This window comes from Acidocella sp. MX-AZ02 (assembly GCF_000306035.1).
Taxonomy (GTDB): Bacteria; Pseudomonadota; Alphaproteobacteria; order Acetobacterales; family Acetobacteraceae; genus Acidocella; species Acidocella facilis.
On sequence record NZ_JH976208.1, the window covers coordinates 662,630 to 716,717 of the forward strand.

Annotated in this window: 64 protein-coding genes (1 of these 64 only partly in view); 53 read left to right on the forward strand and 11 right to left on the reverse strand. The window is 61.1% G+C overall.

Annotated elements, in window-relative coordinates; genetic code table 11:
* On the reverse strand, positions 1-261 hold a 261-nt coding region (secG, locus tag MXAZACID_RS11430), incomplete at its 3' end, for a preprotein translocase subunit SecG (protein ID WP_008494515.1).
* Between the two features lie 99 nt (positions 262-360).
* A complete protein-coding gene (gene tpiA, locus MXAZACID_RS11435) occupies positions 361-1,092 on the reverse strand; it encodes a triose-phosphate isomerase (protein WP_039885202.1) in 732 nt (243 codons plus the stop codon).
* A gap of 30 nt (positions 1,093-1,122) precedes the next feature.
* On the opposite strand from tpiA, the gene MXAZACID_RS19375 reads away from it, so the two are divergent.
* The 9 genes from MXAZACID_RS19375 (at position 1,123) to lexA (ending at position 9,837) form a co-directional block, all read left to right on the forward strand.
* The gene (locus tag MXAZACID_RS19375) at positions 1,123-1,398 is read left to right on the forward strand and encodes a hypothetical protein (RefSeq protein WP_168118427.1); all 276 of its coding nucleotides are present in this window, start codon (positions 1,123-1,125) and stop codon (positions 1,396-1,398) included.
* Positions 1,399-1,565: 167 nt separating this feature from the next.
* Entirely contained in the window at positions 1,566-3,440 is a 1,875-nt protein-coding gene (locus tag MXAZACID_RS11440; protein ID WP_008494517.1) for a SurA N-terminal domain-containing protein, read from the forward strand.
* A gap of 20 nt (positions 3,441-3,460) precedes the next feature.
* Complete coding sequence (trpE, locus tag MXAZACID_RS11445; RefSeq protein ID WP_008494518.1) at positions 3,461-4,969, forward strand: anthranilate synthase component I; 1,509 nt, start codon at positions 3,461-3,463, stop codon at positions 4,967-4,969.
* A 3-nt stretch (positions 4,970-4,972) separates the two neighbouring features.
* Complete coding sequence (locus MXAZACID_RS11450; protein ID WP_008494519.1) at positions 4,973-5,566, forward strand: aminodeoxychorismate/anthranilate synthase component II; 594 nt, start codon at positions 4,973-4,975, stop codon at positions 5,564-5,566.
* Positions 5,563-6,582: an anthranilate phosphoribosyltransferase gene (trpD, locus tag MXAZACID_RS11455; protein ID WP_008494520.1), complete on the forward strand. Its 1,020-nt coding sequence runs from the start codon at positions 5,563-5,565 to the stop codon at positions 6,580-6,582. The genes MXAZACID_RS11450 and trpD overlap by 4 nt, the downstream gene beginning before the upstream one ends.
* Positions 6,583-6,590: 8 nt before the next feature.
* Complete coding sequence (gene trpC, locus MXAZACID_RS11460; protein WP_039885322.1) at positions 6,591-7,382, forward strand: indole-3-glycerol phosphate synthase TrpC; 792 nt, start codon at positions 6,591-6,593, stop codon at positions 7,380-7,382.
* Entirely contained in the window at positions 7,379-7,849 is a 471-nt protein-coding gene (gene moaC, locus MXAZACID_RS11465) for a cyclic pyranopterin monophosphate synthase MoaC (RefSeq protein WP_008494522.1), read from the forward strand. The genes trpC and moaC overlap by 4 nt, the downstream gene beginning before the upstream one ends.
* Positions 7,846-9,045 (forward strand): gephyrin-like molybdotransferase Glp, encoded by a 1,200-nt coding sequence (gene glp / locus MXAZACID_RS11470; RefSeq protein WP_008494523.1) that lies wholly within the window; start codon positions 7,846-7,848, stop codon positions 9,043-9,045. The genes moaC and glp overlap by 4 nt, the downstream gene beginning before the upstream one ends.
* Positions 9,046-9,129: 84 nt before the next feature.
* A complete protein-coding gene (lexA, locus tag MXAZACID_RS11475; RefSeq protein ID WP_008494524.1) occupies positions 9,130-9,837 on the forward strand; it encodes a transcriptional repressor LexA in 708 nt (235 codons plus the stop codon).
* A 162-nt stretch (positions 9,838-9,999) separates the two neighbouring features.
* On the opposite strand, the gene MXAZACID_RS11480 is transcribed toward lexA, so the two are convergent.
* Positions 10,000-11,739, reverse strand: coding sequence for a DEAD/DEAH box helicase (locus tag MXAZACID_RS11480; protein WP_051060324.1), 1,740 nt, complete (start codon positions 11,737-11,739; stop codon positions 10,000-10,002).
* Positions 11,740-11,977: 238 nt separating this feature from the next.
* Here MXAZACID_RS11480 and MXAZACID_RS20395 point away from each other — a divergent pair, with 238 nt between their 5' ends.
* On the forward strand, positions 11,978-12,622 hold the full coding sequence (locus tag MXAZACID_RS20395) for a cold-shock protein (protein ID WP_081822170.1): 645 nt from the start codon (positions 11,978-11,980) through the stop codon (positions 12,620-12,622).
* 59 nt (positions 12,623-12,681) lie between these two features.
* Here MXAZACID_RS20395 and pncA read toward each other — a convergent pair whose 3' ends face one another.
* On the reverse strand, positions 12,682-13,311 hold the full coding sequence (gene pncA, locus MXAZACID_RS11490) for a bifunctional nicotinamidase/pyrazinamidase (RefSeq protein ID WP_039885205.1): 630 nt from the start codon (positions 13,309-13,311) through the stop codon (positions 12,682-12,684).
* Between the two features lie 156 nt (positions 13,312-13,467).
* Here pncA and rplK point away from each other — a divergent pair, with 156 nt between their 5' ends.
* From rplK to rplQ, 36 genes are all read left to right on the forward strand, one after another.
* Positions 13,468-13,902: a 50S ribosomal protein L11 gene (gene rplK, locus MXAZACID_RS11495; RefSeq protein WP_008494531.1), complete on the forward strand. Its 435-nt coding sequence runs from the start codon at positions 13,468-13,470 to the stop codon at positions 13,900-13,902.
* Between the two features lie 3 nt (positions 13,903-13,905).
* Positions 13,906-14,595, forward strand: coding sequence for a 50S ribosomal protein L1 (gene rplA / locus MXAZACID_RS11500; RefSeq protein WP_008494532.1), 690 nt, complete (start codon positions 13,906-13,908; stop codon positions 14,593-14,595).
* A gap of 262 nt (positions 14,596-14,857) precedes the next feature.
* Entirely contained in the window at positions 14,858-15,382 is a 525-nt protein-coding gene (gene rplJ / locus MXAZACID_RS11505) for a 50S ribosomal protein L10 (RefSeq protein WP_008494533.1), read from the forward strand.
* Between the two features lie 92 nt (positions 15,383-15,474).
* On the forward strand, positions 15,475-15,855 hold the full coding sequence (gene rplL / locus MXAZACID_RS11510; protein WP_008494534.1) for a 50S ribosomal protein L7/L12: 381 nt from the start codon (positions 15,475-15,477) through the stop codon (positions 15,853-15,855).
* A gap of 139 nt (positions 15,856-15,994) precedes the next feature.
* Positions 15,995-20,179 (forward strand): DNA-directed RNA polymerase subunit beta, encoded by a 4,185-nt coding sequence (gene rpoB / locus MXAZACID_RS11515; RefSeq protein ID WP_008494535.1) that lies wholly within the window; start codon positions 15,995-15,997, stop codon positions 20,177-20,179.
* Positions 20,180-20,235: 56 nt separating this feature from the next.
* A complete protein-coding gene (gene rpoC, locus MXAZACID_RS11520; RefSeq protein ID WP_008494536.1) occupies positions 20,236-24,393 on the forward strand; it encodes a DNA-directed RNA polymerase subunit beta' in 4,158 nt (1,385 codons plus the stop codon).
* A gap of 377 nt (positions 24,394-24,770) precedes the next feature.
* On the forward strand, positions 24,771-25,142 hold the full coding sequence (rpsL, locus tag MXAZACID_RS11525; RefSeq protein ID WP_008494538.1) for a 30S ribosomal protein S12: 372 nt from the start codon (positions 24,771-24,773) through the stop codon (positions 25,140-25,142).
* A 12-nt stretch (positions 25,143-25,154) separates the two neighbouring features.
* Entirely contained in the window at positions 25,155-25,631 is a 477-nt protein-coding gene (gene rpsG, locus MXAZACID_RS11530) for a 30S ribosomal protein S7 (RefSeq protein WP_008494539.1), read from the forward strand.
* A gap of 47 nt (positions 25,632-25,678) precedes the next feature.
* Positions 25,679-26,866 (forward strand): elongation factor Tu, encoded by a 1,188-nt coding sequence (gene tuf, locus MXAZACID_RS11535; protein WP_008494540.1) that lies wholly within the window; start codon positions 25,679-25,681, stop codon positions 26,864-26,866.
* A gap of 36 nt (positions 26,867-26,902) precedes the next feature.
* Positions 26,903-27,211 carry a 30S ribosomal protein S10 gene (gene rpsJ / locus MXAZACID_RS11540; RefSeq protein WP_008494541.1) on the forward strand — a complete coding sequence of 103 codons (309 nt, stop codon included), beginning with the start codon at positions 26,903-26,905 and terminating at the stop codon, positions 27,209-27,211.
* Positions 27,212-27,225: 14 nt separating this feature from the next.
* Positions 27,226-27,900, forward strand: a complete 675-nt coding sequence (gene rplC / locus MXAZACID_RS11545; protein WP_008494542.1) for a 50S ribosomal protein L3 — start codon at positions 27,226-27,228, stop codon at positions 27,898-27,900.
* Positions 27,901-27,904: 4 nt separating this feature from the next.
* Entirely contained in the window at positions 27,905-28,519 is a 615-nt protein-coding gene (gene rplD, locus MXAZACID_RS11550) for a 50S ribosomal protein L4 (protein WP_008494543.1), read from the forward strand.
* On the forward strand, positions 28,516-28,830 hold the full coding sequence (locus MXAZACID_RS11555) for a 50S ribosomal protein L23 (protein WP_008494544.1): 315 nt from the start codon (positions 28,516-28,518) through the stop codon (positions 28,828-28,830). The genes rplD and MXAZACID_RS11555 overlap by 4 nt, the downstream gene beginning before the upstream one ends.
* 12 nt (positions 28,831-28,842) lie before the next feature.
* Positions 28,843-29,676 carry a 50S ribosomal protein L2 gene (gene rplB, locus MXAZACID_RS11560; protein WP_008494545.1) on the forward strand — a complete coding sequence of 278 codons (834 nt, stop codon included), beginning with the start codon at positions 28,843-28,845 and terminating at the stop codon, positions 29,674-29,676.
* A gap of 3 nt (positions 29,677-29,679) precedes the next feature.
* Entirely contained in the window at positions 29,680-29,958 is a 279-nt protein-coding gene (gene rpsS / locus MXAZACID_RS11565; RefSeq protein WP_008494546.1) for a 30S ribosomal protein S19, read from the forward strand.
* Between the two features lie 2 nt (positions 29,959-29,960).
* Entirely contained in the window at positions 29,961-30,419 is a 459-nt protein-coding gene (rplV, locus tag MXAZACID_RS11570) for a 50S ribosomal protein L22 (RefSeq protein WP_008494547.1), read from the forward strand.
* 1 nt (position 30,420) lies between these two features.
* A complete protein-coding gene (gene rpsC / locus MXAZACID_RS11575; protein WP_008494548.1) occupies positions 30,421-31,098 on the forward strand; it encodes a 30S ribosomal protein S3 in 678 nt (225 codons plus the stop codon).
* Between the two features lie 15 nt (positions 31,099-31,113).
* Positions 31,114-31,530, forward strand: coding sequence for a 50S ribosomal protein L16 (gene rplP, locus MXAZACID_RS11580; RefSeq protein WP_008494549.1), 417 nt, complete (start codon positions 31,114-31,116; stop codon positions 31,528-31,530).
* A 5-nt stretch (positions 31,531-31,535) separates the two neighbouring features.
* Positions 31,536-31,742, forward strand: a complete 207-nt coding sequence (gene rpmC, locus MXAZACID_RS11585; RefSeq protein WP_008494550.1) for a 50S ribosomal protein L29 — start codon at positions 31,536-31,538, stop codon at positions 31,740-31,742.
* 9 nt (positions 31,743-31,751) lie between these two features.
* Positions 31,752-32,015, forward strand: a complete 264-nt coding sequence (rpsQ, locus tag MXAZACID_RS11590; RefSeq protein WP_008494551.1) for a 30S ribosomal protein S17 — start codon at positions 31,752-31,754, stop codon at positions 32,013-32,015.
* A 13-nt stretch (positions 32,016-32,028) separates the two neighbouring features.
* A complete protein-coding gene (rplN, locus tag MXAZACID_RS11595) occupies positions 32,029-32,397 on the forward strand; it encodes a 50S ribosomal protein L14 (protein ID WP_008494552.1) in 369 nt (122 codons plus the stop codon).
* A gap of 2 nt (positions 32,398-32,399) precedes the next feature.
* Positions 32,400-32,720, forward strand: coding sequence for a 50S ribosomal protein L24 (gene rplX, locus MXAZACID_RS11600; protein WP_008494553.1), 321 nt, complete (start codon positions 32,400-32,402; stop codon positions 32,718-32,720).
* Between the two features lie 11 nt (positions 32,721-32,731).
* Positions 32,732-33,292, forward strand: a complete 561-nt coding sequence (gene rplE / locus MXAZACID_RS11605; protein WP_008494554.1) for a 50S ribosomal protein L5 — start codon at positions 32,732-32,734, stop codon at positions 33,290-33,292.
* Positions 33,293-33,362: 70 nt separating this feature from the next.
* Positions 33,363-33,668 carry a 30S ribosomal protein S14 gene (rpsN, locus tag MXAZACID_RS11610; RefSeq protein WP_008494555.1) on the forward strand — a complete coding sequence of 102 codons (306 nt, stop codon included), beginning with the start codon at positions 33,363-33,365 and terminating at the stop codon, positions 33,666-33,668.
* A 16-nt stretch (positions 33,669-33,684) separates the two neighbouring features.
* Positions 33,685-34,083: a 30S ribosomal protein S8 gene (rpsH, locus tag MXAZACID_RS11615; RefSeq protein ID WP_008494556.1), complete on the forward strand. Its 399-nt coding sequence runs from the start codon at positions 33,685-33,687 to the stop codon at positions 34,081-34,083.
* A gap of 12 nt (positions 34,084-34,095) precedes the next feature.
* A complete protein-coding gene (gene rplF / locus MXAZACID_RS11620) occupies positions 34,096-34,629 on the forward strand; it encodes a 50S ribosomal protein L6 (protein ID WP_008494557.1) in 534 nt (177 codons plus the stop codon).
* Positions 34,629-34,991 (forward strand): 50S ribosomal protein L18, encoded by a 363-nt coding sequence (gene rplR, locus MXAZACID_RS11625; RefSeq protein WP_008494558.1) that lies wholly within the window; start codon positions 34,629-34,631, stop codon positions 34,989-34,991. Before rplF ends, rplR begins: the two co-directional genes overlap by 1 nt.
* 12 nt (positions 34,992-35,003) lie before the next feature.
* Entirely contained in the window at positions 35,004-35,591 is a 588-nt protein-coding gene (gene rpsE / locus MXAZACID_RS11630) for a 30S ribosomal protein S5 (RefSeq protein ID WP_008494559.1), read from the forward strand.
* Positions 35,584-35,772, forward strand: coding sequence for a 50S ribosomal protein L30 (gene rpmD, locus MXAZACID_RS11635; protein WP_008494560.1), 189 nt, complete (start codon positions 35,584-35,586; stop codon positions 35,770-35,772). Before rpsE ends, rpmD begins: the two co-directional genes overlap by 8 nt.
* 19 nt (positions 35,773-35,791) lie before the next feature.
* On the forward strand, positions 35,792-36,277 hold the full coding sequence (rplO, locus tag MXAZACID_RS11640) for a 50S ribosomal protein L15 (protein ID WP_008494561.1): 486 nt from the start codon (positions 35,792-35,794) through the stop codon (positions 36,275-36,277).
* Positions 36,278-36,383: 106 nt separating this feature from the next.
* Entirely contained in the window at positions 36,384-37,721 is a 1,338-nt protein-coding gene (secY, locus tag MXAZACID_RS11645; protein WP_008494562.1) for a preprotein translocase subunit SecY, read from the forward strand.
* 12 nt (positions 37,722-37,733) lie between these two features.
* Positions 37,734-38,399 (forward strand): adenylate kinase, encoded by a 666-nt coding sequence (locus MXAZACID_RS11650; RefSeq protein WP_008494564.1) that lies wholly within the window; start codon positions 37,734-37,736, stop codon positions 38,397-38,399.
* Positions 38,400-38,566: 167 nt separating this feature from the next.
* Complete coding sequence (gene rpsM, locus MXAZACID_RS11655; RefSeq protein ID WP_008494565.1) at positions 38,567-38,944, forward strand: 30S ribosomal protein S13; 378 nt, start codon at positions 38,567-38,569, stop codon at positions 38,942-38,944.
* A 30-nt stretch (positions 38,945-38,974) separates the two neighbouring features.
* The gene (gene rpsK, locus MXAZACID_RS11660; RefSeq protein WP_008494566.1) at positions 38,975-39,367 is read left to right on the forward strand and encodes a 30S ribosomal protein S11; all 393 of its coding nucleotides are present in this window, start codon (positions 38,975-38,977) and stop codon (positions 39,365-39,367) included.
* 91 nt (positions 39,368-39,458) lie between these two features.
* Positions 39,459-40,478 carry a DNA-directed RNA polymerase subunit alpha gene (locus MXAZACID_RS11665; protein WP_008494567.1) on the forward strand — a complete coding sequence of 340 codons (1,020 nt, stop codon included), beginning with the start codon at positions 39,459-39,461 and terminating at the stop codon, positions 40,476-40,478.
* Positions 40,479-40,505: 27 nt separating this feature from the next.
* Positions 40,506-40,931, forward strand: coding sequence for a 50S ribosomal protein L17 (gene rplQ, locus MXAZACID_RS11670; RefSeq protein WP_008494568.1), 426 nt, complete (start codon positions 40,506-40,508; stop codon positions 40,929-40,931).
* A 77-nt stretch (positions 40,932-41,008) separates the two neighbouring features.
* On the opposite strand, the gene MXAZACID_RS11675 is transcribed toward rplQ, so the two are convergent.
* The 4 genes from MXAZACID_RS11675 to MXAZACID_RS11690 all read right to left on the reverse strand — a co-directional run bounded on the left by MXAZACID_RS11675 (position 41,009) and on the right by MXAZACID_RS11690 (position 43,807).
* Positions 41,009-41,212, reverse strand: coding sequence for a hypothetical protein (locus tag MXAZACID_RS11675; RefSeq protein WP_008494569.1), 204 nt, complete (start codon positions 41,210-41,212; stop codon positions 41,009-41,011).
* 98 nt (positions 41,213-41,310) lie between these two features.
* Complete coding sequence (locus MXAZACID_RS11680; protein ID WP_240376622.1) at positions 41,311-42,036, reverse strand: ABC transporter permease; 726 nt, start codon at positions 42,034-42,036, stop codon at positions 41,311-41,313.
* A 35-nt stretch (positions 42,037-42,071) separates the two neighbouring features.
* Complete coding sequence (locus MXAZACID_RS11685) at positions 42,072-42,812, reverse strand: ABC transporter ATP-binding protein (RefSeq protein WP_008494572.1); 741 nt, start codon at positions 42,810-42,812, stop codon at positions 42,072-42,074.
* Entirely contained in the window at positions 42,812-43,807 is a 996-nt protein-coding gene (locus tag MXAZACID_RS11690; protein ID WP_008494573.1) for an ABC transporter substrate-binding protein, read from the reverse strand. The genes MXAZACID_RS11685 and MXAZACID_RS11690 overlap by 1 nt, the downstream gene beginning before the upstream one ends.
* 89 nt (positions 43,808-43,896) lie before the next feature.
* Here MXAZACID_RS11690 and MXAZACID_RS11695 point away from each other — a divergent pair, with 89 nt between their 5' ends.
* The gene (locus MXAZACID_RS11695; RefSeq protein ID WP_008494574.1) at positions 43,897-44,232 is read left to right on the forward strand and encodes a DUF1491 family protein; all 336 of its coding nucleotides are present in this window, start codon (positions 43,897-43,899) and stop codon (positions 44,230-44,232) included.
* A gap of 38 nt (positions 44,233-44,270) precedes the next feature.
* On the opposite strand, the gene MXAZACID_RS11700 is transcribed toward MXAZACID_RS11695, so the two are convergent.
* Together MXAZACID_RS11700 and MXAZACID_RS11705 are read right to left on the reverse strand one after the other, a co-directional pair.
* Positions 44,271-45,245: a hypothetical protein gene (locus tag MXAZACID_RS11700; protein ID WP_008494575.1), complete on the reverse strand. Its 975-nt coding sequence runs from the start codon at positions 45,243-45,245 to the stop codon at positions 44,271-44,273.
* Positions 45,245-46,654: an MBOAT family protein gene (locus MXAZACID_RS11705; protein ID WP_008494577.1), complete on the reverse strand. Its 1,410-nt coding sequence runs from the start codon at positions 46,652-46,654 to the stop codon at positions 45,245-45,247. The genes MXAZACID_RS11700 and MXAZACID_RS11705 overlap by 1 nt, the downstream gene beginning before the upstream one ends.
* 112 nt (positions 46,655-46,766) lie before the next feature.
* On the opposite strand from MXAZACID_RS11705, the gene MXAZACID_RS11710 reads away from it, so the two are divergent.
* The 5 genes from MXAZACID_RS11710 to MXAZACID_RS11730 are packed head-to-tail and all read left to right on the forward strand — an operon-like array spanning position 46,767 to position 52,128.
* Positions 46,767-47,906 carry an ATP phosphoribosyltransferase regulatory subunit gene (locus tag MXAZACID_RS11710; RefSeq protein ID WP_039885210.1) on the forward strand — a complete coding sequence of 380 codons (1,140 nt, stop codon included), beginning with the start codon at positions 46,767-46,769 and terminating at the stop codon, positions 47,904-47,906.
* 13 nt (positions 47,907-47,919) lie between these two features.
* Positions 47,920-49,209, forward strand: a complete 1,290-nt coding sequence (locus tag MXAZACID_RS11715) for an adenylosuccinate synthase (protein ID WP_008494579.1) — start codon at positions 47,920-47,922, stop codon at positions 49,207-49,209.
* A 34-nt stretch (positions 49,210-49,243) separates the two neighbouring features.
* Positions 49,244-49,660, forward strand: coding sequence for a GtrA family protein (locus tag MXAZACID_RS11720; protein ID WP_051060327.1), 417 nt, complete (start codon positions 49,244-49,246; stop codon positions 49,658-49,660).
* 49 nt (positions 49,661-49,709) lie between these two features.
* Positions 49,710-51,146, forward strand: coding sequence for an exopolysaccharide biosynthesis polyprenyl glycosylphosphotransferase (locus tag MXAZACID_RS17870; protein WP_051060329.1), 1,437 nt, complete (start codon positions 49,710-49,712; stop codon positions 51,144-51,146).
* Positions 51,136-52,128, forward strand: a complete 993-nt coding sequence (locus MXAZACID_RS11730) for a glycosyltransferase family 2 protein (RefSeq protein WP_008494582.1) — start codon at positions 51,136-51,138, stop codon at positions 52,126-52,128. The genes MXAZACID_RS17870 and MXAZACID_RS11730 overlap by 11 nt, the downstream gene beginning before the upstream one ends.
* Here the strand turns inward: MXAZACID_RS11730 and MXAZACID_RS11735 are convergent.
* Positions 52,109-53,011, reverse strand: a complete 903-nt coding sequence (locus MXAZACID_RS11735) for a site-specific tyrosine recombinase XerD (RefSeq protein ID WP_008494583.1) — start codon at positions 53,009-53,011, stop codon at positions 52,109-52,111. The two genes, MXAZACID_RS11730 and MXAZACID_RS11735, sit on opposite strands and share 20 nt — an antisense overlap.
* Before the next feature lie 48 nt (positions 53,012-53,059).
* On the opposite strand from MXAZACID_RS11735, the gene aroB reads away from it, so the two are divergent.
* Positions 53,060-54,088, forward strand: the 5' portion of a protein-coding gene (gene aroB, locus MXAZACID_RS11740; RefSeq protein WP_083878693.1) for a 3-dehydroquinate synthase. Its footprint extends 630 nt past the window's final position; 1,029 of the gene's 1,659 nt are visible here — the first part of the coding sequence; the start codon lies at positions 53,060-53,062; its stop codon lies off the right edge, out of view.

Consider the following 54,088-nt stretch of genomic DNA (forward strand, 5'->3'; position numbering starts at 1 on the left):
GCTGTTCAAAATCGCCGCGTTATTGGCTGTGCCGCTACCATTATATAGCAGGGCCAGTGCCAACGAGAGCACGAAGAAGGCCGTGCCGAGGATGGCCGTGGTGCGGGTGAGAAGATTTGCCGTGCCTCGGCCGGTCATGAAGCTGCCCATGCCCTGGCCGCCGCCAAGACCAAGACCGCCACCTTCGCTGCGCTGGATCAGCACAACGCCGATCAACGCCACGGTGACGAACACATGCAGCACGAGAAGAACCTTGATCATCACAAACCCGCAAAAACAGATAGGCGCGCTTCTAGTGCGGGCGGGCGCAGGATTCAACCTTGCAGCCGCCCACGCGGGTCGAAAAGCGCAGAGCCGGACCTAAAGCGGCGCGGCTGTCGCGATGGCGAGGAAGTCGGCGGCTTTCAGGCTGGCGCCGCCAACCAGGGCGCCGCCTACCTCGGGCAATGCCAGCAGAGCGGCGGCATTGGCCGGCTTCACGGAGCCGCCATACAGGATCGCAATGGCAGCGCCTGCGGTGCCGAGTTGCTCGACCAGCGCCTTGCGAATGGCGGCATGCATGGAGGCGACATCGTCTTCCGTCGGGGTGCGGCCGGTGCCGATGGCCCAGACCGGCTCATAGGCGACGACGCCGCTGAATTGCGCCGGCAGGCTATGCGCCAGCTGGCTGCGAACGACCGCTTCAGCCTCGCCGGCTTCGCGCTCGCCCTCGGTCTCGCCCACGCAGATGACCGGGGTAAGCCCCGCCGCGATCGCCGCCTCGGCCTTCCCGCGCACCACGGCGTTGGTCTCGCCGTGATTGGTGCGCCGTTCCGAATGGCCGAGAATGACATGAGAAGCGCCAACATCGCGGATCATCGCGGCCGAGATATCCCCGGTATGCGCACCTTCCGCCGCGGGGTGGCAGTCCTGGCCGCCCAGGGCGATCTTGCTGCCAGCCAAGGTGCTGGCAAAACGGTCCAGCAGGGTGAAGGGCGGGCAGACCAGCATGTCCACATGCGCCGGGGCGTCGGCGCGAAGGGCCGCCGTGAATGCCTCGATATCGGCGCGTTTGCCGAACATCTTCCAATTGCCCGCAATAAGTTGCCTCATCCTGCTCTCCCTTCTGATAAATACTGCATAATGCTGAATGGTTCGGGCGCGCTGCCATGCAGCAAATGCGCTTTTGATTCGATGGTGCGACGCAGCATAATATGCCCGTTTCCAATCGAGGAGGGTTTCCCGATGCTGTTCTTTCTTGCCATTCTGGCGCTTGCCGCCATCTCGATGCTGCTGATCCGGGCGATGGCCTTGGAGGGCCGCAAGCCAGCATTTCTGCCGCGTGAGCGTCCTGCCAAGGCGCATCGCCTGCCGGCAAGCGCGCTGTTGGATGCCGCGTCTCTGCGGGGATTGTACTGAGGCCCTATTTGACGTTGCCAAACACCCTCATGCCAAGTTCTGGCATGAGGCGTGGTCAGGGCTTGGGGGCTATTCACGCCCCCTCCCACCGATTTGTCCGGCACCGTTGAATTGCCCAGTCCATGACGCCTAGCTATAGAGGCGGCGGTTTGGGGTAAAGAGAGACGATGCTGGTCTGGGTCCGGAATTTAATGGGTAGCTGGGTGGCGCGTGTGTTCTTCGCGCTGCTGGTTGTGGTGTTCATTTTTTGGGGCGTCTCCAACGTCTTCACGATGGCGGGCAGCCCGAATGCGGTCGCGACCGTCGCCGGCCAGCCTGTCGATGTCAGTGTCGTCCAGGCCGCTTACCAGCGCGCGCTGAACCAGTACCAGCAACAGGGCCAGACGCCGGATCAGGCGACGCGGCAGCAATTGGCAGAGCAGGCCTTGTCGGCCGCCATTCGCGAAAAGATCATGCGCCAGGCGGCGGCTGATGATAGGATCGGCGTGCCGGACGCGGCCGTGCGGGCGGTGCTGGACGGGATTCCGGCCTTCCAGACCAATGGCAGCTTCGACAAAGCCAAGTTCGCGCAGGTTCTGCGGCAGAATGGCCTGTCCGAAAACGAGTTCATCAATGAGATCAAGGACGAGGTGATCTCGCGCCAGTTGATCACGCCGATCATCAATGGCGCGCAGGTGCCGGATGAAATGCTTGGCCAGATTTTTGGATTGCTGGGCGAGCAGCGGACAGCGTCTCTGGTAAATGTTCCGGTCAACACGCAGCCGGTGCCGGCCACGCCGTCCGACGCTGTGCTGCAGCGTTTTTGGCAGAATCACCAGAGCCAGTTCACTTCGCCGGAATATCGTAAAATCCAGCTTGTCATTTTGTCCCCCGCCTTGATGGCGCCCCACGAAAAGGTATCCGAGGCTGAGGTGCAGGCAGCTGTCGCGCGGGCGCAGGCAAACAGCCCGAGCACGCCGGTGCGCAGTGCGGATGTGCTCTCCGTCGAGGATCTGGCGGATGCCTCGCAACTACTTGCGGCCTGGAAGAAAGGCGCAAGCTGGGCAAAAATGCAGGCCTTGGCGAAATCCTATCACGCCGTCTCGGTGCCGTTGGCCAAGATGCAGCAGAACCAGATCCCGTCCGGGGCGCTGGCGAACGCGATCTTTGCGGCCCCTGCCGGCCAGGTGATGGGGCCCATTGCGGGCGGCCAGGGCATGTATCTTTTCAAAGTGACGGATATCGGTCAGTCCGGGCCTGATCGGGCACAGCTGGTCGCGCAGGCGACGCAGCAATTGCAGTTGCAGCAGGCCCAGGCGGATGTGGCGAAGAATGTCGATGCGCTGCAGGATGCGCTCGCCGGGCAGACGCCGTTGGACCAGCTTCCGGGCAATCTGGGTCTGGTCGCGGTTGAGGGGACGCTGGATGCGGGCGGCCAGACGCCGGATGGCTCGGCCGCGCCGATCCCCGGTGGCGACGATCTGCGCAATGCCATCGTCAAGGCTGCTTTTGCAACGCAACCGGGGCAAGCCGCAAAGCTTCAGTCCGGCCCGGATGGCAGCTATTACGCTTTGACGGTGCAGAAGCTGCTGCCGCCTGCCGTGCAGGCCTTTGCGCAAGCCAAAGCCAAGGTTCTGGCGGCCTGGCAACAGGATCAGCAGATCCGCGAGGCGGAGGTGATCGCCGCTGATCTCATGCATAATGTGAATACCGGAACGCCGATCGCGAAAGCGGCCAGCGCGCAAGGGCTTACGGCGACGGCCAGCCCGGTTTACACGCGGCAGACCCAGCCCCAGGATCAACCCTCGACACTCGTCCCGAGCCTGTTCGCGATGAAGTCGGGTCAGGCTACGATGATCCAGACGACGGACGGCTTCCTGGTCGCGGCGCTGACCAAGGTGGTGCAGCCGACACCGCAGAGCGACCCGGCCATGTATGCGCAATTGCAGCAGAGCCTGAATAAAGGCTTGCAGGATGACCTGGGCGGGAGTTTTCTGGCCGGACTGCAGGCGCGCGATAAGGTCACTGTGAACCAGAAGCTGTTCGCGCAAATCTATCAGTGAGGAAAGAAAGAAGTCTTGTCATGAATGCCGTTTCGCCAGACCGTTTTGAGACCTTCCGTGCCGCCTATGATCAGGGTCGCGGCGCGCTGGTCTGGCGTCACGGCATCGCCGACCTGCTGACACCGGTTGCGGCCTATCTGAAGGTCGCGCATGGCCAGCCTTATTCTTTTTTGCTGGAGAGCGTGGAAGGTGGGGCGACGCGTGGGCGGTATTCCTTTATCGGCTTGTCGCCCGATCTCGTCTGGAAATGTGAACGCGGGGTGGCTTCGGTCAATCGCGAAGCCCAGAGTCAACCGGAGAGCTTCGCCCAGATTTTCGAGGCGCCGCTCAAAAATCTGCGCGGCCTGATCGCCGAGACGCGGATGGAAGTGCCCGAAGGTCTTCCGCCCGGAATTGGCGGCCTGCACGGATATCTTGGCTATGATCTGGTCAGGCTGATGGAAGATCTGCCGGCGCTGAAGCCGGACGTAATGGGCGTTCCCGAGGCGATTCTGACCCGTCCGGGGCTGTTGATCGTGTTCGACAATGTTACCGATGAAATGACCCTGGCGGCGCCGGTCTATCCGAAGCAAGGGGTGGAGGCGGTCCAAGCCTATGCTGCCGCCGAGGCCAAGTTGAATGACCTGGCGAAAGCCCTGGAGGCACCTGTTCCGGAGCTGCAGGGGCGTTTGCTGGCGCCGATCGAGCAGAGCTCGAACATGGAAAAGGAAGAGTTCCTGGGCGCGGTGGAAACCGCCAAGAACTATATCCGCGCGGGCGATGCCTTCCAGATTGTGCCCTCGCAGCGTTTTGAAGCACCGTTCTCCTTGCCCGCCTTCGCGCTTTACCGGAGTCTGCGGCGGATCAACCCCGCGCCCTTCCTGTTTTTCCTGGATTTCGGCAATTTTCAGGCTGTCGGCTCTTCACCGGAGATCCTGGTGCGGCTGCGCGATGGCACCGTGACCATCCGCCCGCTGGCGGGCACACGCCGCCGCGGCGCCACCACCGAGGAAGATGTCGCGCTGGAAGAAGAGTTGCTGGCCGACCCCAAGGAGCGGGCCGAGCATCTCATGCTGCTGGATCTCGGGCGCAATGATGTCGGGCGGGTGTCGGAAATCGGTTCTGTGCGCGTGGCGCAAAGCTTCGCCATCGAACGTTTTTCGCATGTGATGCATATTTCCTCGACGGTTGAGGGCAAGCTGCGGCCGGGGCTCGAGGCGCTGGATGCGCTGATCGCCGGATTTCCCGCCGGCACCTTGTCGGGCGCGCCAAAGGTCCGGGCGATGCAGATCATTGAGGAGCTCGAACCGTCGCGCCGGGGGCTATATGCCGGATGCATCGGCTATTTCGCCGCGAATGGCGAGATGGACACATGTATCGGCTTGCGCACCGCTTTGGTGAAGGAGGGCCGCATGTATGTGCAGGCGGGCGTCGGCGTGGTCGCCGATTCCGACGCCGAGGCCGAATATATGGAAAGCGTGCAGAAAGCGCGCGCGTTGTTCCGCGCCGCAGAGGACGCCGTGCGCTATGTCAGCGCGCCGGGGGCTTGAGCGATGATTCTTCTCATTGATAACTACGACAGCTTCACTTTCAATCTCGTGCAGTTTTTCGGGGATCTCGGCGCGGAATGCGTAGTCAAGCGCAATGATGCGTTGAGCCCCGAGGATGTTCTGGCCATGCGGCCCCAGGCGGTGGTGCTCTCGCCGGGGCCCTGCACGCCGAATGAGGCCGGGATCTGTCTGCCGATGGTGCAGGCGGCGGCTGCGGCGAATCTGCCTTTGTTCGGTGTGTGTTTGGGACACCAGGCGATCGGCCAGGCCTTTGGTGGGCAGGTGGTGCGCGCACCACAGCCCGTGCATGGGAAAACCAGCCCGGTCTTCCATGATAATACCGACATTTTCGCAGGCTTGCCGAATCCCTTCACCGCGACGCGCTATCACTCGCTGATCGTCCAGCAGGCGACCCTGCCCAGCACGCTGGTGCCCACGGCGCGTACCGAAGACGGCATTATCATGGGATTGCGCCATGCGGAGCTGCCGATTTACGGCGTGCAGTTTCATCCGGAGAGCATCGCGACCTCGAACGGGCATGATATTCTGCGCAACTTCCTGCGTCTCGCAGGGGTAAAGGTTCCGGTTGCTGCGTGAATAATTCGCTGAAACCGGTGCTTGCGCGCCTCGGTAAGGGGGAAAGCCTGACCGTGTCTGAGGCCGAGGAAGCATTCGGCGTGGTCATGGATGGGCAGGCCACCCCCGCGCAGATCGGCGGGATGCTGATGGCCATGCGCGCACGCGGCGAAACAGTGGCGGAGCTGACCGGCGCGGTCACGGCGATGCGCAAGCGTATGGCCAGGATCGAAGCGCCGGCGGATGCCATGGATGTTTGCGGTACAGGCGGGGATGGCGCCGCCAGCCTCAATATTTCCACCGCGACGACGTTCGTTCTGGCGGCGTGTGGCGTGCCTGTCGCCAAGCACGGCAACAAGGCGTTGTCCTCGCGCTCAGGCGCCGCGGATGTATTAACGGCGCTTGGGGTTGCGATCGAGCCGCCCATTGACAGGTTATCGGCGGTGCTGCGCGAGGTTGGGTGCGTCTTTCTATTCGCGCCGCGCCATCACCCCGCACTGCGGCACGCTGCCCCGGTTCGGGTGGAGCTTGGCACCCGAACCTTGTTCAACCTGACCGGCCCGATGGCCAATCCGGCCGGGGTGCGCCGCCAGTTGATGGGGGTCTATGACCCGTTCTGGCTGCGCCCGGTGGCGGAGACGTTGCGTGATCTTGGCACGCAAGCCGCCTGGATCGTGCATGGCGCCGGCATGGATGAACTTGTGCTCGACGACGTGAACCAAGTGGTCGCGTTGAAGAACAACGAGATCAGGGAATTCGGGGTAACCGCCGCGGATGCGGGCCTTGAAGCCGCGCCTGCCTCTGCCTTGAAAGGCGGAGACGCCGCCTATAACGCGGCGGCTTTACGGGCTTTGTTGCGAGGCCAGGCGGGTGCGTATCGTGATACGGTGTTGTTGAATAGCGCTGCCGCCCTGATTGTGGCGGGCCGGGTGGAAACACTGCCCCAAGGGGTCGAGCTGGCGGCGCAAGCGATAGATCGAGGTGACGCTTTGGCTGTTCTGGAACGGTTGAAGCGGGTCTCCGGAGAGCAGGCATGAATATTGTAATCGACGATGTGCTGGCAAAAATCTGCGTGGATAAACGCGCTGAAGTTGCCGAGCGCCAGGGCCGCAGGCCGCTGGATGAGCTGAAGGCCGAGGTCAAGGACGCCGACAAGACACGTGGCTTCGGCCGGGCTTTGATGGATAAGGCCGCGCAGGACCAGGCCGGACTGATCGCGGAGATCAAGAAGGCCTCGCCCTCGGGCGGTTTGATCCGCCCGGATTTCGAGCCTGCCTCGCTGGCGCGGGCCTACGCGGCCGCCGGCGCGACCTGCCTTTCCGTTCTGACCGACGAGAAATACTTCCAAGGCCAGACCGCGCATCTTGAGGCGGCCCGCGCAGCGGTTTCCCTGCCCGTCATTCGCAAGGATTTCATGCTGGATGAATGGCAGGTCTATGAGAGCCGGGTCATGGGGGCGGACTGCATTCTGCTGATCATGGCGGCGCTTGAGGACGATCAGGCCCGTGATCTCGAAGGGCTCGCTCGGGCTCTGGATATGGATGTTCTGGCCGAAGTCCATAATGAAGAAGAGATGGAGCGCGCGCTTCTGCTGCAGACGCCTCTGATCGGCATCAATAATCGCAACCTGAAGACCATGGTGACGGATATTGCGACGACCGAGCAGCTCTCCAGCCTGTGCCCGCCGAATAAATTCATGATCTCCGAGTCGGGCATCAAGACCAATCAGGATGTGGAAAGGCTGCGGAAGGTCTGTGTGCAGGGGTTCCTCGTCGGCGAATCGCTGATGCGCCAGGACGATCTGGAAGCCGCTGTGCACGCGCTTTTGGGCCATTGAGCCAGCTTACCCATATCGGCGCCGACGGCGCGGCGCGTATGGTCGATGTTTCGGCCAAGACGGTGACGCTTCGCGAGGCGCAGGCCAAGGGGCGGGTGGTGATGCGGCCCGAGACCGTCAGCCTGATCCGTGATAATCAGGCTGAAAAAGGCGACGTGCTCGCCGCAGCCCGAATTGCCGGGATCATGGCGGCCAAGAAAACCGGCGAGCTGATCCCGCTCTGCCATCCGCTGCCGCTGGATGCGATCAGCATCGACCTCATCCTGGAGCAGGATTCGGTCGAGATCGTCGCCACAGCCCGGACAACGGCACGCACCGGCATTGAAATGGAAGCCCTGACCGCTGTGAGCCTCGCGGCTTTGACCATTTATGACATGGTCAAGGCCGCCGATAAGACGATGCGGATCGAAGCGATACGCCTGACCCGAAAGACAGGCGGCAAGAGCGGAGATTTTTCGGCGCCATGATCAGCGTCGAGGAGGCGCGCGCCCGGATTGTCGCGGATTTGAAGCCTGTTGCCGTTGAAATGGTCGGGCTGGCCCAGGCCTATCACCGCGTGCTGGCGCGCCCGGTCATCTCCCGGCTGACTGTCCCACCTGGCGATGTTTCGGCCATGGACGGGTATGCGGTGCGTGCCGTTGACACTGACTCCGGCAAGCCGCTTCGGCTGATCGGCGAAGCGCCGGCCGGGCATCCGTTCGCGGGTGAGGTCGGCCCGGGGGAGGCGGTTCGGATCTTTACCGGGAGTGCGATCCCGAACGGTGCGGATACCGTTTTGATCCAGGAGAACGCCTCGGTCGCAGCGGATTTGGTGGAGCCGGCGGCAAGCGTGCGCGCTGGACTGCATATCCGGCGGAAGGGCCAGGATATACAAGCCGGTGACCAGGTCTTGCCAGCGGGGGCGCGGCTGTCTGTGCGGGATATCGGACTTGCCGCCGCGGCGGGGCATCCCTGGTTGGCTGTTTACCGGCGCCCGCGCATCGCGATCCTCTGCACCGGGGACGAGATTGCCTTGCCGGGTGAGCCGCTGCCCGCCGGGGGGATCGCCAACTCCAACGCCCTGATGTTAAGCGCTTTCGTTACAGCCCATGGTGGCGAGCCGTTGGTGTTGCCGATTGCGCGTGATGCTGCCGATGAAGTCGCGCAGGCGGCGTTAGCTGCCAAAGGGGCTGATCTGTTGCTAACCACAGGCGGGGCGAGTGTTGGCGCCTATGATCTGGTCAGGCAAGGGTTGTCCCAGCACGGCTTCGCGCTGGATTTCTGGAAAATCGCGATGCGTCCCGGCAAGCCGCTGATATTTGGCAGACTCAGTGATCTGCCTGTGTTGGGGCTGCCCGGCAATCCCGTGTCCGCTTATGTCTGCGCGGTTTTGTTTTTGCGGTCCGCCATTGAGGTGCTGTCTGGTTTGCCCCCTGAATCGCCAGGCTTTGAAACCGTACGATTGGCAGCGCCGATGCGGGCCAATGATGTGCGGGAAGACTATGTGCGGGCGATCATCGCGAAGACTGCTGACGGGGAAATGCAGGTTACCCCGCTGCAGGTACAGGATTCAGGAATGCTGCGTGCCCTGGCCGGGTCCAACGCGCTGATCCGCCGTGTGCCGTTTTCACCTGCCATCGAGGCGGGCAGTTACGTGGAGATCCTGCGGTTGGATCACTCGTAACGCTTGACGCGAAAACAAGAACTAAACTAGAACATTATCGTGTTGTTGCTTTGTTCCTGAAGCTTTAAAATTCGGAGATGTTCAATGCTGACGCCGAAACAGCATGAATTGCTGTTATTCATCGACCGGCATCTGCGCGAGACCGGATGTAGCCCCAGCTTCGAGGAAATGAAGGAGGCCCTGGACCTCCGTTCAAAATCCGGAATCCATCGGTTGATTTCCGCCCTGGAAGAACGAGGCTTCCTGCGTCGCCACAAGCACAGGGCGAGGGCTCTGGAAGTGGTGCGGCTGCCGCAGGATATCACGCCGAGCAAGGCGCAGGCGCATGGTTTTGCGCCCAACGTCATTCAAGGACATTTTGGGACGCGAGGGCTGTCGCAGCAAGATGAGCTGGAGAGTTTTGAACCCTCCGCGATTTCTCTGCCGCTTTACGGTAAAATCGCCGCTGGCCTGCCGATCGAGGCCTTGCGCGACAATGAAGAGACGATTGAAATCCCCCTCTCCATGCTTGGCGCCGGGGAACATTTCGCACTGACCGTCGAAGGCGATTCGATGATCGAAGCGGGAATTCTGGACGGCGATACAGTGATCATCAGGCGAGGCGATACGGCGGAAAACGGGCAAATTATCGTCGCGTTGGTCGATGAGCACGAGGTGACGCTAAAGCGGCTGCGCCGGAAAGGGCAGTCCATTGCGCTGGAGCCGGCCAATATCCGGTATGAAACCAGAATTTTCCCGGCTGAACGTGTCCGTGTTCAAGGCCGCCTGATCGCGCTGTTGCGGCAATATTAACCGCGTGCCGCAGAGCTTAGAGCATCAAGCTTTTAGCTTGATGCTCTAACTTTTGTTTTTGCGAGCAATTTCATGTGTTTATCTTGACGCTGGCGCGTCAACCTAAACACATATTGCTCTAGCTGGTTGATCCGCTCCCCTCCGAGGCCCGATCAATAGCGATCAGTGGCGAGAGGCTTTATTCTGCCGCCGGCGCTGTTGCTCGCTGAGCTTGCCGCCGGGCTTTGGCGCATACGGCTTCGGCGCCGCTTTCGTTTTGAAATCGCCGCGTTCGGAAATGTTCGCGCGAGAGCGTGAGGGGCTGCTCGGCGGCGCGGCGGGCTCGATCCGCGCCTCGGTCTGGGCGTTCGCCGCATTGGCAAAGGCGCTCGCGGCATGGGCCGCGATTTCGAACTTGGTTTCGCGCTCAAAAATGCGAATAGCGCCGATCTCTTGTTTGCTGACGCCGCCCGCCTTGCAGATCAGCGGCACAAGCCAGCGCGGATCGGCGTTTTGTTTGCGGCCAAGGGCCACGCGAAACCAGGTTCCCTCGCTGACGTGGGTATGGGATGCCTTGCCGGTATGCGGCGCGCGGGTGGGGCGCTGGGCTTCGGGCGGCAGGATCGTGACGTGAGCCGCGCTTGGCAGATGGGCCTGGGCCAGTTTCACAAAAGCCGCGGCGATGATTTCCGGTGAACTCCGGGCCAGAAGCTTCTGGCCGAGTTCCAGTTCGAATTCGCCGGGTGTTTCTTGCAGCTGCGGATTGTTCAGCAGGCGTATCTCATCCTTTGCACGGATATCCTCCGGCGTCGGCGGGTCAACCCAGACAGCCTGGGCATTCGCCTCCCGCAAGAGCAACTCCGCCCGGCGGCGACGCGCCGGCGGGACGAGCAGGACAGAAACCCCCTTACGCCCCGCGCGCCCGGTACGGCCGGACCGATGCAGGAAGGTTGCCTTGTTGGTGGGAAGGTCCGCGTGAATGACCAGGTCGAGATCCGGCAGGTCCAAACCCCGCGCGGCGACGTCTGTTGCGATGCAGACCTGGGCCCGGCCGTCGCGCAGCGCGGACAGGGCGGCGTTACGCTCAGCCTGGGATAGTTCTCCCGACAAGGCTGCCGCGGTGAAACCCCGGGCGACGAGGTTGGCGTGAAGCGTGCGCACCGTATCCCGGGTGGCGCAAAAAACGAGCGCCCTGCTATCCTGCGCTCTTAATATATTGACGAGGGCGGCTTCGAGTTCATGGCCGGCAGCGCGGACGGCGCGGTACTCGATATCGGCATGCGGCTGATTGGCGGCGACGGTGTCGATACGCAGGGCATTTTGCTGATAGGTTCGGGCCAGTGCCGCGATGTCGCGCGCGATGGTGGCTGAAAACAGCAAGGTGCGGCGGGAGGCCGGCGCCGCGCTGAGAATGAATTCGAGTTCTTCCCGGAAGCCGAGATCGAGCATTTCGTCGGCTTCGTCGAGCACCACGGCTTCCAGCTCGTCGAGGCGCAGATTGCCGCGCTCGATATGGTCTTTCAGACGGCCCGGCGTGCCAACCACGAAATGGCACCCGCCGGCCAGGAGGCGCGCCTCGCGTCGTGCGTCCATCCCGCCGACGCAGGACAGGATCCGGGCGCCGGTGAATTCGTAAAGCCAGGTCAATTCGGCATGCACTTGAAGCGCAAGCTCACGGGTAGGGGCGATCACCAGCACCAGAGGCGCGTGCGTGGCTGGCATCGACGCGGACTCGCCGAGGATGCTACCCGCTAAAGCAAGGCCGAATGCGACGGTCTTCCCGGAGCCGGTTTGGGCAGATACGAGCAGGTCACGCCCGTCAGCTTCCGGCGTGAGGACTGCGCTTTGTACGGAGGTGGGGTCGGCATAGCCGCGCTGAGCGAGAGCTTTGGCGAGGCTGGGATTGGTATCGGGGAAGGGCATGAGCGGCTCTTAGGGGCTGGGGCGCCAGGCAACAAGCGGTGGATTAGCCGTGCAGCCGTGCAGCGGCGCATATTCATGCGTATTTGGGTCGAGAATCGTAAAAATGGCGGCTATTTTAGCTGAAATGCTTGCGTTGGAGCAGCATTTCGGGATTGAAGGCCGCCACAGCGTGGCCTATGCTGTTTTCGCTTGGCTAGAGCCCGGTGCCCCGAAAGTCTTTTAGAGGACAGTTTTTATAGTGCGACCCCCGAAGAATGACCGCCAGCGGCAGAGCCGCCGCCGTGGTTTCGACGACGATAATTTTTATGGTAACGCTCCTTCATTCCCGCCGTCTTTCTCGGGGTTTGGGGCACAATCAACTGCCCCCGAAGCAAAGGCCACTGTGAAGTGGTATAATGCTGAAAAGGGGTTTGGTTTCGTCGAGATGGCAGATGGCTCCGGCGACGTGTTTCTTCACGCAAACTCGCTTCAGAGTGCCGGTTTCCAGTCCGTCACTCCCGGCTCTGTTCTGCAGATCCGTGTCGGGCAGGGGCAGAAGGGCCGCCAGGTCAATCAGGTTATTTCCGTGACTGAGGGTGATGCCCCGCCGCCGCGTGCGCCGGGCGGTTTCGGTGGCGGAGGTTTCGACCGTCCACGCGCGCCGCGCGCCCCCCGCCAGCAGGCCTCCGGCCCGGCTGTTGAGATGGCTGGTATCGTGAAATGGTACAATGCCACCAAGGGGTTTGGCTTCATCAGCCCGGAAGCTGGCGGCAAGGACGTGTTTGTCCATGCCACTGCGCTTGAGGCGGCCGGCTTGTCGCCGCTGCAAGAGGGCCAGGCGGTGAAGATGAGTGTGGTGCAAGGCTCCAAGGGGCCGGAAGTTTCAGCAATCATCGTCGATTAATCGATGAATTTCCGTGAAAAACCCCGCTCCTGCGGGGTTTTTTGCGTTTTGAGGGGCGATTAGTGTGACTGCAAGAGATCTTGGCTCTTGGTCAGCTTGACCCCAGCGTTTTGCATGGCCGCGCGGGCCTTCGCGCTCGAGCCTTGTAAATCTATCGCCCGGCACGCATCCTCAACAACCCAAACCTCGAAGCCTGCTTGGACGGCGTCCTCGGCTGTCCAGCGCACGCAGAAATCAAAGGCCAAGCCACATATATATAGTTGTGTGATGCTCCGTTCCCGCAGATAGCCGGCAAGGCCGGTGGGTGTGGCGCGGTCCGCTTCCAGGAAGCCCGAATAGCTGTCGATTGAGGAGTGGCTGCCCTTTCGCAGGATGAGGCCTGCGTGTGGAATATCGAGCCCGGGGACGAGCGCGGCACCCAGTGTCCCCATAACGCAATGGGCGGGCCATAGGACTTGGGGGCCGTAAGGCAGTTGGATTGTGTCAAATGCGGCTTTTCCCGGATGGTTGGCGGCGAAGGAGGTATGGTCAGCCGGATGCCAATCCTGGGTGAGCACAACGTCGTCGAAATACCGCGCCAGGCTGTTGATCAAAGGCGCTATTTCATCGCCGCCGGGTACGGCAAGCGCGCCGCCGGGGCAGAAATCATTTTGCAGGTCGATAACCAGAAGGGCCGCTTTTTTTTGCATGGCTTATATTATCGGGAAAACGCGAGCGGGTGCTAGACAGTAGGGTACGGTTGAGTTAAGGCTCCGCCCCTCGGAACGTGGGAGGCTTGGACAGGTGTGTCCGGCTGCTTGAACCGCGGTCCAATGGCGCAAGCCATAGGATGAAAGGAGCCAGAAATGGCTAAGAAAGTTGTCGGCTATATCAAGCTGCAGATCCCTGCGGGCAAGGCGAACCCGTCGCCGCCGGTGGGTCCCGCGCTCGGCCAGCGTGGTCTGAATATCATGCAGTTCGTCAAGGAATTCAATGCGGCGACGCAGCAGATGGAGCCGGGCATGCCGGTTCCGGTGGTGATCACCGCCTTTGCTGACCGCACCTTCTCCTTCATCATGAAGACCCCGCCCAATACCTACTTCCTGAAGAAGGCGGCGGGCATCGACAAGGGCACCACGACCCCCGGCAAGGGCGCGGCTGTGGGCAAGGTGACGACCGCGCAGCTGCGTGAAATCGCCGCGACCAAGATGAAGGACATGAACGCGAACGATGTTGACGGCGCTGTGCGCATGCTGGCGGGCTCCGCTCGCTCCATGGGCCTGACCGTGGTGGAGGGCTAAACGATGGCCAAAGATAAGCGTCTGAACGCTGCCCGCGAGACGGTTGAGCGCAACAAGCTGTACGCCCTGACCGATGCCGTGTCGCTGGCGAAGAAGAATGCCACCGCGAAGTTCGACGAGACTATTGAGATCTCGCTGAACCTGGGCATTGATCCGCGTCACGCCGACCAGATGGTCCGTGGCCTGATCTCGCTGCCGAACGGCACCGGCAAGACCCTGCGCGTCGGCGTGTTCGCCCGTGGCCCGAAGGCCGAAGAGGCGCTGGCCGCCGGCGCTGACGTGGTTGGTGCTGACGATCTGGCTGAGAAGGTCCAGGCCGGCGACATTCAGTTCGACCGCTGCATCGCGACCCCGGACATGATGGGCGTTGTGGGCAAGCTCGGTAAGATCCTCGGCCCGCGCGGCCTGATGCCGAACCCGAAGCTGGGCACCGTGACCATGGACGTGAAGGGCGCGATCACCGCTGCCAAGTCCGGCCAGGTCGAGTTCCGTGCTGAGAAGGCTGGTATCATCCATGCCGGCATCGGCAAGGCGAGCTTCGAGGCGGACAAGTTGGTTGAGAACGCCAAGGCGTTGATCGACGCCGTGCAGAAGGCGAAGCCGACCGGCGCCAAGGGTACCTACCTGCAGAAGGTGGCGCTGTCCTCCACGATGGGCCCTGGCGTGCGCGTGGACGTCTCCACCGTCGCCTAAGGTTTTTTGAGAATACGCTTTGGCCGGAAGGCCGAAGCGGGCAGGGGGCCGCAAGGCTCCCGACCTGTCCAAGACCGTATGTATCCTCGGATTTAATGGGGGGGCCCCGCAAACGGTAGAGAGGTGCCAGATGTTTCGCTTCGGCGGGGCTTTGGTGGTTCTGACATAGGACAGGCGAAAGCGGCCGGGATGGTCCCGGTTGCTTGGGTAACCTGGGTGGTGAGGCGGCAACGCCAAGCTGCCCGTCAAGTTGGAGACGGATGTGGATCGCATAGAGAAGCGTGAATTCGTCGCTGAACTGTCTGCGGTGTTCGCGGATACGTCCATGGTTGTCGTCACCCGGAATGACGGGATGACGGTGGCTGATGTGACCAATCTGCGCCGCAAGATGCGTGAGGCGGGGGTGAGCTTCAAGGTTGCGAAAAATCGTCTGGCCCTTCTTGCTCTTGAAGGAACCCGGTTCGACGGTATCGCGCCCCTGCTGAAGGGGCCGACCGCGCTGGCATGGTCTGCTGACCCTGTTGCCGCGGCCAAGGTTGCCGTCGACTTCGCCAAGACCAATGACAAGTTTGTTCTGTTGGGCGGCGCCCTCGGCAATCAGGTTCTGAATGTCGACGGTGTCAAGGCGCTCTCCGAGCTGCCGTCCCTGGACAGCCTGCGTGCCAAGCTCCTGGGGCTTATCCAAGCCCCGGCGACCAAGGTGGCCGGCGTCCTGCAGGCTCCGGCCGGACAACTTGCGCGGGTCTTCGCGGCGTATGCCGATTCCCAGAAGAGCGAGGCGGCCTAAGGTTTTCGCCCGCTTGTCGCTTTTTCGCGGGGCCGCGCGGTGCGGCCTTGCATTGAACCAAACAAAGCCTATCTTATCGAAGGATTATTCTAATGGCTGACCTGAACGCGCTCGTTGAAGAGCTGTCGAAGCTGACCGTCCTGGAGGCCGCTGAGCTCTCCAAGCTGCTCGAAGAGAAGTGGGGCGTTTCCGCTGCCGCGCCGGTGGCTGTTGCCGCTGCTGCCCCGGCTGGCGGTGCGCCGGCTGCTGCTGCTGAGGAGCAGACCGAGTTCACGGTGATCCTCGCCAATGGCGGCGACAAGAAGATCAACGTGATCAAGGAAATCCGCACCATCACCGGCCTGGGCCTCAAGGAAGCCAAGGACCTGGTCGAGGGTGCGCCGAAGACCGTCAAGGAGAATGTCTCCAAGGACGAGGCTGCGGCCATCAAGAAGACGCTGGAAGAGCAGGGCGCGACTGTCGAAGTCAAATAATTCCTCTTCCCGCGACGGTGTGATTATGCCGTTGCGTGCATAGGGTAAAAGGGCAGGCGGTGACCTTTGGGGCGCCGCCTGCCACCTGTTTCTTAAGACTACGCTTTTTTAGACGATCAATCTGACCGAGGGTGATGCGATGAACGCGATCAATGGTTTTGGCAAAGGGTCTTTCACCAGCCGCAAGCGCATTCGCAAGAGCTTCAGCCGTATCCCTGAAGTCGCGCCGATGCCAAACCTCATCGACGTGCAGCGTGCGAGCTATGATTCGTTCCTGCAGATGAATGTGAAGGCCGACGCACGGACCAACTCTGGCCTGCAGGAAGTCTTCAAGTCGGTCTTCCCGATCGACGATTTCGCCGGCCGCGGCCGCCTGGAGTTCGTGCATTACGAGCTCGAAGAGCCGAAATATGATGTCGAGGAGTGCATCCAGCGCGGCATGACCTACGCCGCCCCGCTGAAGGTGATCCTGCGTCTGATCGTGTGGGATCTGGACGAGGATACCGGCGCGCGCTCCATTCGCGACATCAAAGAGCAGCCTGTTTACATGGGCGACATGCCGCTGATGACGGACAACGGCACCTTCGTGGTGAACGGTACCGAGCGCGTGATCGTCTCTCAGATGCACCGCTCGCCGGGCGTGTTCTTCGACCATGACCGCGGCAAGACCCATTCCTCGGGCAAGTATCTCTTCACCGCCCGCGTGATCCCCTATCGCGGCTCCTGGCTCGATTTCGAGTTCGACGCCAAGGATCTGATTTATGTGCGCATCGACCGTAAGCGTAAGCTGCCGGCCACCACGCTGCTCTACGCGCTGCCCTCCGCCGCCACCGAGCAGCTGATCGAGGCCCGCGCCGCCAAGGGCGAGAGCGTCGAGATCGGCGAAATCAAGGGCATGGATTCTGAGGAGATCCTGAATTTCTTCTATGGCAAGGTCGTGTTCTCGAAGCAGAAGGGCCAGTGGTCCCGTCCGTTCGAGGCGGATTCCTTCCGGAACCTGAAGCTGATCGAAGATCTGGTGGACGCGCAGACCGGCGAAGTTGTCGCCAAGGTCGAGGACAAGTTGACCGCGCGTACCGTCCGCAAGATCGCCGAGAAGACCAAGAACGTGCTGGTGGCGCGCGCCGACCTGGTTGGCCGCTACCTGGGCGAGGACATCTATGACCCGAATACGGGCGAGATCTTTGGTGAGGCCGGCGAAGAACTGACCGATCAGAAGCTGACCGCGCTTGAGGATAAGGGCATTGACGAGCTGCCGACCCTGGCGATCGACCAGCAGAACGGCCCGTGGATTCGCAACACGCTGGCGGCGGACAAGAACGCCAACCGTGAAGACGCGCTGATCGACATCTACCGCGTGATGCGCCCGGGCGAGCCGCCGACCTCCGAGACCGCTGAGGCGCTGTTCAAGGGCCTGTTCTTCGATTCCGACCGCTATGATCTCTCGGCCGTGGGCCGCGTGAAGATGAATATGCGTCTGGGCATCGATGTGCCGGATACCGTGCGCACCCTGCGCAAGGACGATATTCTGCGCACCATCAAGATCATGAACGAGCTCAAGGATGGGCGCGGCGCGATCGACGATATCGATAATCTCGGCAACCGCCGTGTGCGCTCCGTCGGTGAGCTGATGGAGAACCAGTATCGCGTCGGCCTGCTGCGTATGGAGCGCGCCATCCGCGAGCGTATGGGCTCCGTCGATATTGACAGCGTGATGCCGCACGACCTCATCAACGCCAAGCCGGCTGCGGCTGCGGTGCGCGAGTTCTTCGGCTCCAGCCAGCTCAGCCAGTTCATGGACCAGACCAATCCGCTCTCCGAAGTGACGCATAAGCGTCGCCTCTCCGCGCTTGGGCCGGGCGGTCTGACCCGCGAGCGTGCTGGCTTCGAGGTCCGCGACGTTCACCCGACCCATTATGGACGTATTTGCCCGATTGAGACGCCGGAAGGCCCGAATATCGGTCTGATCAACTCGCTGGCCACCTACGCCAAGGTGAACAAATACGGCTTCATCGAGACCCCTTACCAGCTGGTGACGGACGGCAAGGTGCAGCCGGAGTTCAAATATCTCTCCGCCATGGAAGAGGAGCGGCTGGTGGTCGCCCAGGCCGACGCCAACAAGGCCGAGGACGGGCAGCTCAAGGACGATCTGGTATCCGTGCGCCGCAATGGCGACTTCTTGATGGTCAAGCCGGAAGACGTGACCGCCATCGACGTCTCGCCGAAGCAGCTGGTTTCCGTGGCCGCCGCGCTGATCCCGTTCCTTGAGAATGATGACGCCAACCGCGCGCTGATGGGCTCGAACATGCAGCGTCAGGCTGTGCCGCTGATCCGCTCCGACGCACCGATCGTCGGCACCGGCATGGAAGCGGCTGTGGCGCGCGATTCCGGCGCCACCATCGTGGCCAAGCGGGCGGGTATCATCGACCAGATCGATGGCGCACGTATCGTCGTGCGCGCCACTGGCGAGGACGGGGCGACCCAGGGCGTCGATATCTATCGTCTGCGCAAATATATGCGCTCCAACCAGAGCACCTGCATCAATCAGCGTCCGCTGGTGAAGGTCGGTGACCGCGTGTCTGCCGGCGACATCATTGCCGACGGCCCGTCCACGGAGCTGGGCGAGCTGGCGCTGGGCCGCAACGCGCTGTGCGCCTTCATGCCCTGGAACGGCTATAACTTCGAAGACTCCATCCTGATCTCCGAGCGGATCGCCAAGGATGACGTGTTCACCTCCATCCACATCGAGGAATTCGAGGTGATGGCGCGTGACACCAAGCTGGGGCAGGAAGAAATCACCCGCGACATTCCCAATGTCGGCGAGGAAGCTTTGCGCAACCTCGACGAGGCCGGTATCGTCTATATCGGCGCGGAAGTTCACCCGGGCGACATTCTGGTCGGCAAGGTGACGCCGAAGGGCGAGAGCCCGATGACCCCGGAAGAGAAGCTGCTGCGCGCCATCTTCGGCGAAAAGGCCTCCGATGTGCGTGACACCTCGCTGCGTCTGCCGCCCGGCACCTCCGGCACTATCGTCGATGTGCGTGTGTTCAACCGCCGCGGCGTGGATAAGGATGAGCGCGCGCTGGCGATCGAGCGCGCCGAGATCGAGCGTCTGGCCAAGGACCGTGACGACGAAAAGGGCATCCAGGAGCGCTCCTTCCTGAACCGTCTGCGCGAGGCGCTGATCGGCCAGGTTGCTGGCTCCGGCTTCAAGGGTATCAAGGCGGGGACGGAAATCACCGCCGAGCTGCTGTCCGAGCAGCCGCGTGGCGCCTGGCGCAACGTGGTCGTGCAGGACGATGCGGTGATGGCGAATATCGAGCTGATGAAGCGCGAATTCGACGCCGCCGTGAAGAAGCTGCAGGACCGTTTCGAGAGCAAGGTCGAGAAGCTTCAGCGCGGCGACGAGCTGCTCCCCGGCGTGATGAAGATGGTCAAGGTGTTCGTGGCGGTGAAGCGCAAGCTGCAGCCGGGCGACAAGATGGCCGGCCGTCACGGCAACAAGGGTGTGGTCTCGCGCGTGGTGCCGGTCGAGGACATGCCGTTCCTGGAGGATGGCACGCCGGTCGATCTGGTGCTGAACCCGCTGGGCGTGCCCTCGCGCATGAATGTCGGGCAGATCCTGGAAGTGCATCTGGGTTGGGCCTGTGCCAATCTCGGCAAGCAGATCGGCAAGGCGGTGGAAGAGTATCGCCGCACCGGTGAGGCGCGCCTTGAGCTGCTGGACCGGCTGAAGCTGGCCTATGGCGAGGAAATCTTCGAGAGCCAGATCAAGGATCTCGATGATGATGCGCTGGTCGAGCTGGCCCGCAACGTCACCAAGGGCGTGCCGATCGCGACCCCGGTGTTCGACGGTGCCCGTATTCCGGACATCGAAGAGATGCTGGCCAAGGCCGGTGTCGACATCTCCGGCCAGAGCACGCTGATCGATGGCCGTACCGGTGAGCCGTTCGAGCGCAAGGTGACGGTTGGGTATATGTATATGCTCAAGCTGCACCATCTCGTCGACGACAAGATCCATGCACGCTCCATCGGCCCGTACTCGCTGGTCACCCAGCAGCCGCTGGGCGGTAAGGCGCAGTTCGGTGGCCAGCGCTTCGGTGAGATGGAAGTCTGGGCGCTGGAAGCCTACGGCGCCGCCTACACGCTGCAGGAAATGCTGACGGTGAAGTCCGACGACGTTTCCGGCCGTACCAAGGTCTATGAGGCGATCGTGCGCGAGCAGGACAATTTCGAAGCTGGTATCCCCGAGAGCTTCAACGTGCTGCTGAAGGAACTGAAATCCTTGGGCCTGAACGTCGATCTGGAGCAGTCGGCCTCTTAAGGCCGGCGTTCCCAGAGCGACTACAGGATACCAGGCCAAGATAAGGATGATGCGTGATGAATGATTTGATGAAGATTCTTGGGAATGCTGGTCAGACGACGTCTTTCGACCAGATCAAGATCCAGATTGCCTCTCCGGAGCAGATCCGCAGCTGGTCTTACGGCGAGATCAAGAAGCCGGAGACGATCAACTACCGGACCTTCAAGCCCGAGCGCGACGGCCTGTTCTGCGCGCGCATCTTCGGGCCGATCAAAGATTATGAATGCTTGTGCGGCAAGTACAAGCGCATGAAGTTCCGTGGCATCATCTGCGAGAAGTGCGGCGTTGAGGTCACGCTGGCCAAGGTGCGCCGTGAGCGCATGGGCCATATCGAACTGGCTTCGCCCGTCGCCCATATCTGGTTCCTGAAGTCGCTGCCGTCCCGCATCGCCACCATGCTCGACATGACGCTGAAAGATGTCGAGAAGGTTCTGTATTTCGAGTCCTATATCGTGCTGGAGCCGGGCACGACCGACCTCAAGCTGCACCAGCTCATCTCCGAGGACGAGATGTTCAACAAGCAGGATGAGTTCGGCGAGGACGGGTTCCGCGCCGGCATCGGCGCCGAAGCGATCAAGTCCATTCTGCTTGGCATCGATTTGGCTGAGACACGGGCGCAAATGCGCTCCGAGTTGAAGGAGACCACCTCCGAGACCAAGCGCAAGAAGCTGGTCAAGCGGCTGAAGCTGATCGAGAATTTCCTCGAATCCGGCACCCACCCGGAATGGATGGTGCTGGACGTGATCCCGGTCATCCCGCCCGAGCTGCGCCCGCTGGTGCCGCTGGATGGTGGCCGCTTCGCGACCTCCGATTTGAACGATCTGTATCGCCGCGTCATCAACCGCAATAACCGTCTGAAGCGGCTGATGGAGCTGCGCGCTCCGGACATCATCGTGCGCAACGAAAAGCGCATGCTGCAGGAATCGGTGGATGCGCTGTTCGATAACGGCCGCCGTGGCCGCGCCATCACCGGCACCAACAAGCGTCCGCTGAAGTCGCTCTCTGATATGCTGAAAGGCAAGCAGGGCCGCTTCCGTCAGAACCTGCTCGGCAAGCGCGTCGATTATTCCGGCCGTTCGGTCATCGTCGTGGGGCCGGAGCTCAAGCTGCATCAGTGCGGCTTGCCGAAGAAGATGGCGCTGGAGTTGTTCAAGCCTTTCATCTACGCCAAGCTGGAGAAATACGGCCTGGCCACCACCATCAAGGCTGCGAAGCGGATGGTGGAGAAGGAGCGTCCCGAGGTTTGGGATATCCTTGAAGAGGTGATCCGCGAGCATCCCGTGATGCTGAACCGCGCGCCCACCCTGCACCGCCTGGGCATCCAGGCCTTCGAGCCGATCCTGATCGAAGGCAAGGCGATCCAGCTGCACCCGCTGGTCTGCACCGCCTTCAACGCGGATTTCGACGGCGACCAGATGGCCGTGCACGTGCCGCTTTCCATCGAGGCGCAGCTGGAAGGCCGCGTGCTGATGATGTCCACCAACAACATCCTCAGCCCCGCCAACGGCAAGCCGATCATCGTGCCGAGCCAGGATATCGTGCTGGGTCTGTATTATCTCTCTCTTGAGACGCCGGAATTCGTTCAGGCGAAGGATGAGGAGGCGTCGGCCTTCGGGACTGTCGGCGAGATCGAATTCGCGCTCACCGCCGGTGCCATTAAGCTGCACGACAAGATTCGCGCCCGCGTGAAGAACATGAACGCGGACGGCGAGGTGAAGACCTCTATCGTGGTGACGACTCCGGGCCGTATGCTCATCGGCCAGTTGCTGCCGCTGAACGCCAACCTGAACTTCTCCGTGGTCAACCGCATGTTGACCAAGAAGAATGTGCAGGACGTGATCGACCTTGTGTACCGCCACTGCGGCCAGAAGGAAGCCGTCATTTTCTGCGATCGTTTGATGGGGCTTGGCTTCCGTCACGCGGCGAAGGCGGGCATTTCGTTCGGCAAGGACGATATGCGCATCCCCGACTCCAAGCAGGAGTTGGTGGCCACGACCATCGCCGAGGTGCGCGAATATGAGCAGCAGTACCAGGATGGTCTGATCACCGCTGGCGAGCGCTACAACAAGGTGGTTGACGCCTGGTCGAAGTGTAAGGACCTGGTTGCCGGCGCGATGATGAAGGAGATTTCCAAGCAGGAGATCGGCCGTCCGACCAACTCTGTCTGGATGATGAGCCATTCCGGTGCGCGTGGCTCCGCGGCACAGATGTCTCAGCTTGCGGGTATGCGCGGTTTGATGGCCAAGCCCTCCGGTGAGATCATCGAGCAGCCGATCATCGCGAACTTCAAGGAAGGTCTGTCGGTTCTCGATTACTTCAACTCCACCCACGGCGCCCGTAAGGGCCTGGCGGATACGGCGTTGAAGACCGCGAACTCCGGTTACCTGACCCGCCGCCTGGTCGACGTGGCGCAGGATTGCATCATCGTCGAGGATGATTGCGGTACCGAGCGTGGCCTCAGCGTTAGCGCGGTACGCGATGGCGGTGAAATCGTCGCGTCACTCTCCGAGCGCGTTCTCGGCCGTACCGCGGCCGAGGATATTGTGGACCTGAACACCAATGAGGTGATCGTGGCCCGCAATGAGCTGATCGAAGAATCGCATGCCGAGCTGATCGAGAAGTCCGGTATTGAGATCGTGAAGATCCGCTCCGTGCTGACTTGCGACACCAAGGTCGCGGTTTGCGCCAAGTGCTATGGCCGTGACCTAGCCCGCGGTACGCCGGTGAATGTCGGCGAGGCGGTGGGTGTCATCGCGGCGCAGTCCATCGGTGAGCCGGGCACGCAGCTGACCATGCGTACCTTCCATATCGGTGGTGCGGCACAGCGTGGTGCTGAGCAGTCCAACGTCGAAGCCAGCCATGACGGCTCGGTGGTCATCCGCAACCGTGCGGTTGTCACCAACTCCGCCGGCGTGCCGGTGGTGATGAGCCGTAACTGCGAAATCATCCTCACCGATGCCGGCAAGCGCGAGCGTGCCCGCTTCCGTGTGCCCTATGGTGCGCGACTCCTCGTGGATGAAGGCGCGGATGTGGCCCGTGGGCAGAAGCTGGCCGAATGGGATCCCTACACCCTGCCGATCATTACCGAGCGTGCCGGTATCGTCGAATATGCCGATCTCATCGAGGGCGTGACGTTGGTGGAGCGGACCGACGAAGTCACCGGCCTGACCTCCAAGGTGGTGGTGGACTATAAGCAGTCGGCTCGTGGCGCGGATCTGCGCCCCCGCTTGCTGCTGAAGGACTCCAACGGTGAGATCCTGCGCCTCGCGAACGGGACCGAAGCGCGCTACTTCCTGTCGCCTGACTCGATCCTCTCGATCGAATCCGGTGCCATGGTTGCGGCGGGTGACGTGCTGGCGCGTATTCCGCGTGAGGGTTCGAAGACTCGCGACATTACCGGTGGTCTGCCGCGCGTGGCTGAGTTGTTCGAGGCGCGGCGGCCGAAGGATCATGCGATTATCGCGGAAATTGATGGCCGGGTGGAATTCGGTAAGGATTACAAGGCGAAGCGCCGCGTCATTGTGAAGAATGACGAGACCGGTGAAGAGACCGAGTATCTGATTCCGAAGGGCAAGCACGTTTCCGTTCAGGAGGGCGATTATGTCCGCCTCGGTGACCCGCTGGTCGATGGTCCGCGCGTGCCGCACGACATTCTGCGCGTGCTGGGCGTCGAGGCGCTGTCCGACTACCTGGTCAACGAAATCCAGGACGTCTACCGGCTGCAGGGCGTGAAGATCAACGACAAGCATATCGAGGTGATCGTTCGCCAGATGCTGCAGAAGGTCGAGATCTCCGAGCCTGGCGATACCACCTTCCTGGTGGGCGAGCTGGTGGATCGCGTGGAGTTCGAGCAGGAGAACGCCAAGCTGGCGGCGGACGAACGCCCTGCCGTGGGGCTGCCGGTGCTCCAGGGCATAACCAAGGCCAGCCTGCAGACCCAGAGCTTCATCTCGGCCGCCTCCTTCCAGGAGACGACTCGCGTCCTCACAGAGGCTGCGACCGCCGGCAAGATGGATCTGCTGTCCGGCCTGAAGGAGAACGTCATCGTCGGGCGACTGATCCCGGCCGGTACCGGCTCCGTGATGAACCGGTTGCGGGCGATCGCGGCTGGGCGCGACCGCCAGTCCGTTGGGGGGCGTTCCGGGTCGACCAAACCGGAGCTGGCGGCCGAGTAACGACTCGCCTTATAATATAGGTATATTGAGCGGCACCCTTCGGGGTGCCGTTTTGATTCTGGCCTGCAGAGCCTCACTGCGTGGCGATGAGCTATGAGGATTCCGGAATACAGCGTTTTTCTTGATAAAGGGCGCTATGGAATCGCTTGACTTGGGGGGGAGCGGCTTCTAAGGAGAGCGCTCTCGCGGTTCCGGTTTCCGGTCCGGGTTGTCTGTAAAAGTCTAGCGCGTGCGGCGCCGTGCAAATAAGCACCTAGGCCGTGTGCTGGATAAGCAGTCCCGTAAGGGTGGGTTCCATACCCCCTTGCGGTGATTTCTTGTGGACAATTCGTTCCTCGCCAAGGAATTCGGGTTTTGAACACGTAGCAGGATGAGATATGCCGACCATTAACCAGTTGATCGCCAAGGGCCGCGAGCCGGCAGCCAAGCGCAACAAGGTGCCGGCCCTTGAGGGCTGCCCCCAGAAGCGTGGCGTTTGCACGCGCGTCTACACGACGACCCCGAAGAAGCCGAACTCCGCGCTTCGTAAGGTTGCCAAGGTGCGCCTGACCAACGGGTTCGAGGTGGTGAGCTACATCCCTGGCGAAGGCCATAACCTGCAGGAGCACTCCGTGGTGCTGATCCGCGGTGGCCGCGTGAAAGATCTTCCGGGCGTTCGCTACCACATTCTGCGTGGCGTTCTTGATACGCAGGGTCTGCCGAAGCGTCGCAAGCGTCGCTCGCTCTATGGCGCCAAGCGTCCGAAGTAAGGAGAGGTTGAGATGAGCCGCCGCCGCCGCGCTACGAAGCGTGAAGTTCTGCCGGACGCCAAGTTCGGTGATATCGTGATCAGCCGTTTCATGAACGTGCTGATGTATGACGGCAAGAAGTCCGTTGCCGAAGGGATCGTGTATGGAGCCCTCGACGTGCTGAAGAAGCGCGGCGGGCCGAACGCTGACCCGGTGCGCCTGTTCCATGAGGCGCTGGACAATGTGAAGCCGGCGATCGAGGTTCGCTCCCGCCGCGTTGGCGGTGCGACCTACCAGGTCCCCGTCGAGGTTCGCGCCGAGCGCCGTCAGGCGCTGGCGATCCGCTGGATCATCGACTCTGCCCGCAAGCGCGGCGAGCACACGATGGAAGAGCGGTTGTCGAACGAGCTGCAGGATGCGGTGAATAATCGCGGCTCTGCGGTCAAGAAGCGTGAAGACACCCATCGTATGGCCGAAGCCAACAAGGCTTTCAGCCATTATCGCTGGTAATCTTCTGACCATTCCAAGTTTTTAGCCTGCACACACGGAGCAGTTTAATGGCCAAAGCTAAATTTGAGCGCAACAAGCCGCACGTTAACATTGGCACCATCGGCCACGTTGACCATGGCAAGACCTCCCTCACCGCCGCCATCACCAAGGTGTTGGCCGAGAAGGGTGGCGCGACCTTCACCGCCTACGATCAAATCGACAAGGCGCCGGAAGAGCGCGCCCGCGGCATCACCATCTCCACCGCTCACGTGGAGTATGAGACCGAGAACCGCCACTACGCGCATGTCGATTGCCCCGGCCACGCCGACTATGTGAAGAACATGATCACCGGTGCCGCCCAGATGGACGGCGCGATCCTGGTTTGCTCCGCTGCTGACGGCCCGATGCCGCAGACCCGCGAGCACATCCTGCTGGCCCGTCAGGTCGGCGTGCCGGCTCTGGTCGTGTTCCTGAACAAGATGGATCTGGCTGACCCCGATCTGGTCGAGCTGGTCGAGATGGAAGTGCGCGAGCTGCTCTCCAACTACGGCTTCCCCGGCGACGATATCCCCATCGTGAAGGGTTCGGCTGTTTGCGCCCTGAACGACACCAACCCGGAAATCGGCAAGAACGCCGTTCTGGAGCTGATGGCTCAGGTTGACGCCTACATTCCGCAGCCGGAGCGCGCTGTCGACAAGCCCTTCCTGATGCCGGTGGAAGACGTGTTCTCCATCTCCGGCCGTGGTACCGTGGCAACCGGCCGCGTTGAGCGCGGTGTGGTCAAGGTGGGTGAGGAAGTCGAGATCGTCGGCCTCCGTGCGACCACCAAGACGACCGTGACAGGCGTGGAAATGTTCCGTAAGCTGCTCGATCAGGGCGAGGCTGGCGACAACATCGGCGCGCTGCTGCGTGGCACCAAGCGTGAGGACATCGAGCGCGGCCAGGTTCTGGCGGCTCCGGGCTCCATCACGCCGCACACCAAGTTCTCTGGCCAGGCCTACATCCTGACCAAGGAAGAGGGTGGCCGTCACACCCCGTTCTTCACCAATTATCGCCCGCAGTTCTACTTCCGTACCACGGACGTGACCGGCGTGGTGACGCTGCCGGAAGGCACCGAAATGGTGATGCCGGGCGACAACGTGACCATCGCCGTTGAGCTGATCGCTCCGATCGCCATGGACGAAGGTCTGCGTTTCGCGATCCGCGAAGGCGGTCGCACCGTTGGTTCGGGCGTCGTCGCCCAGATCAGCAAGTAATCAATCGGCCCCAGTATCTGAAGAGTTCGAGTTAAGATGGACAACCAAAACATCCGTATTCGCCTGAAGGCGTATGACCATCGCGTGCTGGATAACAGCACCAAGGACATCGTGAACACGGCGAAGCGCACGGGCGCGCAGGTGCGGGGGCCGATTCCTTTGCCGACCCATATCGAACGGTTCACTGTGAACCGTTCCCCCCACGTCGATAAGAAGAGCCGCGAGCAGTTCGAGATTCGGACGCACCGGCGCTTGCTGGATATCGTTGACCCGACCCCGCAGACCGTGGACGCGCTGATGAAGCTCGACCTGGCCGCCGGCGTCGAAGTCGAAATTAAGATCTAAGCTTAGGTGGTATTATGCGTACCGGTGTGATCGCAAAAAAGCTGGGGATGACCCGGCTGTTCAAGGAAGACGGCACGCATGTGCCGGTCACGGTTCTGCATCTCGATGAGGTGCGGGTTGTGGCGGCGCGTAACGTTGAGAATGATGGCTACAGCGCGGTTCAGCTCGGCATTGGCAAGGCCAAGGCGAAGAATGTGAGCAAGGCGCAGAAGGGCCACTTCGCCAAGGCGAAGGTTGAGCCGGCGCAGAAGCTGGTTGAGTTCCGTGTGGCTGACGATGCCGCGCTGGAGCCTGGCGCTGTGTTGTCCGCTGCTCACTTCACCGTTGGTCAGTTTGTCGACGTTGCCGGTATCACCAAAGGTAAGGGCTTTGCCGGTGGTATGAAGCGCTGGAACTTCCGCGGTCTTGAAGCGTCTCACGGCGTTTCGATCAGCCATCGTTCCTTGGGCTCGACCGGTAACCGTCAGGATCCCGGCAAGACCTTCAAGAACAAGAAGATGGCTGGCCATCTCGGCCAGGAGCGCGTCACCACCCTGAACCTGAAGGTCGAAGGTGTGGATGTCGAGCGTAATCTCGTTTTGCTGCATGGCGCGGTGCCCGGTTCCAAGGGCGGCTACGTGATGGTGCGCGATGCGGTGAAGAAGGCGCGTCCCGAAGATGCAGCCTATCCCGCCGGTCTGAAGGGCTGAGTCAATGAAGCTTGATGTTGTTGATTTTGATGCGAAGGCCGCGGGCAGCGTTGAGCTGCCGGATGAGCTGTTCGCTGCTGAGCCCCGCGTGGACATCATTGCCCGCGTGATCCACTGGCAGTTGGCGAAGCGCCGCGCAGGCACCCACAAGGTGAAGGGTATGGGCGAGGTTTCTGGCACGACCCGCAAGCCGTATAAGCAGAAGGGCACGGGTAACGCCCGTCAGGGCTCTCTGCGTGCGCCCCAGTTCCGTACCGGTGGCGCTGTCCATGGTCCGGTTGTGCGTGATCATGGCTATTCGCTGAACAAGAAAGTTCGTCGTCTGGGTCTGATCTCCGCTCTCTCCGCCAAGGCGGCCGAGGGCAAGCTGGTGGTGCTTGATGGCGTCGCTGCTCTGGACAAGACCAAGGACGTTGCCGCCAAGGTTGCGAATTTTGGCTGGAAGTCCGCCTTGATCGTGGATGCCGCTGTTGAAGAGAAGTTCGGCCGCGCCTCCCGCAACGTGAAGGGGCTGGATGTGCTTCCGGTCGTCGGCGCGAATGTCTATGACATTATGCAGCATGACGTTCTGGTGGTCACCAAGGCCGCTGTCGAGGGTTTGAAGGAGCGCCTGGCATGACCGGCACTGTGAAAATTTCCGACGAGCGCATGTACGAAATCGTGCGTGCGCCGCACATCACCGAGAAGGCGACGCTGCTTTCCGAGAAGAACCAGTTCGTCTTCAAGGTTGCGGCAGATGCGACCAAGCCTGAGATCAAGGCTGCGGTCGAAGCGCTGTTCAAGGTGAAGGTGACCAACGTCAATACGCTGATCACCAAGGGCAAGACCAAGCGGTTCAAGGGCCGTCCCGGTCAGCGCTCTGATGTGAAGAAGGCGTTCGTGACTCTTGCCGAGGGTGAGAGCATCGATTTCACCACCGGTCTCGCCTGAGGTTTTTGAACAATGGCATTGAAGCATTTTAATCCGGTCACGGCGAGCCTTCGCGGCACAGTGCTGATCGACCGCAGCGAGCTGTGGAAGGGCAAGCCCGTGAAGGGGCTGACCGAAGGTCAGCACTCGACTGGTGGCCGTAACAACCATGGCCGCATCACCAGCCGTTTCCGCGGCGGTGGACATAAGCAGTCTTATCGTATTGTGGACTTCAAGCGCCGCAAGTTCGATGTGGCCGCGACCGTCGAGCGTCTGGAATATGACCCGAACCGCACCGCCTTCATCGCGCTGATCAAGTACGAAGATGGCGAGCTGGCTTACATTCTGGCGCCGCAGCGTCTCAAGGTCGGTGACAATGTCATCGCCGGCGCGCGCGCTGATATCAAGCCGGGCAATGCGATGCCGCTCTCCGCGATGCCGGTGGGTACCATCATCCACAATATTGAGCTCAAGGTTGGCGCCGGCGGCAAGCTGGTTCGTTCGGCCGGCACCTTCGCGCAGCTGGTCGGTAAGGATCAGGGCTACGCGCAGATCAAGCTGGGTTCCGGCGAGCTGCGTATCGTGCGCGCCGAGTGCATGGCGACCGTGGGGGCGGTGTCCAACGCTGACCATTCCAACCAGCAGATCGGCAAGGCCGGTCGCTCGCGTTGGCTGGGCCGCAAGCCGCATAACCGTGGTGTGGTCATGAACCCGGTCGATCACCCGCACGGTGGTGGTGAAGGCCGTACCTCCGGTGGCCGTCATCCGGTTACCCCGTGGGGCAAGCCGACCAAGGGTTACAAGACGCGCTCCAACAAGCGCACCGACAATCTCATCATCCGCCGGGCGAAGGGCGGGAAGGGCTAAGCGATGTCACGTTCTGTTTGGAAAGGTCCGTTCGTCGACGGATACCTCCTTGGCAAGGCCGAGGCGTCCCGCGCCTCCGGCCGCAACGAGATCATCAAGATCTGGTCGCGCCGTTCCACCATTCTGCCGCAGTTTGTCGGCCTGACCTTCGGTGTCTATAACGGGCGGAAATTCCTGCCCGTGCAGGTCACCGAGAACATGGTCGGCCACAAGTTCGGTGAGTTCTCCCCCACGCGCACCTTCCCGGGGCACGCGGCGGATAAGAAAGCGAAGCGGGGCTAATCATGAGCAAACCCAAAGCAGTGCGGTCGCTGGCCGATAATCAGGCTGAGGCGATTGCCCGCAACATCCGCGTTAGCCCGCGTAAGCTGAACCTGGTTGCGGCCTCCATCCGCAATCTGCCGGCTCAGCGCGCTCTGGCCGACCTGACCTTCTCCAAGCGTCGCATCGCCAAGGCGGTGAAGAAGCTGCTGGAAAGCGCCATCGCCAACGCCGAGAACAATCATCAGCTGGACGTGGACAAGCTGTTCGTGTCCACCGCCGAGGTTGGCCGCGGCATCGTGATGCGCCGCTTCCATGCGCGTGGCCGTGGCCGTTCCGCGATGGTCGAGAAATGGTTCAGCCATCTGAAGATCGTTGTTGAGGAGCGTGAGGCGGCCGAGAAGGCCAGCCGCGACGCCCGCCCGGGCTTCGGCAAGAAGACCGCCAAGTCCGCCGAGAAATCCGCTGGGGAGGCCGCGTAATATGGGTCACAAGATTAATCCGATCGGCCTGCGCCTCGGCATCACCCGCACCTGGGACAGCCGCTGGTACGCCGACAAGGACTACGCCAAGCTGCTGCACGACGATCTGAAGTTGCGCAGCCATCTGCGTGGCAAGCTGCAGCAGGCGGGCGTGTCCCGCGTGGTGATCGAGCGTCCGGCCAAGAAGCCGCGCGTGACCATCTACGCTGCCCGCCCCGGTGTCGTCATCGGCAAGAAGGGCCAGGACATTGACAGCCTCCGCAAGGAACTGTCCAGCATGGCGAAAACCGATGTCGCGCTGAACATCATGGAGATCCGCAAGCCGGAGATCGATGCGACGCTGGTGGCTGAGAATATCGCTCAGCAGCTGGAGCGCCGCGTGGCCTTCCGCCGCGCCATGAAGCGCGCTGTGCAGTCCGCGATGCGTCTGGGCGCCCAGGGCATCAAGATCACCTGCTCCGGCCGTCTCGGCGGCGCTGAGATCGCCCGCGTCGAGTGGTACCGTGAAGGCCGCGTGCCGCTGCACACGCTGCGTGCCGACCTTGATTACGGCACCGCCACGGCGATGACCACCTACGGCACCTGCGGCGTTAAGGTTTGGATCTTCAAGGGTGAGATCCTGGTTCAGGATCCGCTCGCGCAGGACAAGCGCGCGGCCGAACAGGCCCCGCAGCGCTAAGAGGAATTTGAAGCCATGATGTCTCCTAAGCGTACCAAGTTCCGCAAGGCGCACAAAGGCCGCATCCACGGCAACGCCAAGGGCAACACGCAGCTGAATTTCGGCGCGTTTGGCCTGAAGGCGCTGGAGCCCGAGCGTATTACGGCCCGTCAGATCGAAGCCGCCCGTCGTGCCATCACCCGCTCCATGAAGCGTGCTGGCCGCGTGTGGATCCGCATCTTCCCGGACCTGCCGGTCTCCACGAAGCCGGCCGAAGTGCGTATGGGCTCCGGTAAGGGTAGCCCGGAATACTGGGTCGCGCGCGTTCAGCCCGGCCGTATTGTGTTTGAGATTGACGGTGTGCCCGAGCAGCTGGCTCGTGAAGCCCTGTCGCTGGGTGCCGCGAAGCTGCCGATCCGCACCAAGTTCGTCACCCGTATCGGCGAGGCGTAAGAGTTATGACCACTGCATCTGACATTCGGGCTAAGTCCCCGGACGAGCTGAAGGCGCTGTTGGTGGATCTGCGCAAGGAGCAGTTCAATCTGCGTTTCCAGCGCGCCACCGGGCAGCAGGAAAACACCAGCCGCGTGCGCACCGTGCGCCGCGACATCGCGCGCGTTAAGACGATTCTCGCGGAACGCGCCCGCACCGCCGAGAAGGGTTAAGAGGGTACCATGCCGAAACGTGTTCTGACCGGGCGGGTCGTGAGCGACAAGATGGACAAGACGATTACCGTGCTTGTCGAGCGCCGCATCATGCATCCGCTGTATAAGAAATTCATCCGTCGCTCCAAGAAGTACGCGGCGCATGACGAGAACAATGTCTGCGTGGAAGGTGACCTGGTTCGCATTGAAGAGTGCGCGCCGATCAGCCGTCGCAAGACCTGGGTGGTGACCGAGCGTAATGGCGCGGCGCTGTCCGAAACGCCGGCTGGCTGAGAGGATTTGAGACATGATTATCGTTGAATCCAATCTCGATGTTGCCGACAACTCCGGCGCCAAGCGCGTGCAGTGCATCAAGGTGCTCGGCGGCTCCAAGCGCAAGACCGCGTCCGTTGGCGATGTGATCGTGGTGTCCGTCAAGGATGCGATCCCCCGTGGCAAGGTGAAGAAGGGTGACGTCCATCAGGCCGTTGTCGTTCGGACCGCCTTCCCGGTGCGCCGCGCGGATGGCAGCGTCATCCGCTTCGACCGCAACGCCGCCGTGCTGCTGAACAAGCAGCAGGAGCCGATCGGTACCCGTATCTTCGGGCCGGTGGTTCGTGAGCTGCGCGCCAAGAAGTTCATGAAGATTATCAGCCTGGCGCCGGAGGTGCTGTAATTATGGCCGCGCGTATCAAGAAGGGTGACAAGGTTCTCGTCATCTCTGGTTCCTCCAAGGGCCAGACCGGTGAGGTGCTGAGCGTCAACCCGACCGCGAACAAAGCGGTTGTGCAGGGCGTGGCGATTGCCAAGCACCACACCAAGCCGAACCGCATGGGCCAGGAGGGCGGCATTGTCGCTCGCGAGGCCGCCGTGCATGTCTCGAACCTGGCGCTGATCGACCCCGCCACCGACAAGCCGACCAAGGTCGGCTTCCGCGTGCTGGACGATGGCCGCAAAGTCCGTGTCGCTCGCAAGAGCGGCAACGCGATTGACGGCTGAAGGAGGCCGCAATGAGCGAAACCAATACTCTCCCGCGTCTGAAGGCTCACTATCGTGAGGTTGTTCGCGCCGAGCTAAAGAAAGAGTTCAACTACGCGAACGAGATGCAGATCCCGACGCTGGAAAAGATCGTGATCAACATGGGCGTCGGCGAAGCCGCCGGCGACCAGAAGAAGCTGGATGCGGCCGTTGCCGAGCTGACCCTCATCGCTGGCCAGAAGCCGGTGAAGACGGTGGCGAAGAAGGCGATCGCCGGCTTCAAGATCCGTGCTGGCTTGCCGATCGGCGCCAAGGTGACCCTGCGTGCTGACCGCATGTATGAGTTCCTTGACCGTCTGGTCACCATCGCCCTGCCGCGCGTCCGCGACTTCCGCGGTCTCCCGGCAAACAAGGGTTTCGATGGCCGTGGCAACTTTACGCTGGGTCTGAAAGAGCAAATTATCTTCCCTGAAATCGTGTACGATAAGGTCGATGCGATCCGGGGTATGGACATTTGCTTCGTGACCAGTGCAAAGACCGACGCGGAAGCGAAGGCACTGCTCAAGGGCTTCAACCTCCCGTTCGCTAAGTAAGCGGGCGGGTTTGGCAAGTTATTTGGAAAACGGCTGGGCGTTCCAGCAGGTTCCGGAGGGGTTTTAGAGAATGGCGAAGACATCGCAGGTCAACCGGAATGCCAAGCGCGAGCGCATGGCGGCCCGTGATGCGGGCAAGCGCGACGCGCTGAAGGCGACGATCATGGATCGTACGTTGCCCGTGGAAGACCGTTTTGAGGCGAGCCTCAAGCTCGCGCAGCTGCCGCGCAACGGCGCCAAAGTGCGGGTTCGCCTGCGCTGCGAGCTGACCGGCCGCGCGCGTGGTAACTACCGCAAGTTCAAGCTCTGCCGTGTCGCCTTCCGCGACCTGGCGAGCACCGGGCAGATCCCCGGCGTCGTCAAGGCCAGCTGGTAAGGAAGGGCAATCCAGTATGTCTATGTCCGATCCTTTGGGTGATATGCTCACCCGCATCCGCAATGCGCAGCATGCGCGGATGACCTCTTGCATTGCGCCGGCGTCCAACCTGCGCGCCAATGTGCTTGAAGTTCTGAAGCGCGAAGGCTTCATCCGTGGCTATTCCCGTGAGGAAGTGCGCACCGGTGTGGCGCAGCTGCGCATCGAGCTGAAGTATAATGAAGGCCAACCGGTGATCAAGGAGATCTCCCGCGTGTCCCGTCCGGGCCGCCGCGTGTACTCCAAGATCAAGGAGCTGCCGCGCGTCTATAATGGCCTCGGTGTCTCCATCCTGTCCACGCCGCGTGGCGTGATGAGCGATGTGGAAGCCCGCGCTGCCAATGTTGGCGGCGAAGTGCTCTGCCGCGTGTTCTAAGGGAGCGCCAAGATGTCTCGTGTTGGTAAATATCCCGTTGAGATCCCCGCCGGCGTGACCGTTGCCCTCTCCGGCAATGTCGTCACCGCCAAAGGCAAGCTCGGTGAGCAGACCTTGGCCCTGACCGATCTGGTCAATGTCTCGGTTGACGGCAACAAGGTTTCGGTTGAGCCGAAAACCAAGGAAGCCCAGGCGCGTATGATGTGGGGCACCACCCGTGCCAACATCGCGAACATGGTGAAGGGCGTTTCCCAGGGCTACTCCAAGACCCTGGAAATCACCGGCACCGGTTACCGCGCTGCGGTGCAGGGCAAGAACCTGGTGGTGAATCTTGGGTTCTCGCACGATGTCACCTACCCGATCCCCGAGGGGATCAAGGTGACCTGCGAGAAGCCGACCTCGATCAAGGTCGAGGGCGTCGATAAGCGCCAGGTTGGCCAGGTTTGCGCTGAGCTGCGCGCATGGCGTCCGCCCGAGCCGTATAAAGGCAAGGGCGTCAAGTTTGAGGGCGAGGCCATCCGCCGCAAAGAGGGTAAGAAGAAATAATGTCGAGCAATCTGGACCTGCAGGCCCGCCGCCGGGCGCGCCTTCGCTATCAGCTCCGGCAGAAGTCCGGCGGGCGCCCGCGCCTGTCGGTGTTCCGCTCCGGCAAGCATATCTATGCCCAGATCATCGACGACGCGCAGGGTCGCACCCTTGCTGCCGCTTCGAGCCTGGACAAGGATCTCAAGACCAGCCTGAAGACCGGCGCGGACAAAGATGCCGCCGCCGCCGTTGGCAAGCTGATCGCCGAGCGCTCCAAGGAAGCCGGTGTGACCCAGGTCGTCTTCGACCGCGGTTCTTATCTGTATCATGGCCGGGTCAAAGCCCTGGCAGAGGCGGCCCGCGAGGGCGGCCTCGACTTCTAAGAGGGTTTGCACATGGCACGTGAAGCACGTGAAGGTGGCCAGCGCCGGGACCGCGATCGCAACAATGATCGTGACCGCGAGGCCGGTGATGAGTTCGTCGACAAGCTGGTAACGATCAACCGCGTTGCCAAAGTGGTGAAGGGCGGCCGTCGTTTCGCTTTCGCTGCTCTGGTTGTGGTTGGTGACCAGAAGGGGCGCGTCGGCTACGGCGCCGGTAAGGCCCGCGAGGTGCCCGAGGCGATCCGCAAGGCGACCGAGCGCGCCAAGAAGACCATGATCCGCGTTCCGATGAAGGAAGGCCGCACCCTGCATCACGATGTTCAGGGCGTGTTTGGGGCTGGTGAAGTTGTGCTGCGTACGGCTCCGGCCGGTACCGGCATCATCGCCGGCGGCCCGCTGCGCGCTGTCTTCGAGACGCTGGGCATCGCCGACGTGGTCGCCAAGTCGCTGGGTTCGCGTAACCCGCACAACATGGTGAAGGCGACCTTCGCGGCGCTGCAGAACACCACCAGCCCGCGCCAGGTTGCCAATCGTCGTGGCAAGAAAGTGGCTGAGCTGTTCGGCACGGCCGAGAAGCAGGTGGAGAGCGCCGATGTCTGAGAAGAAGATCCGCATCACCCAGCTGGGTTCTGGCTTCGGGCGCAAGCCCGGCCAGCAGGCCACCCTGGTCGGTCTCGGTCTGAACAAGATCGGCCGTACCGTTGAGCTGAACGCCACCCCGGAAGTTCTGGGAATGGTGAACAAGGTGAAGCATCTGCTCAAAGTCGAAGAGCAGGGCTGAGCCGTAAGGAATCGCAACGATGAAACTGAACGAAATCCGGGACAATCCCGGCGCCCGTCTCAAGTCCAAGCGCCTCGGCCGTGGTATCGGCTCTGGCAAAGGCAAGACCTCCGGTAAGGGTGTCAAGGGTCAGAAGGCGCGTGAGGGCGTGTCCCTCAATGGCTTTGAGGGTGGTCAGCTCCCGATCTATCGCCGTCTGCCGAAGCGCGGCTTCCATAACGTGAACCGCAAGGTGTTCGCGCCGCTGAACCTGGATGCGCTGGAAGCAGCACTCGAGGCCGGCAAGCTGAACGCTGGTGAGACCATCACCGAGGCCAAGCTGGCGGAAGCCGGCGTGGTCCGCCTGAACAAGGCTGATGGCGTGCGCCTGTTGGCGCGCGGCTCCTTGTCGAAGGCCGTGACCCTCGAGGTCTCCGGCGCCTCCGCTGCGGCCGTTGCGGCCGTTGAGCAGGCTGGCGGCAAGGTGACGACGCTGGGTGGCAAGGTGGAAGAGCCCGCCGCTTAAGGGCTTGCCTCTGCCGGGAAAACCGGCGAATTTGCGCTGAATGAACGGCGCTTGCTGTTGTGCAAAGCACCCGGCAAGCGCCGTTTTTGTTGGATAAGGGATTGATATGGCATCCGCCGCAGAACAGATGGCCGCGAGCATGAACCTGAGTGCGTTCGGCAAGGCGACAGATCTTAAGAAACGTATCTGGTTTACACTAGGTGCGCTGATCATTTTCCGCCTGGGGACCTATGTTCCCCTGCCAGGTGTCGACGGCGCGGTGATGGCGCAGCTGATGAGCCAGAACGGCAACGGCCTCCTGGGCATGTTCAACATGTTCACCGGCGGTGCGCTGGGGCGTATGACCATCTTCGCCCTGAATATCCTTCCCTATATCAGCGCGTCGATCATCATTCAGCTGTTGAGCTCGACGATCCCGGCACTTGAAGCGATGAAGAAAGAGGGCGATTCCGGGCGCCAGCGGATTACGCAATATACGCGCTATCTGACGGTGCTGATCGCGGCGGCCCAGGCATACGGCATCGCCGTCAGCCTTGAGCGCGTCCATGGCGCCAGCGGCGCCGCTGTGATCGATCCAGGTCCGTTCTTTGTGTTCACAGCGGTGGTCACCCTGGTCGGTGGCACCGTCTTCGTCATGTGGCTCGGGGAGCAGATCACCTCGCGCGGCATCGGCAATGGCTCCAGCCTGATCATCTTTTCCGGGATTGTCGCGAATATGCCCATTGCCGTGGCGAATATTCTTGAACTCGGCTCCACCGGCGCGCTGTCCACCTTCTTCATCATCTTTATTTTTATCGCGGCGCTGATCATCATCGGCTTTGTCGTGTTCATGGAGCGCGCGCAGCGTCGCATTTTGGTACAGCATCCCAAGCGCCAGATGGGGCAGAAAGTGTTTGGCGGCGAAGCCAATTATATGCCGTTGAAGGTGAATGCCTCCGGCGTTATGCCGCCGATCTTCGCATCGTCCCTGCTGGTGATTCCGGCGACGCTGGTCGGGTTTTCGGCTGGTGGTCCGGTCTGGCTGCAGACGATTGCGCACCTGCTCTCGCGCGGACAACCGCTCTATTTGCTGCTTTTTGCGGGGCTTATCATTGCGTTTTCCTTTGTCTGGGCGGCGATTGCGTTCAATCCGGAGGAGACGGCGGATAATCTCAAGAAGAACGGCGCCTTTATTCCCGGCATCCGGCCGGGCACGAATACGGCCAAATATTTCGATACGGTGCTGACCCGTCTGACCGCGATCGGCGCGGCCTATTTGGTCATCGTCTGTCTGTTGCCTGATTTTGCGATGAGCCATTACGCTCTACCGTTCTATTTTGGTGGTACCTCCCTTCTGATCATTGTCTCGGTTACAATGGACACGATGACGCAAATCCAGTCTCATCTGCTTGCTCATCAATATCAGGGGCTGCTTCGCAAGGGGCGCGGTAAGGCCCGCAAGTAAGGAGAGAAACAGGTGAAGTTGATTTTGCTGGGGCCGCCAGGGGCAGGCAAGGGGACACAGTCAAAGCTTCTGGAAACGCGTTATGGCGTCGCGCAGATCTCAACCGGTGATATGCTCCGGGCTGAAGTGAAGGCGGGCAGCCCGATCGGTCTGGAAGCGAAGAGCGTCATGGATGCCGGCAAGCTGGTGTCCGACGATATTCTGGTTCGGATGATCGGTGAGCGGATCAGCAAACCCGACTGCGCCAAGGGCTTCATCCTGGACGGGTTCCCACGCACGGTTCCACAAGCCGAGGCTTTGGACAAAATGCTCGGCGAACGCGGGATCGAGCTGGATGCCGTCGTGGAGTTGAAGGTCGACGAAGCGATTCTCGTTGACCGGATCTCGGGCCGCTTCACCTGCGCAAAATGCGGTGAGGGCTATCACGATAGCTTCAAGCAGCCGAAGGCCGCCGGTGTTTGCGATGTCTGTGGCGGTACGGAGTTTACCCGGCGCCCGGACGACAAGGCGGAGACCGTAAAGGCGCGGCTGGAAGCCTATAACGCGCAGACCGCGCCTATTCTTCCTTATTATAAGGAGAAGGGCCGGCTTCATTCGGTCGACGGCATGGCTGAGATGGCTGATGTCGAAGCTGAGATTGAAGCAGTCCTGCGTGGCGTCGGCGTCGTAGCCGCCTGATTCCTCTCCAACTGCGCCGGTCTGGGTCAGGCCGGCGTGGATTTAGACGTTCGATCACGAAAATTTGATCGAATGTCGTTGACTCTGAATTGGCGGACGCTATAACCCGCTTTCGCGGCGCTTCCGGGTGGGGCGCCGCTACTTGTTATGACCTCAGGAGAAACCCCGTGGCGCGTATTGCCGGCGTAAACATTCCCACGAATAAGCGTGTCGTGATCAGCCTTCGTTACATTTATGGCATCGGCCCGGCCAAGGCGCAGGAGATCTGCTCTGCCCTGGAAATCCCGGCTGAGCGCCGCGTCAACCAGCTTTCCGACGATGAGATCATGCGCCTGCGTGAAGTGATCGACCGCGATTACCGCGTTGAGGGCGATCTGCGCCGTGAGACGGCGATGAATATCAAGCGTCTGATGGATTTGGGTTGCTATCGTGGTCTGCGTCACCGTAAGGGCCTGCCGGTCCGTGGTCAGCGCACCCATACCAACGCCCGTACCCGCAAGGGTAAAGCCGTGGCGATCGCCGGCAAGAAGAAAGCCACTCGCTAAACACCTCCGTAGACATAGGATTCGACAGATATGGCGAAGACCGCCTCCACCCGTCCCCGCAAGAAAGAGCGCAAGAACATCATCTCTGGTGTTGCTCATGTGCTCGCAAGCTTCAACAACACCTTCGTGAACATCACCGACGCGCAGGGCAACACCATCGCCTGGTCGTCCGCCGGCGCGCAGGGCTTCAAGGGCAGCCGCAAATCCACCCCGTACGCGGCGCAGGTCGCCGCTGAGGATGCCGGGCGCAAGGCGCGCGAGCATGGCATGGAGATGCTCGAGATCGAGGTCAGCGGCCCGGGTTCGGGACGCGAGAGCGCGCTGCGCGCGCTGCAGGCTGTCGGGTTCCAGATTTCCGCGATCCGCGACCTGACCCCGATTCCGCATAATGGCTGCCGCCCGCGTAAGCGCCGTCGCGTCTAATTCGCCGGAATCGTATTTTCTGTAAGGCCCCCACGGCGGTGTTCTCATCACCGCTGCCGGGCCGGAGGGGTAGATGTTGAAAGAGTCGAATTTGTCTCTGCAGCGCAACTGGCAGACGCTGATCAAGCCGGAACAGCTCGATGTCGAGTTCGGGTCCGATGCGACGCGCGTGGCGACGATCATCGCTGAGCCGCTGGAACGTGGCTTTGGCATGACGCTGGGCAATTCGCTGCGGCGGATCCTGCTCTCGTCATTGCAGGGCGCGGCCGTTACGGCCGTGCGGATCGATGGCGTACTGCATGAATTCTCCACGCTTCCGGGCGTGCGCGAAGATGTCACCGACATCGTGCTGAACATCAAGCAGCTCGCCGTGAAGATGCATGGCGAGGGGCCCAAGCGCATGGTGCTCACCGCGACCGGTCCGGGCGAAGTGAAGGCGGGCCAGATCCAGGCCGGCCACGATATCGAGATCATGAATCCCGATCTCGTGCTCTGCACGCTGGATGACGGCGCGCAGCTCGGCATGGAATTCACGGTGAATGCCGGCCGCGGCTATGAGCCGGCCGCGAATAATCGCCCGGAAGATGCGCCGATCGGTCTGATCCCGGTCGATGCGATCTATTCCCCGGTCAAGCGCGTCTCCTACAAGGTTGAGAAGACCCGCGTCGGCCAGGTGACGGACTATGACAAGCTGATTCTCGAGGTTGAGACCAACGGCGCGGTGACGCCTGAGGATGCGGTGGCATTGGCCGCGCGCATCCTGCAGGACCAGCTCAGCATGTTCGTCAATTTCGAGGAGCCGCAGCGGGCCCGTCCGGAAGAGCCGCGGATCGAGCTGCCGTTCAACCCGAATCTGCTGCGCAAGGTCGACGAGCTGGAGCTGTCCGTTCGGTCCGCCAACTGCCTGAAGAACGACAATATCGTGTATATTGGCGATCTGGTGCAGAAGAGCGAGCAGGAAATGCTGCGCACCCCGAATTTCGGGCGCAAGTCCTTGAACGAAATCAAGGAAGTGTTGACCGCGATGGGGCTGTCCCTGGGCATGACCGTGCCCGATTGGCCGCCTGAGAATATTGAAGAGCTGGCCAAGCGCTCCGATCAACCCTTCTAATTATCGTCTAACCAGGAACACCTCATCATGCGTCACGGAATTGCCGGCCGGAAACTCGGCGTCACCTCCTCCCACCGCCAGGCCATGTTTCGCAACATGGCTGTCGCGCTGATCAAGCACGAGCAGATCACCACCACCTTGCCGAAGGCGAAGGAACTGCGTCCGGTGGCGGAGAAGCTCATCACCCTCGGCAAGCGCGGCGGTTTGCATGCGCGCCGTCAGGCCTATGACAAGCTGCGTGACGAGACGATCGTCGCCAAGCTGTTTGACACGCTGGCCACGCGCTACAAGACCCGCTCCGGCGGCTATACCCGGGTGTTGAAGGCTGGCATGCGCTATGGCGACGCGGCTGACATGGCGGTGATCGAGCTGGTTGACCGTGACGTTTCCGCGAAGGGCCAGGATTCGGGTCCGAAGCCGGAAGTTGCGGCCGAGGACGACAGCGAAGCGTAATCTTCGCGCTTCCTGGGATAAAAAAGAAAGGCAGGCCCCACGGCCTGCCTTTCTTTGTTTGACGATCCCGCCTCGGTTCAGATCGGCTTGTGCGCTTTGTCCAGCAAACGGGACAGAAACCCTTTTTTCTTTTCGACAGGGGGAGCAGTACGCTGTGCTGTTTCGGCTGCCAGCCTGGCTTTATGCTTCATCCAATCATCCAGGCTCTTGCCGGCTTTCTTGGCGCGCTCCTGCTCATAAGCGAGCTGGCCCTTGCTGAGTTTTTTATCTGTCGTCGTCATACGCATCTCCAATTCTGAGCCGAACCTAGCTTGGCTTTCGAAAAATTCAATCGAATTTAAACCGACATGGCTTTGTTTGGCAGCTCAAGCATGGATGCCTATGGGCCGTCCCGTCTTGTCAGGATCAGCCGCTCCAAAGCACCCAGCGAAGCGTAAATCGCAACGCCTGTCGCGCCGAGCAGAAACAAGGCGGCAAACATGCGCGGGATTTCAAGCCGATAGCTTGCCTCGATGATCTCCCAGGCCAGCCCGGACGCAAAGCCGCCAGAGCCCGCCACGAATTCCGCGACGACGGCCCCGACCAGCGCCAGCGTGCCGGCGAGCCGCAATCCCGTCAGAAAGAAGGGCAAGGCGTAGGGCAGTGAGAGATGCAGCAGAACCTGCCAGCGCCGTGCGCCATTCAGTTTGAACAGGTCGAGCAGTTCGGCCGGCGTGCCGGCGAGGCCGGCGGCCGTGTTTGAAAGGATCGCGAAAAACGAAACCACCATCGCGCAGGCAACCAGCGCCAGGAATGGTTGGCCAACCCAGATGATGATCAGCGGCGCGATGGCAACCACTGGCGTGACCTGCAGCATGACCGCCCAAGGCTGCACCGCGGCGCGAAAGAGCGGGCTGGCGGCCATCGCAAGTGCCAGCACGACACCGAGGATGGTGGAGGCGAGCAGGGCGGAGACCGTGACGGCCAGGGTCGAGAGCAATCCCGCCCCGAGCGCCCAGCGGGCTTTGAAAAACGCGGTGGCGATGGCGACCGGGCCCGGCATGACATAGCTCGGCACATTGCCGATCCAGACCGCCGCCTGCCAAAGGCCCAGGGCAAGCAACAAGAAGATAAAAGGTGCGAGCTTGGTCATGGTTCTGGTCATGCTGGCACGGAACGCTGGAAGCATTCGGTGATTTGACTCACCATGGCATGGTAGGCGGGGCTGTTCCGGCGCTGTGCCTCATCCTGCAGGTCTGAGGTGATCGTCGTAAAAATCCGTCCGGGCCGGCTGGTCATGATGATGATCTGGCTGGCAAGATAGGCCGCCTCATATATTGAATGGGTCACGAAGATCACGGTCATGCGGTTTTCGCGCCACAAGGCGAGCAGGTCGTCCTGCAGACGGTGGCGGGTGAATTCGTCCAGCGCGGCGAAAGGCTCATCAAGGAGCAGCAAAGAGGGCTTGGAGACGAGGGCGCGGGCGATGGAGACGCGCATTTTCATGCCGCCCGACAATGATTTGGGCTTGGCCTGCTCAAACCCGGCCAGCCCCATTTGCTTCAAGATGGCAGAGACCCGTGGCATCGCAGCGGCCCGGCTCACGCCACGAAGCCGCAAGGGCAGATAGACATTTTCCGCGGCATCGGCCCAGGGCAGCAAAGTCGGGTCCTGAAAGACATAGCCGATCTCGCCGGTTGCCGGCGGCCCATTATGGCCCCAGTCGATCTCGCCCGAGGACGGGTGCTCCAACCCGGAGAGCAGACGCAACAGCGTGGATTTGCCGCAGCCCGAGGGGCCGAGCAGGGCGACAAAGTCACCGGGTTGGATCTCGGCGTCGATATCTTCCAGCGCCTTGGTGCCGGAGACGAATTGCTTCGCGACGTGGCGCAGTGAGATCATTAATTCTGCGCCGGCCGGCCGTGATCGACGAATTCCAGCGTATAGGCGCTCTTATAATCAAGCGTCTTGTCATACATTCCCGTGGCGGCCATCTGATTGAAAAAGCTTTTCCAGCGGGCATTGGTCATCGCGTAGATGCCTTGCGTTTTGGCGTCGCCGGAATCCACGATCCCCCTCTGCTTGAGTTGTTCGTACCCGAATTGCATCAACCCCTCTGTCATATCGGGGTTGGCGGCCTTGATCGCTGCAAAGGCTGGCTTGGGGTCTTTATAGAGGAAATCGTACCATCCCTGCGCGGAGGCGTCGATGAAGCGTTTCACCAGGTCCGGGTGGGTTTTCACCATCTTGTCGCTGGTCGCGATGAGGCTGGCATAGCCGTCAAACCCAGCGTCCGGCAGCGCCAGCACGACAGGCCATTCGCCCGTGGCCTGATGCACAAGATAAGGCTCGGAGGTGACGTAGGCTTCCTGGATATCGGTCTTGTTGGTCAGGAAAGGCGTCAGTGAAAATCCATAAGGCCGCAGCTGGGCGTCCGAGTAGCCGTATTTTGCCTTGAGGAAGAGCCACCAGCTGGCGCGTGTGTCGGTCGAGACCGCGATCGGTTTGCCTTTCAGATCGGCGAAGTGATCATCGCCCTGGCCTGGATGTGCGATCAGGCAGTCCGGATCTTTTTGAAAGCCGGCGGCGACCACTTCGTAAGGGATGTGTTCCTGCACGAAGTTCAGAGCCAGAAACGCGTTGGAGGTGATGTCGAAATCCAGCTTGCCCGAAATCAGCAATTGCGCCGTGTTCACCTGCGGTCCGCCCTGGAAGATGGTGACATCCAGCCCGGCTTTCTTATAAAGCCCTTCGGCGATCGCCTCGTAATAGCCGCCATATTCCGGTTCCGCGACCCAATCCAGGCCAAAGCTGATTTTGTCCGCCGCCCTTGCCGTGTTAGCGAATGGGATGAGAGCCAGGCTTGCGGCAATGGCGATACGCAGCGAGCGGAACATGCGGGCAACTCCAAACTCTTGAGTTTCAAACCAAGACCCGCGGCTTCAGGAGGGCGTCCTGCAGCAAGGGCATTTAAACAGGACTTACCATGGGCGATGTCAGGATCAAGGCGGCGATTTGGGTTGCGGCTTCATTGCGGCTGGGAACGCTGGACAATAAGCCGGGCGTCGTGGTCCGAAAGGGGGATCCGGATGCCGGTGGCGTGCTGGTGAAGCTCTATGGGCGTAGCGGTTCCATCGTCCTTAGCCAATTTCGCGACGTCGCCGGCGAGCTGGCCTGGATGCGCGCCACGGGTGCTGAGCCGGTCAGTGAACAGGTCGCCGACGATTATATCGCCAAGCAGACCCGTTTCGATCCTGATATCTGGGTGCTGGAATTCGACGCGCCGGATTATCTACCGCCGTTCGAGGCCAAGATTGTCTAAAGCCTCAAATTTTCGTTGTTGCGGGAAGCCTCATGCCTTCAGCCTGGGCATGTGGATGCCAACGCAGAGACGACCGGACGGGGCGGTGATACAGCTCTGTGGAGCATGCGGCCAAGCGCCCGGGCGACCATGATCGAATGTTTGAATTGGCAGGGCTGAACCAGATGTTCGGGCCCGTTGAAGAAATCAGCCGACGGATACCGGCTCTTGTTTTCGAGGTCGAGAAAATCCCCCCCGTAAATCCGGGCCACGGCGGCCAGCGTTGCGGGCCGAATATGGATGCTGGCCAGCTCCACCGGCCAACCGCCGATCACGATCACGACTTTGGCGCGTTGGCGGCTTATGAACCGCTCAATCAACCGGGTGCCGTAGCCGGTCTCGATATCCCGTGCGGTGAACGGATAGGAGGACGGGGCGGCGGCAAGCAGCGCATGATCGGCACCCGCCAGTTGGTTGTCGATCCGGTCTCCTTCGGCGTTATATTCCCGGTTGAGGCGATTTCTGTTCATCCTTGCCAGGGGCAGCTCCACCAGCGCCTCCAAGGCATCAGCCAGCGTACAGCAAAATAACGCGCCAGCCACACGCCCCGGAGGCAGTTTGAGCAGAGCGGACCGATCATGGCGAAGCAACATCTCGCCATCGGCGAAGGCGCGGTATTGCGCGGCACTCATTACGTACTGGCTGAACTCCATCGGCATATACACAATATCGCCGGGCCGCAGGGGCGCGTCATATCGGTTGAAGATTTCATCCAGCCCGAAGCCCACGGCGATTCCGGCATTTTCGCAGGGCAGTTCGAGCATCTGCCCGATCACCGCGCAACTGTGGGAGTAAGGTCCGTTGGATCCCGCCAAAATCACCAGCTTTGGGGAGGGTAGGCGGGAGAGTCGGCTGGCTTTTTGCTGCAATTCAGCGCGAAGCGGTCCCAGTGACAGCGGCCGGTCCAGCAGAAACCCGAACAGCACCGCATACAGCCCCACCGCCAGCAGCGCGTTTCGCACCAGCCTGCGCATCAGAACTGGAAATAAAGAAAAGGTATCGCGGACGGCGCGAAAAAGAGCGCTTGTGCCGTGAAGGCCAGGCTGGAGATCAAGGCGAGGCTGCGCCGTCTCTCGCTCATATGATCGAGAGACGGCAGACAGAGCGCGATGAACCAGCCCAGCGCCAGCATCATCACGCTCTGCGGCAGGCTAATGCTGCGTGCATCGCCAAGCCAGGGCAGCACGGGCACGATATGTCCCAGGCCTGGAAGAAGTGGCGCGAGCAGAGCGGGGACCGCCAGCCCATTCAACCCCGCGAGCCCCCGATACATTTGCGCGACGGCGGCAAGGTTTTGCGCGCGGAACGGGACCCAGGCCAGAAGCACGCACAGCAATGTAAGTCCCCATGAAACGCCTTTCGGCCAGCGCAGATGCCAGCGCCTGCTCCAGCCATGAAGCACCAGAAAGAGCCCATGTAGCCCGCCCCACAGCACGAAGCGCCAGGCCGCGCCATGCCATAAGCCCCCCAGCAGCATGGTGATCAACAGGTTGCGAACACGCTTGCCCTCGCCGTGCCGGTTGCCGCCCAAAGGGATGTAGAGATAATCTTTCAGGAACGAACTCAGCGTGATGTTCCATCGGGTCCAGAACTCACTGATATTCCCAGCCTGATACGGGGAACGGAAATTGACCGGAAAGCGGATGCCGAATAATTGCGCCAGGCCGATGGCCATGTCTGAATAACCGGAAAAGTCGAAATAGATTTGCAGCCCATAGGCCAGGAGCGCGACCCAGGCCTCGATCAGTGAAATTGGCTCGCCGCGGGCAGCGGCGGCAAAGCCAGGGCCGGCAAAATGCGCCAGCCCATCGGCGAGCACCAGCTTTTTTGCCAGCCCCAGAAGAAACAACTCAAAGCCTGCCGGCAGCCGCGAGCTTATGCCCTCGCGGGGTTCCAGCATCTTAAGTTGCGGCAGGATATGGCCGGGTCGCACCAATGGCCCGGAGATCAAATGAGGGAAAAATGCTACGAAACAGGCATAATCGAGCAGGGGAGGGGGATCGATCTCGCCTTTGGACAGATCGACCAGGAACATGATCTGCTGAAAGGTGAAAAAGGAAATGCCCAAAGGCAGAATGATGCCCTCAACCCCGAACATGCCGGCATATTTGAACCAGCCGAGCAGGCAAAGATTGAGGCAGATTCCGAGTGCGAGCCAGAGCCTGGTGTGCGGTGAGTGCAAAACCAGGCCCGCAACTGCGAAGTTTACGCCAATGGACCCGAGCAGCAGGAGCAGCAACTCTGGCCGCCACCAGGCGTAAAAGAACAGGCTGCATGCCAGGAGCCATAAAAGTGCCAACCGGCGGGACCGGCCGAGCAGCAGGAAGCCGCCCAACGCCACGGGAAGAAAGCCCAACACGAACAGCTTGCTGTTGAAGAGCATTTTTTAAACCCGTTAAGGTTGAGTAAGCGTTGCTTAACCCAGCCTTGTGCGCGCGTCCATTGGCCCCACTGGTTCATGATGGTATAGCGCCGCGCCAATTATCGGGTTGAAGATGAACGAGACGCCGAATATCCATCCCGCCCTGCTGCCCGCCGGGCTTGCCGACCTGTTGCCGCCGGAAGCGGAGCGGCAGGCGCGGTCTGTGGAAGCGATTATGGATTGCTTCGCGGCGCACGGCTATCAGCGCGTCACCCCGCCCTTGCTGGAATTCGAAGATTCCTTGTTCTCTGGCTCCGGTGCCGCCACGGTGGAGCAGACGTTTCGGCTGATGGACCCCGAAAGTCAGCGCATGATGGGTCTGCGGGCGGATATGACGCCGCAGATTGGCCGCATCGCGGCAAGCCGTCTCGCCACCGCGCCGCGCCCATTGCGTCTGACCTATAGCGGCCCTGTCCTGCATGTTCGTGGCACCCAGCTGCAGCCGGAACGCCAGCTCGCCCAGGCCGGGATCGAGCTGATCGGGAATGATACGGCGAGCGCGGATGCGGAGATCATCGTCACCGCGATCGCCGCGCTCGAAGCGCTGGGGCTGCGGGATCTCTCCATCGATCTGACCATTCCGCGCCTGGTGCCGAGCTTGCTTGAGGCCGTTCCGGCGCATCTGCATCCGGCGCTCGCTCACGCGCTGGACCGCAAGGATGCCGCTGCCGTGGCCGAGTTGGGGGGCGCGCAGGCGGATTTGCTGTTGAAGCTTCTGGAGGCCAGTGGTCCCGCGCAGCGGGCGGTGGCGGCGCTGCGGGCCATGGCGCTGCCGGAGGCCGTGCGCGGCCAGGCCGAGCGCCTGGGTGAGGTGGTCGCGGCGGTTGAGGCCGTGCTGCCGGATTTGCAGCTGACGGTCGATCCGGTTGAGTTCCGTGGCTATCGCTATCATTCCGGGGTGTCGATGACGCTGTTCGCAACCGGGCAGCAGATGGAGCTCGGGCGTGGTGGACGTTATGTGTGCGGCGATGGCGAGCCCGCGACCGGCATTACGCTTTATCCGGACAGCATCATGCGCCTGACGCCGCCCGCCACGCTGCGTCCCCGGCTTTATCTACCGTTTGGCTCCAGCCTGGCCGCGGCGCGCGCCGCGCGCGCTGAGGGGTTTGCGACCGTGCAGGGGCTTGCACCGCACAGCGCGCCTTGCGATGAAGCCCGCCGGCTTGGCTGCTCGCATTTCTTGTCCGAGGGTGTGATTACCGCCCTCTCCTGAGTAGGATTTTACAATGACCAACGTGACAATCATCGGCGCCCAATGGGGGGACGAGGGCAAAGGCAAGGTGGTGGACTGGCTCGCCAGCCGGGCAGACATCGTCGTGCGCTTTCAGGGGGGGCATAATGCCGGCCACACGCTCGTGGTGGGCAACCAGACCTATAAGCTCTCTTTGCTGCCGTCTGGCGTTGTGAACGGAAAGCTGGGCATCATCGGCAACGGCGTCGTCGTCGATCCGAATGCGCTGCTGGCCGAAATTGAGCGTGTCTCGGCTCAGGGCCTCAAGGTCACTCCGGAAACGCTGCGCATCGCCGAAAACGCGCCGCTGATCCTGCCCTTGCATGCGGCGCTGGACGCTGCCCGCGAGGCCGCCCGGGGCGAGCGCAAGATCGGCACCACCGGCCGCGGCATCGGTCCTGCGTATGAGGACAAGGTCGCACGGCGCGCCATTCGCATTTGTGATCTGGCCGAACCGGAAACGCTATCGGCCAAGCTGGATGAGTTGCTGTTACATCACAACACGCTCCTCGCGGGGCTCGGCGCGGCGGTGTTCAAGAAGGAAGATCTGCTGGCGGACCTGCTGGCGCTGGCGCCAAAGCTGCTGCCTTTCGCCGAGCCGGTCTGGGAGCGGCTGGCCGAGGCCAAGGCCAAAGGCGAAAAAATCCTGTTCGAGGGCGCGCAGGCGGTCATGCTGGACGTGGATCACGGCACCTATCCGTTCGTGACCTCCTCCAATACGGTCGCCAGCACGGCGGGCTCTGGTTCCGGCATGGGCCCGGATGCGGCGGGCCGGGTGCTCGGGATTGCCAAGGCCTATACGACCCGGGTCGGCTCCGGGCCGTTCCCGACCGAGCTGCATGACGAAACCGGTCAGCGCCTGGGCGAGAGAGGGCATGAGTTCGGCACCGTGACCGGGCGCAAGCGCCGCTGTGGCTGGTTCGATGCCGCCATGGTCCGGCAGGCGGTGAAGGTCGGCGGCGTCCAGGGGCTGGCGCTGACCAAGCTGGACGTGCTGGACGGCTTCCCCGAGTTGAAAATCTGCACGGGCTATATGATTGACGGCCAGCCTTACAAGCATTTGCCCGCGGCGATGTCCAAGCAGGCGGCGGCGATGCCAGTTTACGAGGTACTCGAAGGATGGACGCAGAGCACGCAGGGCGCGCGGTCCTGGGCGGAATTGCCGGCCGCGGCCATTAAATATGTCAAACGTATCGAAGAGCTCGTCGAGGCGCCGGTAACGCTGCTCTCCACCAGCCCGGAGCGTGATGATACCATTCTCATGCAAGATCCGTTTGCCGGTTGAGAAAACAGCTTTGACGGCCGCTAGCCCACTATATTTGCTCGATAAGATAGTGGGCTTCGGCTCTCGTTTGGGAGTCAGCGCATCGTTCCTGCGATTTGCGATCGTCGGAACGTTGGGTTTTTTGTGCGATACGGCAACGGTTTATCTGTTGCATCCTATAGTGAATTTATATGTGGCGGGGACGGTGAGCTTCGTTGTCGCGGCAAGCTTCAACTGGTTCCTCAACCGCATCTGGACATTTCGAGGCATTGACCATGCACCGCTGCATCTGCAGTGGGCAAAATTTCTGATTGCGAACTCGATCGGCTTTGTTGCCAATCGCGGCGTTTTCTTTTTCCTGGTTGCGTCGAGCGGCGTCGTTGTGGCTTATCCGATCATTGGTGTGGCTGCGGGTTCGCTCGCTGGACTGGTCTTTAATTATTTTCTTTCCAAAACGTTTGTTTTCCGGTAATACAACCTGAGGTAAAATTTAAAAATTTTACAACCTTTTGGTGTTTGCCATGGTTGAATATCGGGATGGATACGGTATGCGCGTGGCTTTAACTGATCGCTTGACCGCGCTTGTGAGACGCTTCGTTGCAGAACCGAGATCTGCATACCTCCTGCCGATAGCCGATTTTTTTATAATTCTCTTGATTCCTGGTGCGACACGGGCGCTGGGGGAGGCTAATGGCGACATGCTGCACTATGCCGGGCTGTGGGGCACGTTGGCGTTGTTGTCGGTCAGCCTCGCCGCATCCCATAGATGTTTCGAACTGCGTGCATCATGGCATGGCGGTGTCGTGGTCGCCATTTCGTATGTGGCGACAAGCTCTGCTGCCTTGGCTTTTGCAGCTTTTTTTGACCATTCGGCTGTCCTGACCGGGTATTGGACCGTTCTGGATCTCGCCATCACGCCGCTGCTGCTGCTTGGCTGTCATCTCTTGCTGAAGACTGCGCAACCGTCGAGACAAGTCTCTGAAGGCGTCTTCGTGGTTTGCCACGATCACTGCCCCGCTGACTTAGAACTCGCGTTAGCCCAACAGGAACAGCCAAAACGGATACTCGGCGTCCTGTATCTGGCGGAACTACGCGAACAAAGTCATTGGCCTGAATTTCGCGATCGCGATGATTTTATTGCGCGTTGCGCCAGCCAACGAAGGCGGGATGTTGTGTTCGTGCATCATTCAGATTTTGATGCATTTGAAGACGCTGCATTTTCGACGTTGTTGCGCGAGATCTTGTCGTTCCCGGTAAGGATCTGGCTTGCTTTCGATGTGTCGTTGAACATACCAACCTGCTTGCGCGGCGAAAGCGGCTCGTGCCGGATCGTTCCGGTTTTGACGGACGATCTTGTAACGTCAAATGATTGGACCAAACGCTGCTTTGATATCGTGGTTTCCACGCTGCTGCTCATTCTGTTTGTACCGATTTTGGCGGGGATTGCATGCCTTGTAAGCGTGAGCGGGCCGGGGCCGATTATATTCAGGCAGAGCCGCATCGGCGCGCAGGGACTGCCCTTTACGGTATTCAAGTTTCGTACCATGCGTCATGTGCGGAACGCGTGCTTTTCGCAAGCCGTTGCAGGGGATTTGCGAATTACGAAAATAGGGCGGTTCTTGCGGCGTACGTCGCTGGACGAGCTGTTGCAACTGATCAATGTACTCAAAGGCGACATGTCGCTGGTCGGGCCGCGGCCGCATGCACCGGAAACCATGGTCGAAGGGATAAGTTTCGAGCAGGCGCTGAAACTTTATAAGATCAGGCATCGCGTTAAACCCGGTATCACCGGCCTCGCGCAGATACGCGGACAGCGTGGAGAGACCAGAAAGCTCAGCGCTTTGGAAGGGCGCTTATCCAGTGATCTTGAATATATTCGGGCCTGGTCGTTGATGCTCGATATCAAGATACTTTTTCAAACGCTGCAAGTTCCATTCAGGCCGCATAATGCTGTCTGAGACTGTCCCGAAATTGATTGCCGGCCAGCGTCCGCCTGTCGGTGCCTATGACGCGGATATAACCATTCTCTGTTATAACAGACTTGAAGAGACAAAACAGGCCATCGCCTCAGCGCAAGCGCAGCGCGGGTGCAGCGCCCATATCTCGGTTTTGGACCAGGGCTCTTCTCCCGATACGCTGCGTGCCCTTGTGCGGATGCTCTCAGCTGTTGATAACTGCGCATTATACGCGGTCGCCGAGAATATCGGCGTTGCCGCGGGGCGCAATCTTCTGGCATCGCGCGGGCATGGGCAGATACTCATAGGGCTGGATAACGATGCTTGCTTTGCGGATCGGTTCGTCGTGGCCGGCGCCGTGCGTGCTTTTAGTCGATTGCCAGAACTTGGCGCGCTGGGTTTTGCAATATTGACGTCCGACGGGAAAGGGCCGGACCTATCGAGCTGGGGCTATGCGGACCGGCTGCTCGATCGATACCAATCAAAATTCGAAACCACCAAATTTGTCGGCGCCGGTTACGCGATCAGACGCGCAGCCTGGGCTTCGGTCGGAGGGTTTGACGAGAATTTCTTCTTTACCTGGGAGGAGTATGATTTCTGCCTCTCCGCGATCAGCCGTGGATGGCGTATTATCTATGATGGTAGCCTGAAGGTTCTTCATGCGACGGCAGGTGAAGCCAGGGTCGCATGGCGTGGAGACAGGATGCGCCATTATGTGCGCAACCGGCTTATCATAGGTCGAAAATGGCGGCAGCCCATGTCGGCTCTGCTGTTGTTCTTTTGTGCTTACGCGATGATTGCGGCTCGGCATGGCTGCCTGTCTGCGGCCTGGCAGGGAATGGTCGAGGCGCGACGTTTCCCCCTGTCATCGCGAAGGCGGATACCGCCGGCGATGCAAGTTTATTTGCGCCAGCACGAAGCACGGCATCGAGACCCGGTCTTTCACTGGCTTCATAAAAAGCTTTTCAGCCGTTTGCCGGCTTAGGCTTTGCCTCGCCAAGCGGATGATGCGCCTGCACCAATTTTTGCAGCCGCTCCGCCAGCACATGCGTATAAATTTCCGTCGTGGCGATATCGGCGTGGCCGAGGAGCTTTTGGACCGCGCGCAGATCGGCCCCTCGTGCCAAGAGGTGTGAGGCAAATGAATGCCTGAGAACATGAGGCGACAGGCGCGCCGGGTCGAGGCCGGCTTCCAAGGCGAGCTGCTTCAGAAGCAAGGCAAAGCCTTGCCGTGTCATCGGTTTGCTGGCATCCCGGCCGGGAAATAGATAGCGGGATTTGGCGCCACTGAAGCTCTGCAGGGCAGAGGCGGCGCGTCGTGCAGGCTCGGAAACGGGCACAATACGTTCTTTGCCGCCTTTCCCTTTGACCAAGAGAATTGCCGTATTCGGGTTGAACGCGCTGCGCTTCAGGTCCAGCATTTCGCTGATTCGAAGGCCCGTGGAATACAGAATTTCCAATCCGGCATGTGCCTTCAAACCGGGGCCACCATCCATCTGTTCGGCTGCGGCCAGCAAGGCATCGACCTCGTTTTCGCTGAGATATTTGGGTAGGCTTTTCGGCCTCTTCGGCGTGGGCATCTCGCTCGCCGGATTGTCATTCCTCACCCCCTCACGCAGCAGGAAGAGATAAAATTGCCGTAGGGTCGAGAGGCGCCGCGCCTGGGTTTTGGCGGCCATGCCGGATTGCGCAAGGCTCCGCAGATAGGCCGAGATGTCCGAGGCTTGTGCGGTCAGCAGCCCTTGCTGCGGAGGTAAAAATCCACAAAAGTCAATGATATCAGACTGATACGCGTTTAACGTGTTTGGGGCGGCACCGCGCTCTGCGGCGAGCATTTCCAAAAAGGCTTCGACTTGATCTTGCGCCATAATCTGCCTCTAACGCCGTTGAAACCAATGTGATAAGCGTCCACGCCGATGTCACTCAATAGTCAAACTGCGCCTGACGAAAGCGCGTCTCACATGGCACGAAGCATCGTGTTGGTCGGCCTGATGGGAGCCGGCAAAACAGCCATTGGGAAGCGGCTTTCCGCATTGTTGAAGCTGCCGTTTTTTGACGCTGATGAAGAAATCGAACGCGCCGCCGGGATGACGATCAGCGAAATTTTCAAAACCCATGGCGAGGCTTATTTTCGTGCTGGGGAAAAGCGGGTCATCAAGCGTTTATTGAGCCAAGGCCGGATCGTGCTGGCGACAGGCGGCGGCGCATTCATGGATGCCGAGACCAGAGCCACGATCCGCGAATATGCGGTTTCGGTCTGGCTTCGCTGCCCGATTCCTGTGCTCGTCCAGCGCACCTCCGGAAGAACCCACCGGCCGCTTTTGAATGCAGGCAATCCCGCGGATATTTTGAGCAAGCTTTCCGCCGTGCGTAGCCCGGTCTATGCGTTGGCCGATATCATCGTAGATGGATCTGAGGACCCCCCCCAAGTGACCACTGCCAAAGTCGCCCAAGCGCTGGAACAATATCGCGCGGCCCGAAAAGTTGACGTCGCGCTGTCCCAATCGAGCTATGAGGTCGTGATTGGAGACGGTTTGCTCGCGCGTGCCGGTGCACTGATTGCGCCCTTGCTGCCCCAGCCCCGCTGCATCATCGTCACGGATCAAACCGTCGCCGATCTGCATTTGGCGGGTTTGAAGGGGAGCCTTGACGAGGTGGGAATTGCCCATCAAGCCCTCATCGTGCCACCAGGGGAGGCTTCAAAAAGTTTCGCATGTTGGCACCGGCTCGTTGAAGACATGCTGGCCGCGAAAATAGATCGCAGAACCACAATCATTGCCCTGGGCGGCGGGGTTGTCGGGGATTTGGCGGGGTTTGCCGCGGCCTCCGTTATGCGGGGCGTTCCTTTCGTTCAGATCCCGACAACCTTGCTGTCCCAGGTTGATAGTTCAGTTGGCGGCAAGACCGGCATCAATTCCGCGCACGGGAAAAATCTCGTCGGCGCC

Excerpts from the sequence above, each read along its gene's own strand:
- rplE (WP_008494554.1), top strand. The coding sequence starts at position 32,732 with ATGAGCGAAACCAATACTCTCCCGCGTCTGAAGGCTCACTATCGTGAG.
- MXAZACID_RS11730 (WP_008494582.1), top strand. The coding sequence starts at position 51,136 with ATGCTGTCTGAGACTGTCCCGAAATTGATTGCCGGCCAGCGTCCGCCT.
- MXAZACID_RS11685 (WP_008494572.1), bottom strand. The coding sequence starts at position 42,812 with ATGATCTCACTGCGCCACGTCGCGAAGCAATTCGTCTCCGGCACCAAG.
- rpmD (WP_008494560.1), top strand. The coding sequence starts at position 35,584 with ATGTCTGAGAAGAAGATCCGCATCACCCAGCTGGGTTCTGGCTTCGGG.
- rpsH (WP_008494556.1), top strand. The coding sequence starts at position 33,685 with ATGTCTATGTCCGATCCTTTGGGTGATATGCTCACCCGCATCCGCAAT.
- rplL (WP_008494534.1), top strand. The coding sequence starts at position 15,475 with ATGGCTGACCTGAACGCGCTCGTTGAAGAGCTGTCGAAGCTGACCGTC.
- MXAZACID_RS17870 (WP_051060329.1), top strand. The coding sequence starts at position 49,710 with ATGGTTGAATATCGGGATGGATACGGTATGCGCGTGGCTTTAACTGAT.
- rplX (WP_008494553.1), top strand. The coding sequence starts at position 32,400 with ATGGCCGCGCGTATCAAGAAGGGTGACAAGGTTCTCGTCATCTCTGGT.
- rpoB (WP_008494535.1), top strand. The coding sequence starts at position 15,995 with ATGAACGCGATCAATGGTTTTGGCAAAGGGTCTTTCACCAGCCGCAAG.
- rpsG (WP_008494539.1), top strand. The coding sequence starts at position 25,155 with ATGAGCCGCCGCCGCCGCGCTACGAAGCGTGAAGTTCTGCCGGACGCC.
- MXAZACID_RS11555 (WP_008494544.1), top strand. The coding sequence starts at position 28,516 with ATGACCGGCACTGTGAAAATTTCCGACGAGCGCATGTACGAAATCGTG.
- secY (WP_008494562.1), top strand. The coding sequence starts at position 36,384 with ATGGCATCCGCCGCAGAACAGATGGCCGCGAGCATGAACCTGAGTGCG.
- MXAZACID_RS11690 (WP_008494573.1), bottom strand. The coding sequence starts at position 43,807 with ATGTTCCGCTCGCTGCGTATCGCCATTGCCGCAAGCCTGGCTCTCATC.
- rpsE (WP_008494559.1), top strand. The coding sequence starts at position 35,004 with ATGGCACGTGAAGCACGTGAAGGTGGCCAGCGCCGGGACCGCGATCGC.
- pncA (WP_039885205.1), bottom strand. The coding sequence starts at position 13,311 with ATGCAAAAAAAAGCGGCCCTTCTGGTTATCGACCTGCAAAATGATTTC.
- rplO (WP_008494561.1), top strand. The coding sequence starts at position 35,792 with ATGAAACTGAACGAAATCCGGGACAATCCCGGCGCCCGTCTCAAGTCC.
- MXAZACID_RS11715 (WP_008494579.1), top strand. The coding sequence starts at position 47,920 with ATGACCAACGTGACAATCATCGGCGCCCAATGGGGGGACGAGGGCAAA.
- rplN (WP_008494552.1), top strand. The coding sequence starts at position 32,029 with ATGATTATCGTTGAATCCAATCTCGATGTTGCCGACAACTCCGGCGCC.
- glp (WP_008494523.1), top strand. The coding sequence starts at position 7,846 with ATGATCAGCGTCGAGGAGGCGCGCGCCCGGATTGTCGCGGATTTGAAG.
- rpsL (WP_008494538.1), top strand. The coding sequence starts at position 24,771 with ATGCCGACCATTAACCAGTTGATCGCCAAGGGCCGCGAGCCGGCAGCC.
- MXAZACID_RS11440 (WP_008494517.1), top strand. The coding sequence starts at position 1,566 with ATGCTGGTCTGGGTCCGGAATTTAATGGGTAGCTGGGTGGCGCGTGTG.
- MXAZACID_RS11450 (WP_008494519.1), top strand. The coding sequence starts at position 4,973 with ATGATTCTTCTCATTGATAACTACGACAGCTTCACTTTCAATCTCGTG.
- lexA (WP_008494524.1), top strand. The coding sequence starts at position 9,130 with ATGCTGACGCCGAAACAGCATGAATTGCTGTTATTCATCGACCGGCAT.
- rplR (WP_008494558.1), top strand. The coding sequence starts at position 34,629 with ATGTCGAGCAATCTGGACCTGCAGGCCCGCCGCCGGGCGCGCCTTCGC.
- rpsJ (WP_008494541.1), top strand. The coding sequence starts at position 26,903 with ATGGACAACCAAAACATCCGTATTCGCCTGAAGGCGTATGACCATCGC.
- MXAZACID_RS19375 (WP_168118427.1), top strand. The coding sequence starts at position 1,123 with ATGCTGAATGGTTCGGGCGCGCTGCCATGCAGCAAATGCGCTTTTGAT.
- MXAZACID_RS11695 (WP_008494574.1), top strand. The coding sequence starts at position 43,897 with ATGGGCGATGTCAGGATCAAGGCGGCGATTTGGGTTGCGGCTTCATTG.
- rplB (WP_008494545.1), top strand. The coding sequence starts at position 28,843 with ATGGCATTGAAGCATTTTAATCCGGTCACGGCGAGCCTTCGCGGCACA.
- MXAZACID_RS11710 (WP_039885210.1), top strand. The coding sequence starts at position 46,767 with ATGAACGAGACGCCGAATATCCATCCCGCCCTGCTGCCCGCCGGGCTT.
- rpsQ (WP_008494551.1), top strand. The coding sequence starts at position 31,752 with ATGCCGAAACGTGTTCTGACCGGGCGGGTCGTGAGCGACAAGATGGAC.
- rplV (WP_008494547.1), top strand. The coding sequence starts at position 29,961 with ATGAGCAAACCCAAAGCAGTGCGGTCGCTGGCCGATAATCAGGCTGAG.
- rpsN (WP_008494555.1), top strand. The coding sequence starts at position 33,363 with ATGGCGAAGACATCGCAGGTCAACCGGAATGCCAAGCGCGAGCGCATG.
- rpsK (WP_008494566.1), top strand. The coding sequence starts at position 38,975 with ATGGCGAAGACCGCCTCCACCCGTCCCCGCAAGAAAGAGCGCAAGAAC.
- rplC (WP_008494542.1), top strand. The coding sequence starts at position 27,226 with ATGCGTACCGGTGTGATCGCAAAAAAGCTGGGGATGACCCGGCTGTTC.
- tpiA (WP_039885202.1), bottom strand. The coding sequence starts at position 1,092 with ATGAGGCAACTTATTGCGGGCAATTGGAAGATGTTCGGCAAACGCGCC.
- MXAZACID_RS11735 (WP_008494583.1), bottom strand. The coding sequence starts at position 53,011 with ATGGCGCAAGATCAAGTCGAAGCCTTTTTGGAAATGCTCGCCGCAGAG.
- trpE (WP_008494518.1), top strand. The coding sequence starts at position 3,461 with ATGAATGCCGTTTCGCCAGACCGTTTTGAGACCTTCCGTGCCGCCTAT.
- MXAZACID_RS11675 (WP_008494569.1), bottom strand. The coding sequence starts at position 41,212 with ATGACGACGACAGATAAAAAACTCAGCAAGGGCCAGCTCGCTTATGAG.
- rplK (WP_008494531.1), top strand. The coding sequence starts at position 13,468 with ATGGCTAAGAAAGTTGTCGGCTATATCAAGCTGCAGATCCCTGCGGGC.
- rpsC (WP_008494548.1), top strand. The coding sequence starts at position 30,421 with ATGGGTCACAAGATTAATCCGATCGGCCTGCGCCTCGGCATCACCCGC.
- MXAZACID_RS11705 (WP_008494577.1), bottom strand. The coding sequence starts at position 46,654 with ATGCTCTTCAACAGCAAGCTGTTCGTGTTGGGCTTTCTTCCCGTGGCG.
- rplD (WP_008494543.1), top strand. The coding sequence starts at position 27,905 with ATGAAGCTTGATGTTGTTGATTTTGATGCGAAGGCCGCGGGCAGCGTT.
- MXAZACID_RS11480 (WP_051060324.1), bottom strand. The coding sequence starts at position 11,739 with ATGCCCTTCCCCGATACCAATCCCAGCCTCGCCAAAGCTCTCGCTCAG.
- rplP (WP_008494549.1), top strand. The coding sequence starts at position 31,114 with ATGATGTCTCCTAAGCGTACCAAGTTCCGCAAGGCGCACAAAGGCCGC.
- MXAZACID_RS11700 (WP_008494575.1), bottom strand. The coding sequence starts at position 45,245 with ATGCGCAGGCTGGTGCGAAACGCGCTGCTGGCGGTGGGGCTGTATGCG.
- rpoC (WP_008494536.1), top strand. The coding sequence starts at position 20,236 with ATGAATGATTTGATGAAGATTCTTGGGAATGCTGGTCAGACGACGTCT.
- tuf (WP_008494540.1), top strand. The coding sequence starts at position 25,679 with ATGGCCAAAGCTAAATTTGAGCGCAACAAGCCGCACGTTAACATTGGC.
- rpsS (WP_008494546.1), top strand. The coding sequence starts at position 29,680 with ATGTCACGTTCTGTTTGGAAAGGTCCGTTCGTCGACGGATACCTCCTT.
- rplF (WP_008494557.1), top strand. The coding sequence starts at position 34,096 with ATGTCTCGTGTTGGTAAATATCCCGTTGAGATCCCCGCCGGCGTGACC.
- rplA (WP_008494532.1), top strand. The coding sequence starts at position 13,906 with ATGGCCAAAGATAAGCGTCTGAACGCTGCCCGCGAGACGGTTGAGCGC.
- rpmC (WP_008494550.1), top strand. The coding sequence starts at position 31,536 with ATGACCACTGCATCTGACATTCGGGCTAAGTCCCCGGACGAGCTGAAG.
- rplQ (WP_008494568.1), top strand. The coding sequence starts at position 40,506 with ATGCGTCACGGAATTGCCGGCCGGAAACTCGGCGTCACCTCCTCCCAC.